At 64.0% G+C, this 55298-nt stretch carries 55 protein-coding genes (2 of these 55 only partly in view); 20 read left to right on the top strand and 35 right to left on the bottom strand.

All coding sequences use genetic code 11. The annotated features are described in order from the left end of the window. Positions 1-631, bottom strand: the 5' portion of a protein-coding gene (locus JQ628_RS24105) for a TauD/TfdA dioxygenase family protein (protein ID WP_212225925.1). It extends 263 nt beyond the left edge of the window; only the first 631 of its 894 coding nucleotides appear in the window; its start codon is at positions 629-631; the stop codon falls past the left edge of the window. Between the two features lie 115 nt (positions 632-746). Between JQ628_RS24105 and JQ628_RS24100 the strand changes: the two genes are divergently transcribed. Continuing rightward, positions 747-935 (top strand): hypothetical protein, encoded by a 189-nt coding sequence (locus tag JQ628_RS24100; protein ID WP_212225923.1) that lies wholly within the window; start codon positions 747-749, stop codon positions 933-935. Positions 936-1099: 164 nt separating this feature from the next. Here JQ628_RS24100 and ispG read toward each other — a convergent pair whose 3' ends face one another. Then, complete coding sequence (gene ispG, locus JQ628_RS24095) at positions 1100-2386, bottom strand: flavodoxin-dependent (E)-4-hydroxy-3-methylbut-2-enyl-diphosphate synthase (protein WP_212225921.1); 1287 nt, start codon at positions 2384-2386, stop codon at positions 1100-1102. A 264-nt stretch (positions 2387-2650) separates the two neighbouring features. Here ispG and JQ628_RS24090 point away from each other — a divergent pair, with 264 nt between their 5' ends. Continuing rightward, positions 2651-3523: a sulfurtransferase gene (locus JQ628_RS24090; RefSeq protein WP_212225919.1), complete on the top strand. Its 873-nt coding sequence runs from the start codon at positions 2651-2653 to the stop codon at positions 3521-3523. Between the two features lie 25 nt (positions 3524-3548). Here the strand turns inward: JQ628_RS24090 and JQ628_RS24085 are convergent, their stop codons facing one another. Continuing rightward, on the bottom strand, positions 3549-4202 hold the full coding sequence (locus JQ628_RS24085; RefSeq protein WP_212225971.1) for a winged helix-turn-helix transcriptional regulator: 654 nt from the start codon (positions 4200-4202) through the stop codon (positions 3549-3551). A gap of 279 nt (positions 4203-4481) precedes the next feature. Between JQ628_RS24085 and JQ628_RS24080 the strand changes: the two genes are divergently transcribed. Then, entirely contained in the window at positions 4482-5639 is a 1158-nt protein-coding gene (locus JQ628_RS24080; protein WP_212225917.1) for an acyl-CoA dehydrogenase family protein, read from the top strand. Between the two features lie 55 nt (positions 5640-5694). Here the strand turns inward: JQ628_RS24080 and JQ628_RS24075 are convergent, their stop codons facing one another. Together JQ628_RS24075 and JQ628_RS24070 are read right to left on the bottom strand one after the other, a co-directional pair. After that, positions 5695-6636 carry a DMT family transporter gene (locus tag JQ628_RS24075; protein WP_212225915.1) on the bottom strand — a complete coding sequence of 314 codons (942 nt, stop codon included), beginning with the start codon at positions 6634-6636 and terminating at the stop codon, positions 5695-5697. A 37-nt stretch (positions 6637-6673) separates the two neighbouring features. Further along, complete coding sequence (locus tag JQ628_RS24070) at positions 6674-7159, bottom strand: Fur family transcriptional regulator (RefSeq protein ID WP_212225913.1); 486 nt, start codon at positions 7157-7159, stop codon at positions 6674-6676. 163 nt (positions 7160-7322) lie between these two features. Here JQ628_RS24070 and JQ628_RS24065 point away from each other — a divergent pair, with 163 nt between their 5' ends. Genes JQ628_RS24065 through JQ628_RS24055 form a run of 3 tightly spaced genes read left to right on the top strand, consistent with a single transcriptional unit; the run spans position 7323 to position 10527 of the window. Then, positions 7323-7802 carry a MarR family winged helix-turn-helix transcriptional regulator gene (locus JQ628_RS24065; RefSeq protein ID WP_212225911.1) on the top strand — a complete coding sequence of 160 codons (480 nt, stop codon included), beginning with the start codon at positions 7323-7325 and terminating at the stop codon, positions 7800-7802. Beyond that, complete coding sequence (locus JQ628_RS24060; protein WP_212225908.1) at positions 7795-8961, top strand: HlyD family secretion protein; 1167 nt, start codon at positions 7795-7797, stop codon at positions 8959-8961. Before JQ628_RS24065 ends, JQ628_RS24060 begins: the two co-directional genes overlap by 8 nt. A gap of 6 nt (positions 8962-8967) precedes the next feature. Further along, the gene (locus JQ628_RS24055; RefSeq protein WP_212225906.1) at positions 8968-10527 is read left to right on the top strand and encodes a DHA2 family efflux MFS transporter permease subunit; all 1560 of its coding nucleotides are present in this window, start codon (positions 8968-8970) and stop codon (positions 10525-10527) included. 86 nt (positions 10528-10613) lie between these two features. On the opposite strand, the gene JQ628_RS24050 is transcribed toward JQ628_RS24055, so the two are convergent. The 7 genes from JQ628_RS24050 to JQ628_RS24020 all read right to left on the bottom strand — a co-directional run bounded on the left by JQ628_RS24050 (position 10614) and on the right by JQ628_RS24020 (position 16591). Then, positions 10614-11243, bottom strand: a complete 630-nt coding sequence (locus tag JQ628_RS24050; RefSeq protein WP_212225904.1) for a hypothetical protein — start codon at positions 11241-11243, stop codon at positions 10614-10616. A 102-nt stretch (positions 11244-11345) separates the two neighbouring features. Then, positions 11346-12242, bottom strand: coding sequence for a DMT family transporter (locus tag JQ628_RS34870; RefSeq protein ID WP_433996160.1), 897 nt, complete (start codon positions 12240-12242; stop codon positions 11346-11348). Positions 12243-12421: 179 nt separating this feature from the next. Continuing rightward, positions 12422-13012: a protocatechuate 3,4-dioxygenase subunit alpha gene (gene pcaG / locus JQ628_RS24040; RefSeq protein WP_212225902.1), complete on the bottom strand. Its 591-nt coding sequence runs from the start codon at positions 13010-13012 to the stop codon at positions 12422-12424. Further along, positions 13013-13714: a protocatechuate 3,4-dioxygenase subunit beta gene (pcaH, locus tag JQ628_RS24035; RefSeq protein ID WP_212225900.1), complete on the bottom strand. Its 702-nt coding sequence runs from the start codon at positions 13712-13714 to the stop codon at positions 13013-13015. 338 nt (positions 13715-14052) lie between these two features. Further along, the gene (locus JQ628_RS24030; RefSeq protein WP_212225898.1) at positions 14053-14592 is read right to left on the bottom strand and encodes a DUF4863 family protein; all 540 of its coding nucleotides are present in this window, start codon (positions 14590-14592) and stop codon (positions 14053-14055) included. A gap of 56 nt (positions 14593-14648) precedes the next feature. After that, positions 14649-15386 carry a nitroreductase gene (locus JQ628_RS24025; RefSeq protein ID WP_212225896.1) on the bottom strand — a complete coding sequence of 246 codons (738 nt, stop codon included), beginning with the start codon at positions 15384-15386 and terminating at the stop codon, positions 14649-14651. Further along, entirely contained in the window at positions 15362-16591 is a 1230-nt protein-coding gene (locus JQ628_RS24020) for an ABC transporter substrate-binding protein (RefSeq protein WP_249128307.1), read from the bottom strand. The genes JQ628_RS24025 and JQ628_RS24020 overlap by 25 nt, the downstream gene beginning before the upstream one ends. A gap of 219 nt (positions 16592-16810) precedes the next feature. Here JQ628_RS24020 and JQ628_RS24015 point away from each other — a divergent pair, with 219 nt between their 5' ends. Further along, positions 16811-17806, top strand: a complete 996-nt coding sequence (locus tag JQ628_RS24015; protein ID WP_212225894.1) for a LysR family transcriptional regulator — start codon at positions 16811-16813, stop codon at positions 17804-17806. 135 nt (positions 17807-17941) lie between these two features. Here the strand turns inward: JQ628_RS24015 and pcaF are convergent, their stop codons facing one another. Continuing rightward, positions 17942-19150 carry a 3-oxoadipyl-CoA thiolase gene (pcaF, locus tag JQ628_RS24010; protein ID WP_212225891.1) on the bottom strand — a complete coding sequence of 403 codons (1209 nt, stop codon included), beginning with the start codon at positions 19148-19150 and terminating at the stop codon, positions 17942-17944. 231 nt (positions 19151-19381) lie between these two features. Here pcaF and mutS point away from each other — a divergent pair, with 231 nt between their 5' ends. Then, positions 19382-22114 (top strand): DNA mismatch repair protein MutS, encoded by a 2733-nt coding sequence (gene mutS / locus JQ628_RS24005; protein ID WP_212225889.1) that lies wholly within the window; start codon positions 19382-19384, stop codon positions 22112-22114. 111 nt (positions 22115-22225) lie between these two features. Here the strand turns inward: mutS and JQ628_RS24000 are convergent, their stop codons facing one another. The 6 genes from JQ628_RS24000 to JQ628_RS23975 all read right to left on the bottom strand — a co-directional run bounded on the left by JQ628_RS24000 (position 22226) and on the right by JQ628_RS23975 (position 27425). After that, positions 22226-22939 (bottom strand): GrlR family regulatory protein, encoded by a 714-nt coding sequence (locus JQ628_RS24000; protein WP_212225887.1) that lies wholly within the window; start codon positions 22937-22939, stop codon positions 22226-22228. Positions 22940-23005: 66 nt separating this feature from the next. Beyond that, positions 23006-23803, bottom strand: a complete 798-nt coding sequence (locus JQ628_RS23995; RefSeq protein WP_212225885.1) for a hypothetical protein — start codon at positions 23801-23803, stop codon at positions 23006-23008. A gap of 203 nt (positions 23804-24006) precedes the next feature. Beyond that, positions 24007-24516, bottom strand: a complete 510-nt coding sequence (locus JQ628_RS23990) for an OsmC family protein (RefSeq protein ID WP_212225883.1) — start codon at positions 24514-24516, stop codon at positions 24007-24009. A gap of 52 nt (positions 24517-24568) precedes the next feature. Further along, positions 24569-25354 (bottom strand): ABC transporter ATP-binding protein, encoded by a 786-nt coding sequence (locus tag JQ628_RS23985; RefSeq protein WP_212225882.1) that lies wholly within the window; start codon positions 25352-25354, stop codon positions 24569-24571. Next, positions 25354-26199 carry an ABC transporter permease gene (locus JQ628_RS23980; RefSeq protein WP_212225881.1) on the bottom strand — a complete coding sequence of 282 codons (846 nt, stop codon included), beginning with the start codon at positions 26197-26199 and terminating at the stop codon, positions 25354-25356. The genes JQ628_RS23985 and JQ628_RS23980 overlap by 1 nt, the downstream gene beginning before the upstream one ends. Positions 26200-26450: 251 nt before the next feature. After that, positions 26451-27425 (bottom strand): aliphatic sulfonate ABC transporter substrate-binding protein, encoded by a 975-nt coding sequence (locus JQ628_RS23975; RefSeq protein ID WP_212225880.1) that lies wholly within the window; start codon positions 27423-27425, stop codon positions 26451-26453. 199 nt (positions 27426-27624) lie between these two features. Between JQ628_RS23975 and JQ628_RS23970 the strand changes: the two genes are divergently transcribed. Next, on the top strand, positions 27625-30423 hold the full coding sequence (locus tag JQ628_RS23970; RefSeq protein ID WP_212225879.1) for a [protein-PII] uridylyltransferase: 2799 nt from the start codon (positions 27625-27627) through the stop codon (positions 30421-30423). A 195-nt stretch (positions 30424-30618) separates the two neighbouring features. Here JQ628_RS23970 and JQ628_RS23965 read toward each other — a convergent pair whose 3' ends face one another. The 4 genes from JQ628_RS23965 to JQ628_RS23950 all read right to left on the bottom strand — a co-directional run bounded on the left by JQ628_RS23965 (position 30619) and on the right by JQ628_RS23950 (position 33723). Beyond that, on the bottom strand, positions 30619-31026 hold the full coding sequence (locus JQ628_RS23965; protein ID WP_212225878.1) for a nuclear transport factor 2 family protein: 408 nt from the start codon (positions 31024-31026) through the stop codon (positions 30619-30621). A gap of 209 nt (positions 31027-31235) precedes the next feature. Then, the gene (locus JQ628_RS23960) at positions 31236-31763 is read right to left on the bottom strand and encodes a methylated-DNA--[protein]-cysteine S-methyltransferase (RefSeq protein WP_212225877.1); all 528 of its coding nucleotides are present in this window, start codon (positions 31761-31763) and stop codon (positions 31236-31238) included. Continuing rightward, positions 31744-33237 carry an AlkA N-terminal domain-containing protein gene (locus JQ628_RS34865; RefSeq protein WP_349628113.1) on the bottom strand — a complete coding sequence of 498 codons (1494 nt, stop codon included), beginning with the start codon at positions 33235-33237 and terminating at the stop codon, positions 31744-31746. The genes JQ628_RS23960 and JQ628_RS34865 overlap by 20 nt, the downstream gene beginning before the upstream one ends. A 3-nt stretch (positions 33238-33240) precedes the next feature. Beyond that, entirely contained in the window at positions 33241-33723 is a 483-nt protein-coding gene (locus tag JQ628_RS23950) for a PaaI family thioesterase (protein WP_212225875.1), read from the bottom strand. Positions 33724-33910: 187 nt separating this feature from the next. Here JQ628_RS23950 and JQ628_RS23945 point away from each other — a divergent pair, with 187 nt between their 5' ends. Both JQ628_RS23945 and JQ628_RS23940 read left to right on the top strand, forming a co-directional pair. Further along, entirely contained in the window at positions 33911-34273 is a 363-nt protein-coding gene (locus JQ628_RS23945) for a DUF1304 domain-containing protein (RefSeq protein ID WP_212225873.1), read from the top strand. A 135-nt stretch (positions 34274-34408) separates the two neighbouring features. After that, positions 34409-35635: an ABC transporter substrate-binding protein gene (locus tag JQ628_RS23940; RefSeq protein WP_212225871.1), complete on the top strand. Its 1227-nt coding sequence runs from the start codon at positions 34409-34411 to the stop codon at positions 35633-35635. 163 nt (positions 35636-35798) lie between these two features. Here JQ628_RS23940 and JQ628_RS23935 read toward each other — a convergent pair whose 3' ends face one another. Continuing rightward, a complete protein-coding gene (locus JQ628_RS23935; protein WP_212225870.1) occupies positions 35799-36224 on the bottom strand; it encodes a DUF1330 domain-containing protein in 426 nt (141 codons plus the stop codon). Between the two features lie 135 nt (positions 36225-36359). Here JQ628_RS23935 and JQ628_RS23930 point away from each other — a divergent pair, with 135 nt between their 5' ends. Next, positions 36360-38594 carry a transglycosylase domain-containing protein gene (locus tag JQ628_RS23930; protein WP_212225869.1) on the top strand — a complete coding sequence of 745 codons (2235 nt, stop codon included), beginning with the start codon at positions 36360-36362 and terminating at the stop codon, positions 38592-38594. Positions 38595-38966: 372 nt separating this feature from the next. On the opposite strand, the gene JQ628_RS23925 is transcribed toward JQ628_RS23930, so the two are convergent. From JQ628_RS23925 to JQ628_RS23910, 4 genes are all read right to left on the bottom strand, one after another. Continuing rightward, entirely contained in the window at positions 38967-39806 is an 840-nt protein-coding gene (locus tag JQ628_RS23925; RefSeq protein ID WP_212225868.1) for a M48 family metallopeptidase, read from the bottom strand. A 282-nt stretch (positions 39807-40088) separates the two neighbouring features. Further along, positions 40089-41429, bottom strand: a complete 1341-nt coding sequence (locus JQ628_RS23920; protein WP_212225866.1) for a polyhydroxyalkanoate depolymerase — start codon at positions 41427-41429, stop codon at positions 40089-40091. 128 nt (positions 41430-41557) lie between these two features. After that, positions 41558-42379 carry an ABC transporter permease gene (locus tag JQ628_RS23915; protein WP_212225864.1) on the bottom strand — a complete coding sequence of 274 codons (822 nt, stop codon included), beginning with the start codon at positions 42377-42379 and terminating at the stop codon, positions 41558-41560. Beyond that, entirely contained in the window at positions 42376-43170 is a 795-nt protein-coding gene (locus tag JQ628_RS23910) for an ABC transporter ATP-binding protein (protein ID WP_212225862.1), read from the bottom strand. The genes JQ628_RS23915 and JQ628_RS23910 overlap by 4 nt, the downstream gene beginning before the upstream one ends. A 229-nt stretch (positions 43171-43399) precedes the next feature. On the opposite strand from JQ628_RS23910, the gene JQ628_RS23905 reads away from it, so the two are divergent. Continuing rightward, the gene (locus JQ628_RS23905) at positions 43400-44716 is read left to right on the top strand and encodes an ActS/PrrB/RegB family redox-sensitive histidine kinase (RefSeq protein ID WP_212225860.1); all 1317 of its coding nucleotides are present in this window, start codon (positions 43400-43402) and stop codon (positions 44714-44716) included. 75 nt (positions 44717-44791) lie between these two features. Further along, positions 44792-45382: an ActR/PrrA/RegA family redox response regulator transcription factor gene (locus JQ628_RS23900; RefSeq protein ID WP_249128305.1), complete on the top strand. Its 591-nt coding sequence runs from the start codon at positions 44792-44794 to the stop codon at positions 45380-45382. A 164-nt stretch (positions 45383-45546) separates the two neighbouring features. Here the strand turns inward: JQ628_RS23900 and JQ628_RS23895 are convergent, their stop codons facing one another. Continuing rightward, entirely contained in the window at positions 45547-45774 is a 228-nt protein-coding gene (locus JQ628_RS23895; RefSeq protein WP_212225856.1) for a hypothetical protein, read from the bottom strand. 195 nt (positions 45775-45969) lie between these two features. On the opposite strand from JQ628_RS23895, the gene JQ628_RS23890 reads away from it, so the two are divergent. Continuing rightward, positions 45970-46182, top strand: coding sequence for a hypothetical protein (locus JQ628_RS23890; protein WP_212225854.1), 213 nt, complete (start codon positions 45970-45972; stop codon positions 46180-46182). A 5-nt stretch (positions 46183-46187) separates the two neighbouring features. Continuing rightward, on the top strand, positions 46188-46382 hold the full coding sequence (locus tag JQ628_RS23885) for a hypothetical protein (protein ID WP_212225852.1): 195 nt from the start codon (positions 46188-46190) through the stop codon (positions 46380-46382). Positions 46383-46486: 104 nt separating this feature from the next. Here the strand turns inward: JQ628_RS23885 and JQ628_RS23880 are convergent, their stop codons facing one another. Then, positions 46487-46708: a hypothetical protein gene (locus tag JQ628_RS23880; RefSeq protein WP_212225850.1), complete on the bottom strand. Its 222-nt coding sequence runs from the start codon at positions 46706-46708 to the stop codon at positions 46487-46489. A gap of 71 nt (positions 46709-46779) precedes the next feature. Between JQ628_RS23880 and JQ628_RS23875 the strand changes: the two genes are divergently transcribed. Further along, positions 46780-47040, top strand: coding sequence for a hypothetical protein (locus JQ628_RS23875; RefSeq protein ID WP_212225847.1), 261 nt, complete (start codon positions 46780-46782; stop codon positions 47038-47040). Here JQ628_RS23875 and JQ628_RS23870 read toward each other — a convergent pair. Beyond that, positions 47037-47525 carry an MmcB family DNA repair protein gene (locus JQ628_RS23870; protein ID WP_212225845.1) on the bottom strand — a complete coding sequence of 163 codons (489 nt, stop codon included), beginning with the start codon at positions 47523-47525 and terminating at the stop codon, positions 47037-47039. The two genes, JQ628_RS23875 and JQ628_RS23870, sit on opposite strands and share 4 nt — an antisense overlap. 171 nt (positions 47526-47696) lie before the next feature. Between JQ628_RS23870 and JQ628_RS23865 the strand changes: the two genes are divergently transcribed. Further along, the gene (locus JQ628_RS23865; protein ID WP_212225843.1) at positions 47697-48809 is read left to right on the top strand and encodes a vWA domain-containing protein; all 1113 of its coding nucleotides are present in this window, start codon (positions 47697-47699) and stop codon (positions 48807-48809) included. Positions 48810-48984: 175 nt separating this feature from the next. Here the strand turns inward: JQ628_RS23865 and JQ628_RS23860 are convergent, their stop codons facing one another. Further along, the gene (locus JQ628_RS23860) at positions 48985-50577 is read right to left on the bottom strand and encodes an alpha-amylase family glycosyl hydrolase (protein ID WP_212225841.1); all 1593 of its coding nucleotides are present in this window, start codon (positions 50575-50577) and stop codon (positions 48985-48987) included. Between the two features lie 206 nt (positions 50578-50783). Between JQ628_RS23860 and lpxD the strand changes: the two genes are divergently transcribed. Further along, positions 50784-51806 (top strand): UDP-3-O-(3-hydroxymyristoyl)glucosamine N-acyltransferase, encoded by a 1023-nt coding sequence (gene lpxD, locus JQ628_RS23855; RefSeq protein ID WP_349628112.1) that lies wholly within the window; start codon positions 50784-50786, stop codon positions 51804-51806. 149 nt (positions 51807-51955) lie between these two features. On the opposite strand, the gene JQ628_RS23850 is transcribed toward lpxD, so the two are convergent. Continuing rightward, positions 51956-52771: an RMD1 family protein gene (locus JQ628_RS23850; RefSeq protein WP_212225837.1), complete on the bottom strand. Its 816-nt coding sequence runs from the start codon at positions 52769-52771 to the stop codon at positions 51956-51958. Between the two features lie 221 nt (positions 52772-52992). On the opposite strand from JQ628_RS23850, the gene JQ628_RS23845 reads away from it, so the two are divergent. Continuing rightward, positions 52993-53667, top strand: coding sequence for an MBL fold metallo-hydrolase (locus JQ628_RS23845; RefSeq protein ID WP_212225835.1), 675 nt, complete (start codon positions 52993-52995; stop codon positions 53665-53667). Between the two features lie 3 nt (positions 53668-53670). On the opposite strand, the gene JQ628_RS23840 is transcribed toward JQ628_RS23845, so the two are convergent. Next, the gene (locus tag JQ628_RS23840) at positions 53671-54885 is read right to left on the bottom strand and encodes an extracellular catalytic domain type 1 short-chain-length polyhydroxyalkanoate depolymerase (RefSeq protein WP_212225833.1); all 1215 of its coding nucleotides are present in this window, start codon (positions 54883-54885) and stop codon (positions 53671-53673) included. A gap of 123 nt (positions 54886-55008) precedes the next feature. Further along, positions 55009-55298, bottom strand: the final stretch of a protein-coding gene (locus JQ628_RS23835) for an MFS transporter (protein WP_212225832.1). It continues 1117 nt past the right edge of the window; 290 of the gene's 1407 nt are visible here — the last part of the coding sequence; its start codon lies beyond the right edge, outside the window; it ends in the stop codon at positions 55009-55011.

Raw genomic sequence — 55298 nt, 5'->3', positions numbered from 1 at the left:
GATGGGTGCGAATCACCGGATGCTCGGCGCTCGGATAGCTGGGTCGGTCGGCGACGCCGTAATTGGCGTAGAGCCCGCGATAGGCCTGCTCGCCGTCATGCAGCGCGGTCAGCCCGTCGAGATAGGTTTTCATGCGGTCCGACAATGCGTCATAGGCGGCGTACATGTTGGCAAACAGCGTGTCGCCGCCGCGCGGCGGGCACTGCTTGATGTAGAGGATCGAGCCCATCGGCGGCTCGAGATCGCAGGACACGTCCGAATGCCAGCCCTCGCCATTGGCGCGCGGTGAATCCTTGTCGGCATAGATTTTCATCAAGGCCGGATCGCCTTCGTTGGGCGCTGCGGGATGCACATGCAGCTCGCCGAATTTTCGGCCGAAGGCGAGATGTTGCTGTGGCGTGATGTGCTGGTCGCGGAAGAAGATCACGAGGTTTTCGGCAAGCGCGCGGTGGATCTCATCCATCTGCCGGTTGGAGCGCGATTCGTCCGAGACGAGCTTGCCGATGTCGACGCCGGTGATCTCAGCGCCGATGATCGGCGTGAGCTTTTCGACTGCGATGGTTTCGTAGGGGTCGGCCTCACCGGCGATGTGACGGTAGCGCGGGCCTTGTTTGCCGGACAGCGAGCTCATGCGATCCTCCCAATGATTATTATTTCTTGCCATCGTAGCCGGGATGACATGAAGAGCAATCCAGACCGGCGAAAATCTGATACGCTTGCGCTGCATTGGCGAACGGGAGGCGGAAATGGTTGAACAAGGCCGCTCCGATGAATCTAAGACGCCCGCACAGACCAAAGATGGAAAAGCCCATCCGATACTCGGCGCATTGAGGGGTACCGTATTCATTCCGCCGGGAGTGGATCTTACGGAGCCAGCCGATCCCGAATGGGCCGACATCGCGGAAAGAAAAGCAATTTCACCCGCGCAGCGTTAGCTCGTCGGCTGTAGACGCGGCAGCAGTGTACGGCGGGTTAACCTGACGCTCACGCGCACAAAAAAGCGGATTACGCTTGCGCTAACCCGCCCTACGACACCATGCCTGAAACTTCGATATCCCGGGTTCGATGCTGACGCATCGCCCCGGGATGACGCCTTGCGTCACTCAGCTGCCGTGGTCTCCGGCAGCTTGGCGCCATTGCCGTAGCGCTGGTCGATGTAGTCGATGACGAGCGCCTTGAAGTCGGCGGCAATCGTCGCGCCGCGCAGGGTGCGGAATTTCTTGCCGTCGACGAACACCGGTGCCGCGGGCGCCTCGCCGGTGCCCGGCAGGGAGATGCCGATATTGGCATGCTTGGATTCGCCGGGGCCGTTGACGATGCAGCCCATGACCGCGACGTTGAGCTGCTCGACGCCCGGATATTTCGTCTTCCAGCTCGGCATCTCATCGCGGATGAAATCCTGGATCGAGCGCGCCAGTTCCTGGAACGTGGTCGAGGTGGTGCGGCCGCAGCCGGGACAGGCCGCAACCAGCGGCACAAAGGTGCGGAAACCCATGGTCTGCAACAGTTCCTGCGCGACCTGCACTTCGAGGGTGCGGTCACCGCCGGGCTCGGGCGTCAGCGAAATGCGGATGGTATCGCCAATGCCCTGCTGGAGCAAAATGCCGAGCGCGGCGGAGGAGGCGACGATGCCCTTCGAGCCCATGCCGGCCTCGGTAAGGCCAAGATGGATCGCGTAATCCGAGCGGCGCGCCAGCTCCTGATAGACCGCGATCAGATCCTGCACGGCGGAAACCTTTGCCGACAGGATCATGCGGTTCTTCGGCATGCCGAGTTCCTGCGCGCGGGCGGCCGACAGCAGCGCCGACTGCACCATGGCCTCGCGCGTAACCGCGCGGGCATCGCGCGGATTGGGCGAAGCGGTGTTCTCGTCCATCAGTTTTGTGAGCAGTTCCTGGTCGAGCGAGCCCCAATTGGCGCCGATGCGCACCGGCTTGTTGTTCTTGTTGGCGATCTCGATGATGTCGGCAAATTGCGTGTCGCGCTTGTTCTTGAAGCCGACATTGCCGGGATTGATGCGGTATTTGTCGAGCGCTTCCGCGCAGGCCGGATATTCGGCCAGCAGCTTGTGGCCGATATAATGGAAATCGCCGATCAGGGGCGTGGTGATGCCGCGCTTGCGCAGGCCGTCGCGGATATGCGGCACGGCGGCGGCGGCTTCCTCGCGGTCCACCGTGATGCGCACCATTTCCGAACCGGCGCGCGACAGCGCCGCCACTTGCGCGATCGTGCCCTCGACGTCGGCGGTGTCGGTATTGGTCATCGACTGCACGACAATCGGCGCGCCCCCGCCGACGGCGACATTGCCGACCATGACTTGCGTGGTTTGGTGCCGCGGCGCCGGGCCGGCGACATCGGATGGGATGATGGTTTCGGGCTTGTTCATGCGGTCTCGAATATCAGGTTTTGGTGACATTCACCAAGGGGGCGGTTCAGCGGATGAGCCTTGCGCGGGATGCGGAACCATAACCGCCAGAAATGAAGATTTCCTTCGCCTGTTCAGTGACTTATGTCACCGTTTCGGGATTAGCGGCCCCCCTGCGTGAGGCCTATATCGGGGCTGAAATGGTGAGATTAAAGGGCCGCACCGTCTTTCCAGCGACACAAGCGGAGGCCTAGCATTGCCGCCACAACATCAAGGGAGCGACAGATGCCGGAGCGTGGCGGGCTGATCTCGACCGAGGAACTTGCCGGCCTCATCAACCAGGGCAACCTGCGCATCTACGACTGCACCACCTATCTCGACTATCAACCGGAAGGCAGCCCCGTCCCCTATATCGCCAGGCCCGGCACGCGCACCTTCGAGGAGGGCCATATTCCCGGAGCCGACTTTCTCGATCTACAGGGCGAGTTCTCGGACAAAAGCAGCGCGCTGCACTTCATGATGGCGCCAACCGCGCAACTCGAAGCCGCATTCGGCCGCCATGGCCTCGGCAATGACAGCCGCGCCGTGCTCTACTCGATCGGCAACATGATGTGGTCGACGCGGTTCTGGTGGATGCTGCAATCGCTCGGCTTCGACGCGCTCGTGCTCGATGGCGGTTTCGATAAATGGAAGGCCGAAGGCCGCGCGATCGAGACCGGACCGGCGAAGGGCTATCCGCCGGCGGCATTTACCGCAAAGCCGCGCGCAGGATATTTCGTCGACAGCCGGCAAACGCTGAAGGCCAGCAGCGAGGCCGGCAGCGTCGTCGTCAACGCGCTCGGGCCGCAATTCCACAAGGGCCTGGAGCCGAGCCGCTACGGCCGACCGGGACGCATTCCCGGCAGCGTGAACGTGTCGGCGGCGACGCTGGTCGATCCGGAAGAAAAAACCTTCCTGCCGCTCACGGAAGCCGAGAAGAAATTCGCCAGCGCCGGCGTCACAAAGAACAAACGCGTGGTCGCCTATTGCGGCGGCGGCATCTCCGCGACGATGGATTTGCTCCAGCTCCACCGGCTCGGCTACCAAAACCTCACGCTCTATGACGGCTCGATGGGCGAATGGGCGAAGGATGAGTCGCTGCCGATCGAGACGGGCTAGTGACGCTCGCGGAAGATCGTTGAAGCTACGGCACTGCGCGCTCGCCCTGGGCGAAGGGGCTGAGGCCCAGCCATTGCTGCATCGATCTGGCGATCGACTTGTCGCCGGTGACCTTGATGCGGCCGGCCTCGACCTCGCTGCCGAGTTTTGCGATGCCCATCCACACCGCTGTCATGGCGCGCAGCGGACAAGTGACATAGAGATCGACGTCGTAGCCGGGATCGGTGAGGCAGAGATCGACCTTTTCGCCGTCGACCACCAGCCACCATGATTTGCGATCGGGCCGCATCTCCGGATAGATGAAATTGATGGTGGTGCGGCGCGGCGGCAGCGGCATCGGCTGTAGGTTGCGCCGCATGTCCCACATCAGCAGTGCCGGATCGAGATTTTTCAGCGACAGCGTCGATTCGACCCAGCGCTGCCCCCAGAAGCCGAGCGACATGATGACGGGCCGAAGATCCTCGCCCGCTGCGGTTGGCTTGTAGTCCATCACGCCGGGCTGGCCGGTCGGCGTCGCCGCGATTACGCCGGCCTCTTCCAGCTCCTTCAGCCGCTTCGACAACAGCGTCGGCGACATCCGCGGCACGCCGCGGCGCAGATCGTTGAAGCGCGTGGTGCCGCAGAGCAGTTCGCGCAGCACCAGGGCGGTCCACCGGTTGCAAAAGATTTCCGCCGCCATCGCGACGGGGCAGAACTGCCCATAGCTTCCGCGGTCGCTTCTGTCGGGCAAGAAGGGGCTCCTTATGCACGCGAAGGGGAAGTACAGATACTATACCGGTCGGCCCCCCCGGCCGCCACATTGCTGCGAATATTGCTGCAATTGCAGTGAGCTGGTTCACATGCGGCGCCTTGCCGCCGTGGCAGTACAGTTCCTGAACTGGAGGGCGTTTTGGGCCGTGCCTAGTCTGCGCGGCATCGACATCTGGCCCCCGCAAGATGTCCCATTGGAGGGAGCATCATGACCAGCAATGCAGCACGCCGCATCGATGCGGCAACTCACCGCACACCTGCCGACATCGCCCGCGAACTCGGCCCCGTCTTCGCCGAACGCGCCGCATCCGCCGCCGACGAGGACCAGTTCGTCGCCGACAATTTCGCCGCGCTGAAGGAGGCCGGCCTCGTCGAGGCCGGCGTGCCCACTGAGCTCGGCGGCGGCGGCGCCAGCATCGACGAGCTGGCCGAAATGCTGCGCATTCTCGCCCGGCATTGCGGCTCCACCGCGCTGGCGTTTTCCATGCACACCCACCAGGTCGCAATTCCCGCCTGGCGCTGGCGGGTTCAGACGGCGGCTCCGGTAGAGCCCCTGCTCAAGCGCATCGCGGCCGAGCGAATCTTTTTGCTTTCGAGCGGCGGCAGCGACTGGATCGGCGGATCCGGCAAGGCCGAGAAGGTCGACGGCGGCTACCGCATCACGGCGCGAAAAGTGTTTGCCTCCGGCTCGCCGGCTGCCAACCTCTTCATGACAACCGCTGTCCTGGAGGGCGAAGGCGAGGGCCCGCAGGTGCTGCACTTCGGCGTCCCCATGAATTCGCCCGCAGTGAAGGTGATGGACAACTGGCGCACGCTCGGCATGCGCGGCACCGGCTCCAACGACGTCATGATCGACGGCCATGTGGTGCCGGAGGCGGCGGTCGCCGTGAAGCGCAAGGCCGGCGAATGGCATCCGCTGTTCCAGATCATCGCGACCATTGCGTTCCCGCTTGTCTACTCGGTCTATCTTGGTGTCGCCGAGAGCGCCCGCGACATCGCGATCGCGACTTCCAAGCGGAAGAAGGCAGATCAGCACATGATCCAGCTCGCCGGCCGTATGGACACGGAGCTTGCCGCCGCACGCCTCGCCCGCGAATTCATGCTGGCGGCGGTACGGCTGGATGCACCCTCGGCCGAGACCATCAACCAGGTGATGATGGGCCGCACGCTCGTGGCGCGGCATGCCATTGCCACCGTCGAGCTTGCGATGGAGCTTGCCGGCGGCGCCGGCTTCTACCGTTCGACCGGACTGGAGCGGCGCTTCCGCGACATCCAGGCCGCCCGCTACCACCCGCTACAGGCCGGTCCGCAGGCGCAATATGCCGGCTCGATGGCGCTGGGCCTGCCGGTGGACAAGGTGTTTTGAGTCAGGACAACGCCTTTGCTCTGCGGCGTAATTGCGCCGCAGAGCTTGTGCCGGGCTAAACGTTCGGATCAGGCGCCACTTCCGCCCGCGCCGATTCCGGCCGGTTGACCAGATACAGCCCTGCGATCACCAGCAGCGCCGCGGCAGCGAAGGCGAGCGTCAGCTTGTCGTGCATGATGAAATAGCTGGCGGCCACGCCGAACAGCGGGGTGATGAAGGTGAAGGCGGAGAGCTTGCTGGCCGAATAGGCCTTCACCAGCGCAAACCACAGCAGGAATGTCAGCCCGACCACCCAGAACGCCTGATAGGCCAAAAGGGACAGCGACAGCGCGCTCGGCATATGCGTGAGCGTCTCGCCGCTGAACCAGGCCGCCATCACAAAAATCGGAATCGAAATCGCGACCTGGTAGCCGAGCCCCTTTTCCGCGGGTGCGCGGATCAACGGCGTTGCCTTCACGATCAGCGTGGTCGCCGCCCACAGCGCACCGCCGGCGACGATCAGGAGATCGCCGAGCAGCACTTTCGCATCGACGTCGGCCTGCGGCACGCCGATGGCGAGCGCGACGCCGGCAAAGCTCAGGGCGAGACCTGCCCATTGCGACGCCCGCAATCGCTCGCCGAGGAAAGCGTAGGAGCCGAGCGCGACGAAGAACGGCGCGATATAGAGAAACACCACCGCGCGGGAGGCCGAAGTGTACAGCAGGCCCTGATAGATCAGCACGAATTCGACGCCGAAGATGATGCCGTTGGCGACGCCTGCCCACAGCGTGCCATCGCGCTCGAAGAACTTGACGCCGCGCGCCCAGCCGATGATCAGCAGCACCGGCAGTGCGCCGGAAGAACGCGCCAGCGCCTGGAGCATCGGAGGCACGTCCGGCAATACCAACTTGACCGCGATCTGGTTGAAACCCCAGCTCAGGCAGAGCATCAGCATGAGCGCGATGGCGCCCGGGCTCAGCGCGCGGGCGGCAGAAGGTGTGATTGATGTGGCAGACATCGATCCTCGTTGGCCGGCTTGGTCGCCGTGTTCTTGTCTATTTCTGGCAGTGTGCGCAGGTGCCCGATATCTCGACCACCGACATCTTTGGCGCAAATCCGGAGGCGCGGGCGGCGGCGTTGACGCTTTGCGCCACCGGCGCCGCCGGGATTTCGCCGACCGAGCCGCACTGATCGCAGATCAGGAAAGCCACCATCGAGGTGGCGTCATGGTCGTGCGCACAGGCGAGATAGGCGTTGCGGCTCTCGATGCGGTGCACGAGGCCGTTCTCCATCAGGAAATCGAGCGCGCGATAGACCGTGATCGGCGCCGGTCGCGGCATCGATTTGGCAAGCTCATCGATCACCTCATAGGCCCCTAACGGGCGGTGGCTGGAGAGCAAGGCCTCCAGCACCTGGCGGCGGATCGGGGTGAATTTTTGCCCCCGCCTGGCGCAGACCTGTTCCGCATGCGCGATCGCGTCCGCGGCACAGCGGCCGTGATCGTGGTCAGGTGCGGGAAAGGCGGGTTTTGCCGGGGTCATCTCGGTTCGATGTGTAGCATTTTCGTCAGCAATCCCAAAGCGGTCCGGCGAGGCGCGCTTCAGCCATGTGCTTCGGTCAGGTCTGCCCCCTGTTAAGAAGCCGTGCGGAATTCATGAGCTAGCTTATTATATCCCAGGCTTATCGAGAGGAGCGAGGCGACCCATGCGCGGTTCCGTGGACATGAACTTCCTTTTTACGCTCGGCGAGGTGCAGCGCATGGTGCGCGCCTGGGCCGACAAGGAGGCGGCGCGTTACGGCATTACCCGTGCGCAATGGGCCGTGCTGGCCAAGGTCGAGCGCAACGAAGGCATGAAGCAGTCGGAGCTCGCCGAGCAGATGGAGATGCAGCCGATCACGCTGACGCGCCTGATCGACAAGCTCTGCGACAACGGTCTTATCGAGCGCCGCGGCGACGAAACCGACCGCCGCGTCAACCGCCTCCATCTGAAGAAGGCCGCCCGCCCGTTGCTCGGCAAGCTCGCAGGCCTCCGCTCCGAACTCACCGCGACCGCGCTGGAAGGCATCAATCCCACCGATGCGCACCGCCTGCTCGCACAACTGGAAACCATCAAGGAAAACGTCCGCAACGCGGTCCAGAACCCGTCGGGCGAACCTTCGCGAAAGGAACAGCGCTATGGCTGATCCCGTCCCCCTCAAATTCCCGCCCGAACAGAAGGGCGCTCCCACTTCGCGGCCCAAGCTCGCCGCCGAGCCGCGCCGCCGCCTGCTGGCGGGGTTGCGGCGCTATCGCCGCTTCCTGCTGCTGGTGGTGCTGCCGCTGGTGGCGCTGGTTGCCGGCGTGACGTTCTATCTGAACGGCGGCCGCTACGTGACCACCGACGACGCCTATGTCGGCGCACAAAAGGTGCTGGTCACGCCCGATGTCTCCGGCAAGATCATCAGCGTCGCGGTGAAGGAAGGCCAGAAGGTCAAGACCGGCGATCCGCTGTTCCAGATCGACCCGGTACCCTACCAGCTCGCGCTGGCGCAGGCGCGCGGCAAGCTCGAAGATGCCAAGACCAGCCACGCCAATCTCGTCGCCAACGTAAAACTCTATTCGCAGACGCTGGAGATCGTGGGCGCCGGCATTACGATCAAACAGCGCGACGTCGAGCGTAAATCGTCGCTGGTGAAGAACAACGTAGGCTCGCAGCTCGACCTCGACAAATCCTCGACCGATCTGGTGACGGCGCAGGCGCAGCAGCAGCTCGTCAGGCAGCAGCAATCGAATGCGCTGACCCAGTTGCTCGGCAACCCCGATCTGCCGCTCGAGCAGTTCCCGGCCTACATCCAGGCCAAGGCCGCGCTCGACGACGCGCAGCGCAACCTCGACCTCTCCACGGTGCGCGCATCGATGAACGGCACCGCGACACAGGTCGAGCAGATCCAGCTCGGCCGCTTCGTCACCGCCGGCACGCCGGTGTTCTCGGTGATCGATGTCGCCAATCCCTGGGTCGACGCCAATCCGAAGGAAAGCGATTTCACCTATGTCGCCGTCGGCCAGAGCGTCACGCTCGAGGTCGATGCCTTCCCCAGCCACGTCTTCAAGGGCACGGTCGGCTCGCTCTCTCCCGGCACCGGCGCGCAGTTCGCAATCCTGCCGCCGCAGAACGCCATGGGCAATTTCGTCAAGGTGGTGCAGCGCGTGCCGGTGCGGATCTATTTCGACAAGGACGATCCGATGGTGAAAAAGCTGAAGGCGGGCATGAGCGTCTATGCCACCATCGACACCAAGCACCAGCGTTCGCTCGCCGGGCTGCTTGGCATGAGGCCCGCAGTGGCCGCGCACGAGCAGGACTGATCGCACATGAACGCCACGGCGCCACCGTCCAGCATGGTTCCCGGCCTGCGCCGGACCATGGTGACGATCTGCGCCATGACGGCAACCATCATGCAGGCGCTGGACACCACCATCGCCAATGTCGCGCTGCCCTACATGCAGGGCACGCTGTCGGCCTCGCAAGACCAGATCAACTGGGTGCTGACCTCCTATATCGTTGCGGCTGCGATCATGACCGCGCCGGTGGGCTGGATCGCGAATCGTTTTGGCCGCAAGCGCATCTTCATCATCTGCTCGGCCGGATTCACCGTCGCCTCGGTGCTGTGCGGCCTCGCCCAGGACATCAACCAGATGGTGCTGTTCCGCCTGATGCAGGGCGTGTTCGGCGCCGCGCTGGTGCCGCTGTCGCAGGCCGTGATGCTGGATTCCTACACGCTCCAGGAACGCGCCAAAGCGATGTCGATCTGGGGCATGGGCGTGATGATGGGCCCGATCATGGGGCCGTCGCTCGGGGCGTGGCTGACCGAGACCTATTCCTGGCACTGGGTGTTCTTCGTCAACCTGCCGTTCGGCATCATCACCGTGCTCGGGCTCGTTATCTTCATGGACGAAACCAGGCAGAACACGGCCCTGCGCTTCGACTGGTTCGGCTTCACCGCGCTCGCGGTCGCCATCGGCTCCCTTCAGCTTGCGCTCGACCGCGGCGAGCAGCTTGGCTGGCTCGAATCCAACGAGATCATCGCCGAGTTCATCATCTCTGCGATCGGCTTCTACTACTTCCTCGCGCATTCGCTGACGACGTCACAGCCGTTCATCCAGTTCGCGCTGTTCAAGGACAAGAATTTCGTCGGCGGCTGCGTGTTCATGACGGTGATGGGACTGGTGCTGTTCTCGACCATGGCGCTGTCCTCGCCGTTCCTACAGAACGTGATCGGCTATCCCATCATCACCGCAGGCTTGTTGCTCGCGAGCCGCGGCTGCGGCACGTTCGTCGCCATGATGCTGGTCGGCCGCATGATGCGCTACATCGAGGCGCGCACGCTGATCATCGCCGGCCTCAGCCTCACCTGCGCCTCGCTGTACTACATGACGTTCTGGACCGACCAGACCGGCGTGCCGGAGATCGTGACCGTCAGCATTGTCCAGGGCTTTGGTTTTGGCCTGGTGTTCGTGCCGCTGTCGACGGTGGCGTTCCTGACGCTGCCGAACCACCTGCGCACCGACGGCACCTCGATGCTGACTCTGCTGCGCAACGTTGCGAGCTCGGTCGGCATCTCGCTGGTGATCGCGCAACTGACGCAGGGCACGCGCTACAACCACGCCATCCTGAACGAGCACATCAACCCGTTCAACCACGCCATGCAGATGCCACAGGTCCGCAGCATGCTCGACATGGCGACCGACAAGGGCCGCGCCATGGCGGACCTGATCGTCACCACGCAGGCGCAGATCATCGCCTTCTCGCAGGACTACCAGATGGTGATGATCTTCACGGCCCTGGTGATCCCGCTGGCGATCATGATCGGCTCGACCAAGGCCGCGCTGCGCAAGCAAGCGGCCGGGCCGGAACATGCGGTGATGGAGTAGCTTGCCGATCGTTTGAGCATGATCTTTTCGGAAAACCGGTGCCCACCCCGCATCAAGTGCGGGGCAGGCTTTTTCCGGATCATGCTCTATTGCGCCCTCTCGGTGAACTTCTTCCAGGCCTCGTTCGAAATCAGAGTGGACTGGAACACCTTGAGCCTGGAGCATCCGTCGATCGACTTGAGCGCGGCTTTCACCGAATCCGACAAGGCTTTTGGCAGCCACGGACTGAGGGTGATGCGCCGGATGCTGCTGAGTGCGATGGGATAGTTCTTGAACGCCACCGCTTCCGAAAGGCTGGTGTAGACCACCCGGAATTCGCGCTCATCGCCATATGGCCATCGCTTCAGAAACGGCAACTCATCACAGGCGACGGCCTGCTTCTGCTTCAGATCCTCCAGCTTCGTGTAGTTGACCAGCCCCGCCCTGACGTCGCCATCGCCGGTCAAGGCGGCGAGCAGCGCCTGCTTGTCGAACTCGACCCGGACGCCGTCGGCGCCGGACGAGAATACGCGCCAGTGGTGATACGACTCCTCGCTTTCCGCGAAGCACAGCGCCAGCACGGACTTTGCGTTCTTGAGACGCTTGTACTCGGACATGAAATAGGAATCGTTGGTGTCGTCCCACGTTCCTGGATTCAGGAGCGTAATGTTCCTGGTGCGCAGCATATGGATCGTCGCTGCAAGATTGGTGTATCGGTAGAACGACGGTCCATTCATGCGCGGCGGCTCCGAACCAGGCGGCATTTGCGCGGCATTGTTGTCGCCGAAACGCAATCTACGCAAGATCGACACCGCGTCGCACGCAGCGATCGGAGGGGACTAGCTCTTGCTCTTGTGGCGCAGGCTCAGCCACATTCCCCCGAGCGACAGGATACCGCCGATGAAGTGAACCATCGTCGGCGCCTCACCGAGGAAGATGACCGACAGCACCACGCCGACCACGGGTCCGAGATACATGCTGAGCGAGGTCGACAGCGGGCCGAATGCCGAGCCGAGATAGGAATAGGCGCCATAGGCAAACAAGCCCGGCACAAGGCCTGCGAAGAGATAGACTTTCGCTGCCTTCAGGCTGAGGACCGACGCCGGCTCCAGCCACATCTCGTGCAGTGCAAGCGGCAGCGAGAACAGCGCCCCGGCGGCGGCGAACATGCCGATCCTTGCAAGAAAGCCGATGCCGGCGCCGATGCGGTTCTGCACCATGGTGTAGGCCGCCCATGCCAGCATCGCGCAAAATACCAGAACGTCGCCCATCGCGAGCCCATGCGTGCCGGCCGTGTTTCCCTTGATGATGACGAGCAATGCGCCGCAGAGCGCAATCGCCATGCCGACGATCTGCCACCGGTTGACCGTCTCGAGCCCGCTCACCAGCGAGAACAGCAGCACCGCCAGCGGTGCCATCGCCATGATCAGCGCCAGATTGATCGCCGAGGTCGTGGTGCCCGCGAGGTAAACCGGTCCGCCGCAGACGAACATGCCGAGGAAGCCGGCCACGGCGATGCCGAGCCCTTCCTTGCGCAGCAGGCCCGGATGCTCGCGAAGGGCTGCTACTATCAAAGGCGACAGGCCGATTGCGACGATCGACCAGCGGAAGAAGGCAATGGAGAACGGCGGCACCGAGCCGGCGACGCCGCGCGCGAGAATCATGTTGGAGACCTGTGCGGTCGCCAGCACAAGGAAGCCGGCGAGGCCGAGAATTTCCCGAGTCTTGCCAGAAATTTTTGAGGGTTCGTTGATATATGCACCCGTGGCTTCGACGCTCTCGTGTCCCGGACGTGGTGCGGCGCGTAGTGCCGCTCCGCAGAGCCGGGACCCACTATTGCGAGCTTGTATGGGCCCCGGCTCTGCAGCGCACCGCTTCGCGCTGCGCTGCGTCCGGGGCACGATGGCAAGATGCCTTACACCTCGAAGAACACCGTCTCGTTGTCACCCTGGAGATGGATATCGAACCGGTAGACGGCGTTGCCGGTGCAATTCGCCTGCTGGGCGATCAGCGTGGCGCGGCGGTCGGCCGGCACCAGCGCCAGCACGGGATCGGCGGCATTGGCGGCTTCGCCGCCGAAATAGATCCGGGTGTAGAGATGCAGCAGCATGCCGCGCGCGAATACCGCCATCAAAATATGCGGCGCCTGCGGCTTGCCGTCGGGATCGGCTACCTGCCCCGGCTTGATGGTGTCGAAGGCGTAGGTGCCGTCCTTGCTGGTGCCGACGCGGCCAAATCCCCTGAAGGAAGTGTTCGGCAATGCGCGCTTGTCCTGCGGATCGGAGAAGCGGCCCTGCGAGTCGGCCTGCCAGATCTCCAGCATGCAGTCCGGCACGATCTTGCCGTCGCCGTCATACACCGTGCCCTCGACGCGGATACGTTCACCCGACGTATCGGGCGTGACAAGGTTGCCGTCGAAGGCGTCGTTCCATTCGTATTCGCCGTTCGGCGTCAGGCCGTATTTGAAATAGGGACCGACGGTTTGCGAAGGGGTAATTCCGGACACTTACTTGGTCTCCATCGGCGTGGCGTTCTTGCCGCGCAGGACAATGTTGAAGCGGTAGGCCAGCGCCCATTCCGGCTTGGTGTTTTCGAGGTCAAACGACGAGATCATCCGCTCGCGCGCGGCCGCGTCCGTCACCGAATTGAAGATCGGGTCGAACGGAAACAGCGGATCGCCCGGAAAGTACATCTGCGTGACGAGGCGCGAGACAAACGAGTGTCCGAACACCGAGAAGTGGATATGCGCCGGACGCCAGGCGTTGTGGTGATTGCCCCAGGGATAGGCGCCGGGCTTGATGGTGATGAACTTGTAATAGCCTGACGCGTCGCTCGTGGTGCGGCCGGCGCCGGTGAAGTTGGGATCGAGCGGCGCGGGATGCTGGTCGACGACATGGATGTAGCGGCCGCAGGCATTGGCCTGCCACAGCTCGACCAGCGTGTTCGGCACGCCGCGGCCGTCCTCATCGAGCACATGGCCGTGCACGATGATGCGCTCCCCTAACGGCTCGCCCTTGTGCTGGATGGTGAGATCGTTGTCGTTTTCGCGCACGGTCTCGTGGCCGTAGACCGGCCCGGTCAGTTCCGACAGCGTGTGCCGCATGATGATCAGCGGCTTCTGCGGCGAGCGCTTCACCGTGCTCTTGTAATCCGGCGACAATCGCGCCGGATGCGCCTTCAGGCTGGAAATGGGATAAGCGAGTGTCATGACGAATTCCTCCCGGGCGTGTCCCCGCCCGTTAAACCTTGAGCCGATCATTATTGGATATAACTAATCCGGGAAAGTGTTGTTTTTCGCCTTCCCAAATAGTTGTTTCAGTTGACCTTTCGATGGTGACCGCAACGCTTCCGCCGATGCACATAGTTGCCAAGGCAAGCTTTCCGCCCCATGCCGTGCACCGCGTCAGCCCCGTTCATTATAGGATATAACTAACCGGCGGAAGGTCTGTTTTAGCTCGGCGCGGCCCCTGCGGCGGCATATCAATCCATTCCGTCGTCCACGGCCGACGCGACGCTCGCGACCCGAGCATCGGCGGGCCGCAGGCATCAGGACGGCGGATCGAAATCGTAGGAAATGCGACCGGCGGGAAGGTAGAACAAGGCGATCACGGCCCCGCCCCTCACTTCGGGGAAATGGCGACTGCCCGGATCCGGAGCGGTCCATCCCGGTCCCTGCCAACCCTGAAGCCCTTTCAGTTGGGCACCGGCATCGACCGGAACCACCAGGTTCAATTCGCCATACGGATGGCCGTGATATTCGCCGCGCAGAACCTCGTCTTCGTCTTCATCCTTGAAGGCGCGGGGATCATTGCTGTCCATGAAGACGGCGGTAATGCTGAAATGGAACGTATCGGGCGAAGGCTCCAGGATCCTGCTGCGCCGATAATTCGGCCCCTCCACTTCCTGGTTGGCCGCCCAGCCTTCCGCTACGCCCAGCCTGATCAGGCGCGATAATTCCCTGTAGAGGTCGCTATCCTCGCCGTATCGCTCGTTCAGCCATTTCTCCATCTCCGCGCCGGGAGTCATGTCCTTGACCTCCCGCAGAAACGGGATGCTCCGCTCAATCAGTTCCTCGCGATGTCCCATCGTCAATCTCCTGTCGATCCACTCACGGTTGGATTTCGATCCGGCCAGATCCTGCGCTAGGCGTCGAAGCCGATGAATTTCGCGAACTCGTTCACCTGTGCCTTCGGCATCAGGCTGGCTGCGTTTGCCGGCTCGGCGAAGCCGAGCGACATGCCGCAGACCACCATTTCTTCGTCCGCTATCGGCAGGAACTGGCGGAGCAATACGTGATATTTCGAGAACGTCTCCTGCGGACAGGTCTGTAGACCGCGCGCGCCGGCGGCGATCATCACGTTCTGCATGAACATGCCGAGATCGAGCCAGCTACCGATTTGCAGGCGCCGGTCGATGGTGACGATCAGGCCGATCGGAGCGCCAAAGAAGTCGTAGTTCTTCGCTGTCTGCCCGGCGCGCGCCTCGTGGTCCGATTGCGCAATGCCGAGCGCGCCATAGAACAGGCGGCCGAACTGTTCGCGCCGTGACCGATAGGGCTCCGGCAACAGCGGGGAGTAGTACTGGTACTCCGACTGATATCGGTCGCGGGCTTCACGATGCGCTTTCAGAAGAGCGCGCGAAACCTTGTCCTTTTCCTCACCGGCAAGCACGTAAACACGCCACGGCTGAATGTTCGCCCCGCTCGGTGTAAACCTCGCAACGTCGAGAATGTTCTCCACCGTCTGCTTCGACACCGTGCGTTTTGAAAATGCCCGGCTCGCAAACCGCTGCCTGATGACGCAATCGACAGAGTCACGGCGCTCGTCGTCGTCGCCGTGTAATGCCGCCGGAACGGCTACTTCCTGGCCAACAGAGGACATCCGCCCTCCTCCTGAGGTTTGAAGGCTTCCTCGCCCGGAATCGTCGCCAGGTAGTGGTAGTAGTCAAACTTGTACTTCGACTCCTTCGGCGACTTGACCTTGAACAGATACATATCCCGGACCAGACGGCCGTCTTCACGGATCTTGCCGTTCTTCGTCATGAAATCGTTGACCGGCAGCTCCCTCATCCTCTTCGCCACTGCCGGCCCGTCGATCGTGTTGGCGCTCTGGACCGCCTTCAAATAGTGCATCACGGCGCCGTAAGTGCCGGCATGAATCATGGTCGGCACCTTCTGGGTCCTCGCGATGAAGCGCGCCGACCAGGCTCGCGTCTCATCGTTCAAATCCCAGTAGAATGCCGAACTGAGGATCAGGCCCTGGGCGCTCGGCAGGCCGAGGCTGTGAATGTCGGCGATGAACACCAGAAGGCCCACCAGCTTCTGATCCCTGGTTATCGCGAATTCGCCGGCCTGCTTGACCGCATTGATGAAGTCACCGCCGGCATTGGCCAGGGCAATGGCATCCGCTTTCGAGGACTGGGCCTGCAACAGGAAGGACGAGAAGTCCGGCGTGTTGATCGGATGCTTGACCGCGCCGGCCACCCGGCCGCCATCAGCCCCGATCACCTTGCGGCTATCGGCCTCGAGCTGGGCGCCGAAAGCGTAGTCCGCGGTCAGGAAGAACCAGCTTTTCACGCCGAGCTTGGAGACGGCCTTAGCCGTTCCCTGCGAAAGGGCATAGGTGTCGTAGGTCCAATGGATTCCCGTCGGAGAGCATTCCTCGCTCGTGAGGCGCGACGTTGCGGCGCCGGTCGCCAAAAACAGCTTCTTCCTGTCGCGGGTGATACCCTGGACCGCCAACGCCACCGCCGAATTGGGCACGTCGAGAATCATCTCGACATTTTCATTGTCGATCCACCGCTTCACGAGCGCGCCGCCGACGTCGGCCTTGTTCTGATGATCGCCCGAAACCAGTTCGATCTTCCGTCCGAGGACGGTGCCTCCGAAATCCTCGATCGCCATCTGGGCGGCCACCACCGAGCCCGGACCGCCATTGTCCGAATAAAGCGAGGACATGTCGGTCAGCACGCCGATCTTGAGAGGCCCGCCTTGCGCATTCGCCTGCCCCGAAGCGCCGAACGAGACGACCATGATGAGCGCCGCAAGCGCGCCGGCCGTTCTTGCTTCCCATGCTCCCGCCAACATAGAATTTCCTCCGTTACCGGCGGTTAGTGTTTCCCCATTCCGCTCGATGCGGAAGTGAAACTACTTCAGGGTCAAAATGAGCGCGGTTCAGTTCGCCCGAATCCGCCCGAAGCGCGCCGCCTCGGGCATGACATTCGACCCGCCCCGATGTAGCTCTATGCCTTGCCGCGCGGCTTCCCTCCGGACGCTGCAAGGTGACGGCTCGCGCGATCCTGCTCCATGACCGTGTCGTTCAGCACCCTCGATCTGAACCTGCTTCGCGTCTTCGATGCGATCATGGAGGAGCGCAGCGTTCTGCGCGCGAGCCAAAGGGTCTTTCTCAGCCAATCCGCCGTCAGCCATTCGCTGGCACGCCTGAGGGAGATGCTCGACGACGAATTGTTCGTCCGCACCGCCGCCGGCATGCAGCCGACCGCCCGCGCGCTCGCCATGGCGCCGCTGGTCCGCGATGCCCTGAAAACACTGGAAGCGGCGGTAGGGCCGCCGAAATTCGATCCGGGCAGCTCGACCAAGAAATTCACCATCGCCGCGAACGATTTCACGACCACGATCGTTGCGCCGCATCTGCTCGGGATTCTCGGGGCGGAGGCGCCTCACATCGACATCGTCATCAGGCCGGTCACCCGGATTGACCTTGCCGAGCAGATCGACCTCGGCCGCATCGACGCCGCCATCGGCACGTTTTCGCCTGCGCCTCAACGGTTCAAGTCGAGCCTGTTGTTCGAATACGATGATGTGCTGATCGCGCCGGCGTCGCGGAGCCTGGGCACCATGACGATCGAGAAGCTGTCCCGGCTCTCGATCGTGGTGGTGTCGTTCGGAGGCGAGCAGGAAGGCGCCGTCGACGGCTTCATTTCGGAACGCGGCCTCGCCCGGCGATCGGAGATGTACGACCGCAGCGCGTTCGAACGGGCATTTTCGGCAGCGGAGCGCGTCCCGCGAATCGCGGTGTCGCTGCCGCATTTTCTGGCTGTCCCGGCGCTGCTCGAGGGGCCCGATCTCGTAGCCATCGTACCGCGGCCTTTGGCCGAGGCTTTTGCCCGCGAGCATGCCATTTCGATCTGCGAGCTGCCCTACCCCACGACCCGTCTGGAAGTCCGGTCATTGTGGCACGAGCGCCATGAGGGCGACGCCTCCCAGGAATGGCTGCACGGCATCCTGCGCCGCGCGACAGCGCACCTGCGCACGGGTTCGGTCAAGGGCGGCCCGACCTGATGACGGCGACAATTGCCACCACACCCACCGACCTCATCCTGAGGAGCGCGCAAAGCGCGCGTCTCGAAGGATGGGCCGCGGGCTCTCATGGTTCGAGACGCGCGAAGACGCGCTCCTCACCATGAGGATTGACGGTCAGTTCACCTTTTCGATCGCGACCGCGACGCCCTGGCCGACGCCGACGCACATCGTCGCGAGGGCGAGCTTGCCGCCGCGCTCCTCCATGCCGTGCACCGCCGTCAGCGCCAGCCGCGCACCGCTCATGCCGAGCGGATGGCCGAGCGCGATCGCGCCGCCATGCGGGTTGACGAAGTCGGCATCGTCCTTGACGCCCAGTTGCCGCAGGCAGGCGATGCCTTGCGAGGCGAAGGCTTCGTTGAGCTCGATCAAATCGAAATCGGAAATCTTGATGCCGAGCCGCTCCATCAGCTTCTTCGTCGCCGGCACCGGGCCGATGCCCATGATGCGCGGCGGCACCGCGGCCGAGGCAAGACCGAGAATTTTTGCGCGCGGGGTCAGGCCGTGCTTCTTCACCGCCGCTTCCGAGGCGAGGATCATCGCGGCAGCGCCGTCATTGACGCCCGACGCATTGCCGGCGGTGACCGTGCCGGGATTGCGCACGATCGGCTTCAGCTTTGCGAGGCCCTCGAGTGTCGTCTCGGGACGCGGATGCTCGTCCTTGTCGACGGTGATCGGACCGGCCTTGCCGCCGGGCACCGACACCGGCGTAATCTCCTCGGCGAAATAGCCGGCCGCGATCGCCGCGCCCGCGCGCTGCTGCGAGCGGATCGCCATCGCGTCCTGGTCGGCGCGCGAGACCTGAAACTCTTCCGCGACGTTCTCGCCGGTCTCCGGCATCGCATCGACGCCGTATTGCGCCTTCATCAGGGGATTGATGAAACGCCAGCCGATGGTGGTGTCGTAGATGTCGGCCGAACGCGCAAAGGCTTCCGGCGCCTTGCCCATCACGAACGGCGCCCGCGTCATCGACTCGACGCCGCCGGCAATCGCAAAATCGATCTCGCCGGCGCGGATCGCGCGGCCTGCGGCGCCGACGGCATCGAGGCCGGAGGCGCAGAGGCGGTTGAGCGTCTGGCCGGGAACCGACTCGGGGATGCCCGCAAGCAACAGCGCCATGCGCGCGACGTTGCGGTTGTCCTCGCCGGCCTGGTTGGCGCAGCCGAAGAAGACTTCATCGACCTGCGACCAGTCGAGATTGGGATGTTTTGCCATCAGCGCCTTGATCGGAGTGGCCGCCAGATCGTCGGCCCGCACTTTGGCGAGCGAACCGCCGAAACGGCCGATCGGGGTACGCACGGCATCGCAAATAAAGACATCACGCATTGAATCTCTCCCTGAATGCCGTGGTGTGGCGCTGTTTGGAGCGGAATTGACCGCGAGTTGTAGGAGTGCGCCTGCGGCAGGTCAATCGAGCGCAATGTCCCAAATGCGCGCTTTCGCGTGAGGTCCGCCATGCGGACCAAGGATAGGTCAAGCGTGGATCAGGTGGAAAACGCGCTTCATGGCGGCAAAGCCATAGGACGGCCGCAAGAAATTTTGTAATTTCCGCCGCCCATGACGATCCAGCAATCCATCCCCGCTCCCGCACCGCCTGAACCTGCGCCGGCGGAAGCGCCCGCGCGCGTCACGCCGATGATGGAACAATACCTCGAGATCAAGGCCGCCAATCCCGGCCTGCTGCTGTTCTACCGGATGGGCGATTTCTACGAGCTGTTCTTCGAGGATGCCGAGATCGCTTCGAAAGCGCTCGGCATCACGCTGACCAAGCGCGGCAAGCATCAGGGCCAGGACATTCCGATGTGCGGCGTGCCGGTCGAGCGCTCCGAAGATTATCTGCACCGGCTGATCGAAAAGGGTTTTCGCGTCGCGGTCTGCGAGCAGACGGAAGACCCGGCCGCGGCGCGCGCCCGCGGCAACAAGAGCGTGGTGCGCCGCGACGTGGTGCGGCACATCACCCCGGGCACGCTGACCGAAGACACGCTGCTGGATGCCCGCACCAACAATTATTTGCTGGCGATCGCCCGCGCGCGCGGCTCGTCCGGCGGCGATCGAATTGGACTAGCCTGGATCGACATCTCGACTTCCGAATTCATGGTGACGGAATGTTCGCTTGGCGAACTCGCCGCGACGCTGGCGCGCATCAATCCGAATGAAGCGATCGTCACCGATGCGCTCTACAGCGATGTGGAGCTGGGCCCGCTGCTGCGCGAACTGCCGGCGGTGACGCCGCTGACGCGCGACGTGTTCGATGGCGCCACCGCCGAGCGGCGGCTATGCGACTATTTTGCCGTCGCCACCATGGACGGCCTCTCCGCGATGTCGCGGCTGGAAGCCACCGCGGCCGCCGCTGCCGTCACCTATATCGACCGCACGCAAGTGGGCAAACGTCTGCCGCTGTCGCCGCCCTCGCGCGAGGCGGCCGGCACCACCATGGCGATCGATCCGGCAACCCGCGCCAATCTCGAACTGACGCGCACGCTTTCGGGCGAACGCAGCGGCTCGCTGCTGGATGCCATCGACTGCACGGTGACCCCGGCCGGATCGCGGCTGCTGGCGCAGCGACTTGCCGCGCCGCTGACCGATGCAGCCACGATCGCGCGCCGGCTGGACGCGATTTCTGCTTTCGTGGCTGATAGCGCCGCGCAAGACAATGTTCGCAGCGTGCTGCGCAGTGCGCCCGACATGTCGCGCGCGCTGGCGCGACTCTCGGTCGGCCGCGGTGGCCCGCGCGATCTCGCAGGCCTGCGCGACGGCATCCTGGCCGCCGACGCCGCGCTGGCGCGGCTGGCCGGCTTGAGCGATCCGCCGCCCGAAATCGTCGCCATCATGGACGCGCTGCGCCGGCCCTCGCGCGATCTCGCACACGAATTCGCCCGCGCGCTCGCCGAGCAATTGCCGCTGATCAAACGCGACGGCGGCTTTGTGCGCGAGCAATATGAGCCGGCGCTGGACGAAACCCGCAGCCTGCGCGACGCCTCCCGCCTTGTCGTCGCTGCGATGCAGGCGCGTTACGCCGACGACACCGGCGTCAAGGCGCTGAAAATCCGGCACAACAATGTGCTGGGATATTTCGTCGAAGTGACGGCACAGCACGGCGAGCGTCTGATGTCGCCGCCGCTGAATGCCACTTTCATCCACCGTCAGACGCTGGCCGGGCAGGTCCGCTTCACCACATCGGAACTCGGCGAGATCGAAGCCAAGATCGCCAATGCCGGCGACCGCGCGCTCGGGCTGGAACTGGAGATCTTTGAAAAGCTCTGCGCGATGACGCTGGAAGCGGGCGACGATCTGCGCGCCGCTGCCCATGCCTTTGCGGTGCTCGATGTCGCGACCGCACTGGCAAAGCTCGCAGTCGACGACAATTACGTGCGGCCCGAGGTCGATCAATCCCTCGGTTTTGCGGTCGAAGGCGGCCGGCATCCGGTGGTGGAGCAGGCGCTCAAGCGCGACGGCCAGCCGTTCATCGCCAATTCTTGCGACCTTTCGCCCACGCCGTCACAAAAATCCGGGCAGCTCTGGCTGATCACCGGCCCTAACATGGCCGGCAAATCGACCTTCCTGCGCCAGAACGCGCTGATCGCGCTGATGGCGCAGATCGGCTCGTTCGTGCCTGCGACGCGCGCACGGATTGGCATCGTCGACCGGCTGTTCTCGCGCGTCGGCGCCGCCGACGATCTGGCGCGCGGCCGCTCCACCTTCATGGTGGAGATGGTGGAGACGGCGGTGATTTTGAACCAGGCCAGCGAGCGTTCGCTTGTCATCCTCGACGAGATCGGCCGCGGCACCGCCACCTTCGACGGCCTCTCGATCGCCTGGGCCGCGATCGAACATCTGCACGAGAACAACCGCTGCCGCACGCTGTTCGCCACGCATTATCACGAGCTGACCGCGCTCTCCGCAAAGCTGCCGCGGATGTTCAACGCCACGGTGCGGGTCAAGGAGTGGCAGGGCGACGTCGTATTCCTGCACGAGGTTCTGCCGGGATCGGCCGATCGCTCCTATGGCATCCAGGTGGCGAAGCTCGCCGGCCTGCCACCGGCCGTGATCGCGCGCGCGAAATCGGTGCTGGCAAAGCTCGAAGCGCAGGACCGCGGCCAGACCGCGCGGGCACTGGTCGACGATCTGCCGCTGTTCGCCGTCCCCTCGCGCGCCGCCGCGGAAGCAGCGCCACCGAGCGAAGCCGAGCAGTTGATGGAAGCGGTGAAGGTGCTGCATCCCGACGAGATGACCCCGCGCGAGGCGCTGGAAGCGCTGTATGCGCTGAAGGCGAAGCTGCCGAAGTCATAATCTGTCATTGCGAGCGAAGCGAAGCTATCCAGCTTCCTTCGCTACAGCAAGAAAGCTGGATTGCTTCGTCGCTTTGCTCCTCGCAATGACGAGGAGAAACGGCTGAACCACTCACCCGCCCGCCCGCGCGAACGGCTCGATCAGCTTCAATGTCGCAGCAAAACGGATGCTGAGCTTGCCGGCCAGCGCTGTGGCCTCCATTTCGGCGCCGCTGGGATCGCAGCGGCCGGAGAAGCCGATGCCGACTTCGTAGCCGCCGAACAGCGGGTGCTCGCTCTTCGCCGGCGTGTGTTCCTGGTTGATGAACTCGCCCTTCCAGCGGCCGTTCGCAGATGAGTAGGCGCCCATGTAGTAGAAGAACGCATCGCCGCCGAGGATGCGGCCGTCGCGCAGCAGCATCACGCCGGTCTGGCCGCCGGCGATGCCGTCAAGCATGCGGATGTTGATGGAATAGAGCCCGCTGACGATGCCGCCCTCGCCGACCGCGCCGGGCGGCGGAACGTCGTCATCACCGAGCGGCGTCATGATGGCGCGAAACAGCGAGGCGTCCTCGACCACTTCGCCCTCGAAGCGCCAGAGCTTGCCCTGCGGCCGGCCGCGAATGCTGATGGTGACCTGGTCGGCGCTGACCAGCGAACGGCGCTGCGGCGAGCGGCTGTGGCGCTTGGTTCGGAGCCTGGCGACGATTTCACCGTCGACAGTCTCGTACGTGCCGAAATGCGCGAATGCCGTGTTGCCGCCGAGCATTTTCCCGGCATGCGCGTACAGCACGCTGCGGCCGGAGCCGTCGTTGATGTCATATTCGACCTTGTACAGCCCCTCCACCGCGCGCCTCGATCTTGGTCTGACGGCAATTTAGCGGGTCTCAGCCGTCATTGCGAGCCAACGGGGTCAGCGCGCCGCCCTGCGCCTGCCGTTCCACCACAGCGCCAGATTCCAGCCGATGCAGGTTGCGAGCGCGAGGCTGAGGCCGATGGCTGAGCCGAATTGCAGCACGGCGACATGCAGCACGGCAATGGCAAGGCCAAATCCCATCAGGCCCCAGGCGCCGTTGGAGATCGCCGCCGCGGTCGGCCTGCCGCCGATACGGGGATGCAGCACCAGCATCAGGCTGGTGAACACGATAGGGAATAGCGCGATGATGCCGGAGATGCGCGGGCCGACCCAGCTCGAGGTCGCGACCACGGTTGCAACCAGCGTCGCGACGAGGCCGGCGCGCAGCGGGATGTCGTACCAGCGCCGCGCGATGACAGGCATTTTCTTCACATGCATGTAGGGCCGCAGCAGCGGCACGCAGACCGCAAAGGTGATCGCGTTGGCGATCAGGCCGGCGAGCAGGGTCCACTGAAACTGGCGGATGATGGTGGCAAGCGTGAGCCACACGGCAATCGCCGCGCCGACACTTACCCACACGCTGTAACGCTGCGCCAGCAAGGTATAGGTCAGTGCGAGATAGATCGTCGCGGCGTTGATCGGCAGGCTTGCGAGCGCGCCTTCGGCGATGAAGGCCGCGTCATGGTCGAGCGCGAGGAAGACGTAGGACGGACCGGCCGAGATCGGCAAGGTCGCGATCAGCGCTCCGATCACGGGACCGGAGCGTTCGGTGATGACGGAAGCCGACACCACGAAGGCGGCGGCGATCGCCATGCGGAGCAGTAGTGACAGGATGAAGGCGAGTTCGGGGGACATCTATTCGTCGTCCCTGCCTAGGGGCGCAATTGCGCTCCCGGCGCAGGGACCCATACCGCGTTGTGCTCTCGGTTGAAAAAAGGTGGCGGACACGAGCGCAAGCCAACACCCGCTGCGGCGTATGGGTCCCGGGTCGCCGCGGAGCCTGTCATCGGGCGCGCATTCGCGCGACCCGGTGGCTTGCCCGGGACGACGGGAGAGGATCACACCCGCTTCATCGACACCGAAACCTTCGGGCCGTTCTTGATGGTCTGATACACCACGCAATAGCGCTCGGTGAGCTTCAGCAGGAGATCCAGCTTGTCCTGCGGCGCGTCGGTGCCGACCTCGAAGCGCAGGCGGATTTCGGCAAAGCCGACCGGGGCTTCCTTGTCGACGCCGAGGGTGCCGCGGAAATCGAGATCGCCTTCGGCAATGACGTTGCCGGCGCGCAGCGGCACCTCGACGGCGGTGGCGACCGATTTCAGCGTAACGCCGGCGCAGGCAACCAGCGCTTCCAGCAGCATGTCGCCGGAGCACAGCTCAAGTCCGGAGCCGCCGGTTGCCGGGTGCAGACCGGCGACCGCGAGCGCCCGGCCGGTCTCGACCTTGCAGGCTATGCCTTCGTTATCGATCGAGCCTTTGGCTTTCAGGGTGATGACAGCGGCGGAGGGATCGGTCTTGTAGCGCTCCTTGATCGGAGCCTGCATGGCGCGGAGTTCGGCGGCGTCCATCTTCTTCTCCCGGATTTTGCGAGGCCGGATGTAGAGAAAAAACGCCCCGCTGTCACCACCACATCGCTTCGCCCGCGCCGGCCTTGCCCGCCTCGTCGGGCACGCTGCGGTCAAGCGAGCGGTCCAGCGCGGTCAGCACGCGCCGCTTGAAATTGTCGAAATGCGGTGTGTTGCGGTCGCGCGGCCGCGCCAGATTGACGCGGATTTCCTCGAACAGCCGGCCCGGCCGCGGCCGCATCACAAGTACGCGATCCGCCAGCACCACGGCTTCATCGACGTCATGCGTCACCAGGATCAGCGTCGGCCGCGTATCGGCCCAGAGGTCGAGCAGGTGATCTTGCAGGTCACGCCGCGTGAAGGCATCGAGCGCGGAGAACGGCTCGTCCAGCAGCAGCACTTCCGGCTGCGGCACCAGCGCGCGTGCGATCGCGACCCGCTGCGCCTGCCCGCCGGAAAGTTCGCGCGGCCAGGCGGTTGCCTTGTCGGCAAGGCCGACGCGGGCGAGCGCGCGGGCGACCTTTTCCCGCCTGACATTGGCAGGCAGATGTGACAGGCCAAAACCGATATTGTCGGCGACGGACAGCCAGGGCAGCAGCCGCGGCTCCTGGAAGATGATGCCGATCTTTTCGTGCGGCGCCGAGATCCGGATGTCGTCCAGCGTCACGCTGCCGGTGCTGGCAGGATCAAGCCCGGCGATGGCGCGCAGCAGCGTCGACTTGCCGCAACCCGAGCCGCCGATGATGGCGACGATCTCACCGAGATTGATCTCGGCGGAAAAGCGCTCCAGCGCGTTGACGCCGTTGGGATAGGTCTTTCCGACCCGGTCGAGCGCCAGCATCAGGCCGCTCCCTTCGAACCGCCGAACGCGTCCTGCCAGCGCAAGAGCGGCGCGGTCGCGACCTCGATCAGCCAGTCGGTGAACTTTCCGATGATGGCGAAGATCACGATGGCGGCGAGGATCTGCGCAGGCTTGCCGAGCTGCTGGCCGTCGAGCAGCAGATAGCCGAGCCCTTCGGAGGCGCCCATCAGTTCGGCGGCGACCACGAACATCCAGCCCAGCCCCAAGCCGACGCGCAACGCCACCACGTAAGACGGCAGCACGGCGGGCAACAGAATGCGACGGATCATCGCCGGACCCGACAGGCGAAACGTGCGGCCGACCTCGACGATCTTGCGGTCGACCGACAGGATGCCGCCCATCACGCCGAGATAGACCGGGAAAAACACGCCGACCGCGATCAGCGCGATTTTCGAGGTCTCAAAGATGCCGAGCCACAGGATGAAGAGCGGCACCCAGGCCAGCGAGGGGATCGCGCGCAGCGCTTGCACGGTCGGATCGAGCAATCGTCGGGCCAGACCCCAATAGCCCGAGATCGCGCCGAGGATGGTGCCGGCGACAACACCGACACCGAAGCCGAGGCCGACGCGCATCAAGGTCGCGCTGACATGGCGGCTGAGTTCGCCGCTCCGGGCGAGTTCCATGATGGTGGAGAAGACTTTGGTCGGCGGCGGCACCAGCCGTCCGTTGGAATAGCCGAGCGCGACGTAAATCTCCCAGCCGAGCGCGAGGGTGAGCGGCAGCAGGAGGCCGAGCGCGGGCCGGCTCCATCCGCGCAGCCGCAGCCATGCCGAGCGCCGTTGCGGCGGGGCGGCCTGTTCCAGCGCGGGGGCTTCAATAGTCATGGCCATAGCAAAGACCGCGTCTCGTCGGGGATTGCAAGCTGGCGAATGGGACGATGTTCAGCGCGGCGCCGCCTTCCCTTCTCCCCTTGTGGGAGAAGGTGGCGCGGACGCAGTCCGCGACGGATGAGGGGTCTGTCTCCGCGAGCACCGCTCATTGAACATTCTGCCGCGCGGATAGAACCCCTCATCCGGCGCTTCGCGCCACCTTCTCCCACAAGGGGAGAAGGGAAGCGCGACGATCCGCCTATCTCTTAATTCGTCGGCAGCGGGACCTGGTCGTCGATCAGGGCATCCAGCGTTGCCTTGACGTCGACCTTGGCGTCGACGACGCCGGCCTGCTGCAAGGCGAGGCCCGCGGCGAGGATCGACTCGCGCTGGGCGGCGCCGATCTTGTTGTGGGTCAGCTCGGTGCGTTCCTTGAGCTGCTTGTCGACCACCGCTTCAGGCAGCTTGGTCACCGCGATGAACGTCTTCTTGAGCTCGTCGTAATTGGCGAGCGAATATTTTCGCGCCTCTTCATACACCGCCAGCACGCGGCGGACGGCCTCGGGATGATCCTTCAAGAACTGCTCGCGCACATTGAGGATGCCCCAGGTGTTGGCGTCGGCCTTGCGGAAGAACAGTTTTGCGCCATCCTCGACTTCGGCCTGCGCCATCATCGGATCGAGGCCGGCCCAGGCGTCGACGTCGCCGCGGATCAACGCGGTCTTGCCGTCGGCGTGCTGGAGCAGCACCGGCGTGATGTCCTTTTCGGAAAGACCTGCGCCGAGCAGCGCGCGCACCAGGAAGATGTGCGGATCGGTGCCGCGGGTGACCGCGACGCGCTTGCCCTTGAGGTCCGCGACCGACGCGATCTTCGAATCCTTGCCCGTCACCAGCGCGGTCCATTCGGGCCGCGAATAGACGTAGACCGACTTGATCGGGTTGCCGTTGATCTTGGCGACCAGCGCCGCCGAGCCCGCGCTCGAACCAAAATCGATCGAGCCGGCGTTGAGGAATTCGAGCGCCTTGTTGGAGCCGGCCGACTGCACCCAGACGACGCTGATGCCGTCCTTGGCGAATTCCTTTTCCAGCAGACCCTTCTGCTTGAGGATCATCGAGACCGGGTTGTAGGTCGCCCAGTCGATGCGGATTTCCTTCAGCGGATCGGCGGCGAAGGCCGCGCCGGAAAACAGGGTGGATGCTGCGATCAGCGCGACAGCCGCGCGGCGCGAAAGTGCGGACATGAAGATCCCCTCGGAGCTTGTCTCGAAAACGGCCTGTTTTTTCAAATAGTTATGACATAAGGTCAACCAGAAAATAGCCATCGCCGATCGGTTCGGATGAGAACAGCATTGCCCAAATCACATTGACGGCAGCATGGAGCTACTGTTGCCGCACAAGTCCCGTGACAGCGCACCCGCCGTCCGATATCCGGATAAGGCAATGGACAGCCTCGTGACCCCTTCCCGCACCGACGCCGACGATCGCTTCGACACCGCGCGGATCACCGCCGCGGTCGATGCGCTCGCGGAAAAGCACGCCGGCCGCGAGGATGTTTTCCGCTCGTCGCTGGCGCAGCTCCTGAAGGCGGAAATGATGGCGGCGCGCGCTGCCGCGCAGGCCGTGCTGTTGAAGGACCGCCACGGCAGGCGCTGCGCCGAGCGGCTTTCATTCGTGCAGGACGAGATCATCCGCATCCTCTACGCCGCCGCCACCAGGCACCTCTATCGCTCCCACCTTCGTTCAGGTGAGGAGCGTATGGCTGTGGTCGCGACCGGCGGCTATGGCCGCGGGCTGATGGCGCCGGAATCCGACATCGATCTGTTGTTCGTGCTGCCCTACAAGCAGACCGCCTGGGGCGAGCAGGTGGCCGAAGCCATCCTCTATTGCCTGTGGGACATGGGGCTGAAGGTCGGTCACGCCACCCGCTCGGTCGATGAATCGATCCGGCAGGCGCGCGGCGACATGACAATCCGCACCGCCATCCTCGAGACGCGCTTTTTGACCGGCGACAAGCCGCTCTATGAAGAGTTGGTCGCGCGCTTCGACAAGGACGTCGTGCAGGGCACCGCGGCCGAATTCGTCACCGCCAAGCTTGCCGAGCGCGAGGAGCGGCATCGCCGCGGCGGGCAGTCCCGCTATCTGGTCGAGCCCAATGTAAAGGACGGCAAGGGCGGCCTGCGCGACCTGCACACGCTGTTCTGGATCGCCAAATACGTCTACCGCGTGCGCGAGACCGACGAGCTGCTGGAACGCGGCGTGTTCGACGCGCAGGAATACCGCACCTTCCGCCGCTGCGCCGATTTCCTGTGGTCGGTGCGCTGCAACCTGCATTTCTTTGCGGGGCGCGCCGAGGAGCGGCTGTCATTCGACATGCAGCGCGAGATCGCGATCCGGCTCGGCTACACCAGCCATCCCGGCATGCAGGACGTCGAGCGCTTCATGAAGCACTACTTCCTGGTGGCCAAGGACGTCGGCGACCTCACGGCGATCCTGTGCGCAAAGCTGGAGGACGAGCAGGCCAAGCCCGCGCCGGTGCTGAGCCGCATGGTGGCGCGGCTGCGGCCGAGCACCAAGCGGCGGCGGGTGCCCGAGAGCGATGATTTCATCATCGACAACAACCGCATCAACCTCGCCGCGCCCGATATCTTCAAGCACGATCCGGTCAATCTGATCCGCATTTTCCGGCTGGCGCAGAAGAACGACCTCGCCTTCCATCCCGACGCGATGCGCACGGTGACGCGCTCGCTCAAGCTGATCAACACGCAGCTCAGGGAAAATCCGGAAGCCAACCGGCTGTTCATGGAGATCCTGACCTCCAACAACGCCGAGATCGTGCTGCGGCGGATGAACGAGACCGGCGTGCTCGGTCATTTCATCCGCGCCTTCGGCAAGATCGTCTCGATGATGCAGTTCAACATGTATCATCACTACACGGTGGACGAGCACCTGATCCGCTGCGTCGGCTGGCTTCAGGAGATCGAGCGCGGCGGCAATGACGAGTTCGTGCTGGCGAGCGACCTGTTCCGAAAGATCCGTCCCGAGCATCGCCCGGTGATCTACATCACCACGCTGCTGCACGACATCGCCAAGGGCCGCCCCGAGGATCATTCCATCGCCGGCGCCAAGGTGGCGCGGCGGCTGTGCCCGCGGCTCGGCTTTTCCGCGGCCGATACCGAGCTGGTGGCCTGGCTGATCGAGGAGCACCTGACGATGTCGACGGTGGCGCAGTCGCGCGACCTCTCCGACCGCAAGACCATCGAGAATTTCGCCGCGGTGGTGCAGTCGGTCGAGCAGATGAAGCTGCTCACGATCCTTACCACCGCCGACATCCGCGGCGTCGGCCCCGGCGTATGGAACGGCTGGAAGGCGCAGCTCATCCGCACGCTGTATTACGAGACCGAGCCGGTGCTGACCGGCGGCTTCTCGGAAGTGAACCGCGCGCAGCGCATCGCGGTGGCGCAGGCCGAATTCCGCGCCGCCTTCACCGAATGGCCGGAAGCCGAGCTCAACGCCTATATCGGCAGGCACTATCCCGCCTACTGGCTCAAGGTCGAGCTGCCGCGAAAAATCCGCCACGCGCGCTTCCTGCGCGCCAGCGAAGAGGCTGGCCACAAGCTGGCGATCAATGTCGGCTTCGACGAGGCGCGCGGCGTCACCGAGCTCACCATCCTCGCCACCGACCATCCCTGGCTGCTGTCGATCATCGCAGGCGCCTGCGCTTCCGCCGGCGCCAACATCGTCGACGCACAGATCTACACGACCACCGACGGCCGCGCGCTCGACACCATCGCGATATCGAGGGAATACGACCGCGACGAGGACGAGGGCCGCAGGGCCACCCGGATCGGAGAGATGATCGAGCAGGTGCTGGAAGGCAAGCTCCGCCTGCCCGAAGTGGTGGCGCGCCGCACCACCAAGAGCAACAGCAAGGTGCGCGCCTTCGTGGTGGAGCCGGAAGTCACCATCAACAACCAGTGGTCCGACCGCTACACCGTGATCGAGGTGTCCGGCCTCGACCGGCCGGGCCTGCTCTATGAGCTGACCACCGCGATCTCGAAGCTAAACCTCAATATTGCGTCGGCCCATGTCGCCACCTTCGGTGAGCGGGCCCGCGACGTGTTCTACGTCACCGATTTGCTCGGCGCCCAGATCACCGCGCCGACGCGCCAGGCCGCGATCAAGAGCGCGCTGATCCATCTGCTGGCGCAGGAGGAGAAAGCGGCGCAGCCGGCGGCGTGAGGTCGACGCCCTCTCCGCTCGTCATTCCGGGATGCGCCGAAGGCGCAGGCCCGGAATCCATACGCCGCAGCAGGAGTTGTTTCGAAGACTGGTCGACGGCTTTCTTTAACCCAATATCGGCCTGTGGTTATGGATTCCGGGCTCGCGCTGCGCGCGCCCCGGAATGACGGCGGCGGTGATTGGAGTGCGCGCCCCTTACGGCAGCGTCATGATCGGCTCCAGCGTCTCGCCCTTGCGGAAGGCGCGTAGCGGGGCGGTGTCGCTGTAGACGCGCTCCTCGATGATCCTGCCTTCCCGGATGCGGAACTTGTCGACGCCGCGCCATTCGAAGCGGGCGCCGCCGACGTTGCGCGTGGTCTGCCACTCGATGATCACGACATCACCGCGGGAAGTCCAGTCCAGCAGTTGCCAGACGAAATCCGGCGCCGCCGATTTCTGCACCTCCATCAGGCGGCCGAGCTCGCTGCCTTTGACGCGACGATTCACCAGCGGCGTGTCCAGCACGCCGTCGGAATGCCACAGCTCGAGAAAGGCATTGCCGTCGCGCGCCGCCCAGGCGGCGGCAAAGCGGGTGACGAATTCCTGTACTTCCGCGTCCGTCATCGATGGTCTCCATGATTTCGATGAGGAGACGCTAGTGAAGTCACATGCTCCGGTCTGGCGGTTTACGGACCTGACGTGCCCAGAGCCGTCATTGCGAGCCAACGGGTCGCGCGAACGCGCGCCCGATGACAGGCTCCGCGAAGCAATCCAAAGCTGCACGCGTGACTCTGGATTGCTTCGTCGCTTCGCTCCTCGCAATGACGGCAGAGTTAGGTCGGCAGCACCACGCCCTCATGCGCCAGCAGCCAGCGCTTGCGTTCGAGGCCGCCGCCATATTTGACCAGCGACCCGCCGGCGCCGATCAGGCGATGACAGGGCAGGACGACGCTGAGCGGATTGGAGCCGTTGGCATGGCCGACCGCACGCATCGCCTTTGGCGCGCCAAGCTTGGCCGCCAGCGCGCCGTAGCTCATGGTCTTGCCGGCCGGAATGTCCGGCAGCGTTGTCCAGACCCTGCGCTGGAAGGGCGTGCCGGCCACGCGCCACGGGATCGTGCCGAGGCGGTCGAGATCGCCTTTGAAATAGCAGGTCAGCGCCTTCGTGATCGCCTCGGGCGCCGGCGCGTCCGCCAGGCTTACCGCACCATATTGCAGCCGCAGCAGTTCGTTCATGCGCGGCTCATATTCTTCCCAATCCAGCGCGCGCAGCACGCCGTCCGTATCGGTCACCAGCAGCGCGATGCCGATCGGCGTCGACAGCCGGTCGAGATGGAATGTTTCAGGCGGCTTCGCGCGCATCGGTTTGCTCCGGTAGGGCGATGCTGCCCGCAGCCCATAAATGCAGCGCCGCATAGGCGCGCCACGGCCGCCAGCCTTCGGCGCGGGCGAGCAAGCCGGCAGGCGATGGCCTGCTGCCATCCGGCGCAGCCATCGCACGCAACAGGCCGATGTCGGCGGCGGGGAAGGCATCGGGCTCGCGCAGTTCGCGCATGGCGATGTATTGCGCGGTCCATTCGCCGATGCCCGGCGGCGCCCGCAATTTTGCAATGGCATCCTCGAGGCTGGCGCCGCGGCTGAAGATCAGGGGATCGTCGGCAATGATTTGGGCCAGCGCGCTCGCCGATTTCGCGCGGGCGCCGGGCATGCCGAGCGTGGCCAGATCGGCACCGGCGATCTGCGCGGGCACGGGGAACAGATGCGTGAGGCCTTCGCTGTCGCTCTCCACCGCCGGCAGCGGATCGCCAAACGTCTGGACAAGCTTGCCCAACAGTTTGGTCGCCGCTGGCACCGTGATCTGCTGGCCGAACACCGCGCGCATGGCAAGTTCGAAGCCGTCCCATGCACCAGGCACGCGCAGCCCGGGGCGCGCCTTGACCAGCGGCGCCAGCGCGGGATCGAGCGCAAGATGCGCTCCGACGGTGTCGGGATCGGCGGCGAGATCGAACACCCGCCGCACCCGCGCGATGATCTGCGGCAGCGCCGCCATGTCGGGAAAGCGCACTGTTACGTCGACGCGGTGCTTGTCCGCGGGCGCCACGCCGATCACGCCGCAATGGCGGCCGATGGCAATGGTTCGCCGGTAGCGATTTCCCGACACGCATTCGACGCCGGGAATGGCGCGCACCGCGAGGAATGACAGCATCGCGTCCCAGTCATAGGGCGGCCGGTAAGGCAGGCGCACCGACAGCGTGCCGGCCTCGTGCCTTAGATGCTCGCGCGTCCGCCGCAGCGTGGCGGGCGGGCGACCGAATAATTGCAAGAACGTTTCGTTGAAACGGCGGACGCTGCCGAAGCCGGAGGCGAGCGCGACCTCTGCCATCGGCAGCCGGGTCTCGTGGATCAATTGTTTTGCCAGCAGCACCCGGCGCGTCTGCGCCACCGCGATCGGGGAGGCCCCGACGTGCTGGCGGAACAGCCGCCGCAACTGCCGCGCGCCGACGCCGAGCCGGCAGCTCAGGCCTTCGACATCGTCGTCATCGAGCGCTCCGGCTTCGATCAGCGCCAGCGCGCGCGACACCGTGTTGGAGGTGCCGCGCCAGAACGCGAGTTCCGGCGAGACCTCCGGCCGGCAGCGCAGGCAGGGCCGAAAGCCGGCCTCCTGCGCCGCCGCGGCGGACGCATAGAACGACACGTTCTCGAATTTCGGCGTGCGTGCCGGACAGATCGGCCGGCAGTAGATGCCGGTGGTCCTGACGCCGACGAACAGCCGTCCGTCGAAGCGCGCATCGCGGGTCGAAATCGCGCGGTAGCAGGCAGTGGTGTCCATATCCATCGGTCAGCTCTCGAAGATCAGACAGGTGGTGGTGCCATGGGCCAGCAGCCGCCCTGCACGATCCGTGATGCGCCCTTCCGCCGTACCAACCCGCCGGCCACGGCTGAGCACGATGCCTTCCGCCCTGATCTCTCCGGTCTCCGGCGTGATGGGCCGCACCAGCGAAATCTTGAACTCGAGCGTCGTCTGGCCGACGCCCTTCTCCAGCGTCGACTGCACCGCCAATCCCATGCAGCTATCGAGCAGCGTGGCGGCAAACCCGCCATGCACCGTGCCCGCCGGGTTGAGGTGAATATCGCCGGGCTCTGCGGTCACGACGACACGCCCGTTCGCCGCTTCAGTCACGTCATAGCCCAGGGTCCTGGCGATCGTATTGAGCGGCAGCGTGGCGTCGGCCAGCCCCTGAACAAACTGAAGGCCGCTCAGCTCCTTTCGCCGTTCGGCGCTGACGGTGCCATAAGTTCTGGCGGCGATACGGTTCGACATTGGCATCGTTTCCTGGCTGCTTTGCTGGCCCCCGCGGGCGCGATCGCTCGAAAACATCTTCGGCAATGGCGGCGGTCTTGTCTCGCGGTTTCCGGACATGGTCATTTCAGCGAAAAGACGGCCGTGTCACCGCACTTTTCACGCGGTCCATGCTAGCGTCCACCCGAATTCCGGACCGGGGGACAACATGATCTGGATTGCCAATCTGCTGGTGGCGCTGGTCGCCGCGCTGCACGTCTATTTCCTGGTGTTGGAGATGTTTCTCTGGACCAAGCCGCTGGGCCTGAAGACCTTTCGCAATACCCAGGAGAAGGCGAACGATTCCGCGGTGCTCGCCGCCAATCAGGGACTCTATAACGGGTTTCTCGCCGCCGGGCTGATCTGGGGATTGCTCCACAGCGCGCCCGCCTTTGCGTTCCAGATCAAGGTGTTCTTTCTACTCTGCGTGATCGTCGCCGGCATTTATGGAGCGGTCAGCGTCAGCAAGCGGATTCTCTTTGTGCAGGCTGCACCTGCTGCCCTCGCCTTGATCGCGCTCTGGCTGGCCTGAGGGCGCTCACCTTTTAATCTTGCGTCGTCTTGCAATGCAGCATGGCTTCCGCCACAATCGCTACCAGCGATGGCAGCCGCCGCAAAACGCACGGCCAAGATCATCGGCACAATCACAACTGAGGAAAGCAGCACTATGAGGAACGGGATTTTCCACCTGGCCACGGCAACGGCGGTCGCCGTCGCACTGTCGGCTTCGTCGGCCTACGCGCAGAAGAAATACGACACCGGCGCGTCCGATACCGAGATCAAAGTCGGCCAGACCGTGCCGTTCTCGGGCGCCTATTCCGTCTATGCCAATATCGGCAAGACCCAGGCTGCCTACATGAAGATGATCAACGACCAGGGCGGCATCAACGGCCGCAAGATCAACCTGATCCAGTATGACGATGCCTATTCGCCGCCCAAGACGGTCGAGCAGATCCGCAAGCTCGTGGAAGGCGACGAAGTCCTCCTCACCTTCCAGGTTATCGGCACCGCGGCCAACGCCGCCGTGCAAAAATATCTCAACGGCAAGAAGGTGCCGCAGCTGTTCGCCGCCACCGGCGCCTCGAAGTTCACCGACCCGAAGAACTTCCCCTGGACCATGGGCTACAACCCGAACTACTTCGTCGAGGGCCGCATCTACGGCCAGTACATTCTAAAAGAGCATCCGAACGCCAAGATCGGCATTCTCTACCAGAACGACGATCTGGGTAAGGACTACATAAACGGGCTGAAGGCCGGCCTTGGCGACAAGGCCGCGAAGATGATCGTGGCGGAAGCTTCCTACGAGGTCTCCGACCCGACCATCGATTCGCAGGTGCTGAAGATCAAGGATGCCGGCGCGGACCTGTTCTACAGCGCCTCGACGCCGAAGCAGGCGGCGCAGGCCATCCGCAAGATCCACGAGCTCGGCTGGAAGCCGGTGCACATCGTCGACATCAACGCGAGCCCGGTGAGCGCCACGCTTCAGCCGGCAGGCCTCGAGGCGTCGAAGGGCGTGATCAGCGTCCAGTACGGCAAGGATCCGGCCGATCCGACCTGGAAGGGCGATCCGGGCCTCCAGAAGTATCTCGACTTCATGACGAAGTACTTCCCGGAAGGCGACAAGATGAACACGGTCAATACCTACGGCTATTCGACCGCGCAGCTCCTGGTGCAGGTGCTCAAGCAGTGCGGCGACAACCTGACGCGTGAGAATGTGATGAAGCAGGCCGCCAATCTGAAGGATGTCGTGCTCGATCTCAGCCTGCCCGGCATGAAGATCAACACCGGCCCCAACGACTACCGCGTCAACAAGCAGCTTCAGATGATGAAGTTCAACGGCGAGCGCTGGGAACTGTTCGGCCCGATCATGGAAGACGCAGGTCCCGCGGGTTAGTCCGACGGAAGATGGAATGCGATCGGCGGCCTTCGGGCCGCCGATTTTTTTGGCTCGTCATTGCCAGGCTTGACCCGGCAATCCATCAATCGAAACGCATTTCTTATTGATGGATGCGCGGGTCAAGCCCGCGCATGACGACCTCGGTCAACGGCTGATGGCGTCACCCCGGTATCTCCCCGAACGCCTTCCCCAACGGCAGCACCGCGTGCCGGATCAGCCGCGAATCCTCCACCGCCGCCTGACGGTGCTTCACCGCCTCGCGGTAGACGGGATCGCGGATCATCTCGACGAAGGCGGCGACGCTTGGATATTCGGCGATGAAGCAGTGATCCCAGCGCTCTTCCTGCGGCCCGATCAGCATCAGTTCGAACCGGCCCTGCCATACGATCCGGCCGCCGAGCCGCTCGAACACCGGCCCGCTTTCGCGGCCGTAAGCCGCATAGGCTTCCGCGCCGGTGGCCTTGCGGCCGTCGGGATAGGCGGCGACCGCGCGCAAGCGGACGAGGTTGAGCATATGAATTGGACCCGGCCGGTCGCTGTCCCGGAATTGCGCAAAGATTTCCTTGGTCGGATCGACATGGCCCATGCGGCTCTCCTTTGATTTTGTGAGGCTTTCTAGCACGCGCCGCCGCACCTCCTAATCCCGCATTAACCTCTCCGTAACCGCCCCTTAAACCGGGAACGCTAGCGTGCCGCTGGGGCTGGTGCAGGCAGTGTTTGTATGGCGTGGGGACGGAAAAAGAGCGGCGTCCGCAAGGAGCCGCAATTCGGGCTCGGCGCCTCGCTCGCCAGCTTACGCCTGTCGCCTGAGGACCGCATTCCCGCCGCTGCCGAGGACAAGCCGAAAAAATCCGTGGCCAAACGCAAACCCGACAACGACGACGATCCGCCGCCCGAGCGCAAACCGCGCGGCAGCAAGAGCGGCGCCAGCCGGCGCGCCAAATCGCGCGGGCGGTTCCGCTGGGGGCGGCTGTTCTACTGGACCGTGGTGCTCGGCCTGTGGGCGGCGATCGGCATCGTCGGCGTCATCGTCTGGGTCGGCGCGCATCTGCCGGCGATCCAGTCGCTGGAAATCCCCAAGCGCCCACCGACCATCCAGATCGTCGGCCTCGACGGCAGCGTCTTGGCAACGCGCGGCGAAATGGCCGGCAGCAATGTTGCGCTGAAGGATCTACCGCCTTATTTGCCGAAGGCGTTCATCGCGATCGAGGACCGCCGCTTCTATTCGCATTACGGCGTCGACCCCGTCGGCATCGCGCGCGCGGCCGTCACCAACATCCTGCACCGCGGCGTCTCGCAGGGTGGCTCGACGCTGACCCAGCAGCTTGCGAAGAATCTGTTCCTGACCCAGGAGCGCACCTTCCAGCGCAAACTACAGGAGGTCGAGCTCGCGCTGTGGCTGGAGCGCAAGCATTCCAAGAACGAGATTCTGGAGCTCTACCTCAACCGCGTCTATTTCGGTTCCGGCGCCTACGGCGTCGAAGCCGCTGCGCAAAAATATTTCGGCAAGTCGGCCAAGAGCGTCACGCTGGCGGAGGCCGCAATGCTCGCCGGCCTCGTCAAATCGCCGTCGCGCCTGGCTCCCAACCGCAACCCGGAAGGCGCCGAGCAGCGCGCGCAAATCGTGCTGGCGGCGATGGCGGATGCCAAGTTCATCACGGATGCGCAGGCGCAGGCCTCGATCGGCCATCCCTCCTATCATGTGAAGCCGGCCGGCGCCGGCACGGTCAACTACGTCGCCGACTGGATCGGCGAAGTGCTGGACGATCTGGTTGGCCAGATCGACCGCAGCATCGTGGTCGAGACCACGATCGATCCGAAACTGCAAAGCGTTGCCGAGGCGGCCATCATCGACGAACTCGCGGCCAAGAGCGTGAAATTCAACGTCACGCAGGGCGCGCTGGTGGCGATGACGCCCGAGGGCGCGGTGCGCGCCATGGTCGGCGGGCGCAACTATGCCGAGAGCCAGTATAACCGCGCGGTCACCGCCAAACGCCAGCCGGGTTCCGCGTTCAAGCCGTTCGTGTACCTGACCGCGGTCGAGGCCGGGCTGACGCCGGAGACGATCCGGCAGGACGCCCCGCTCGACCTGAAGGGCTGGCGGCCGGAGAACTACACCCACGAATATTTCGGCTCGGTGACGCTGACGCAGGCGCTGGCGATGTCGCTCAACACGGTGGCGGTGCGGCTCGGCATCGAGGTCGGACCGAAGAACGTGGTGCGCACCGCGCACCGGCTCGGCATTTCCTCCAAGTTAGAGGCCAACCCTTCGATCGCGCTCGGCACGTCCGAGGTCTCGCTGACCGAACTGGTCGGGGCCTATGCACCGTTCGCCAATGGCGGCCAAGGCGCTTCGCCGCATGTGGTGACAAAGATCCGCACCGTGGAAGGCAACAAGGTGCTGTATGTGCGCCAGGCAGACCCGGTCGGTCAGGTGATCGAGCCGCGTTATGTCGCGATGATGAACACCATGATGCAGGAGACGCTGATCTCAGGCACCGCGCGCAAGGCGGAGATTCCCGGCTGGCCTGCGGCCGGCAAGACCGGCACCAGCCAGGATTTCCGCGACGCCTGGTTCATCGGCTATACCGCCAATCTCGTCACCGGCGTCTGGCTCGGCAATGACGACAACTCGCCGACCAAGAAGGCGACCGGCGGCGGCCTGCCGGTGGAAGTCTGGACGCGCTTCATGCGCACGGCGCATCAGGGCGTGGCGGTGGCGGCGCTGCCGAATTCGCGCGCCGGCGGGCCCGGCGGATTCCTGTCGAACCTGTTCCAGACCGCGTCGCAGGTTTCGAACGCCCCGCCGCCGTCGCAACCGCCGATGCCGATCCGGCCGGATAACGGCTATCGTCCGCCGCCGACCCGCACCTCCGCGCCACCGCCGAATCCGAACGCGCGGCCGGAGCCGGCTGCCGGTCTTGATGGCTGGTTGGTGGATCGGTTGTTTCGGTAAGGCCGTTTACGCTTCCGTACCCAAAATCTCGAAAACAACCCCATGCACAGTAGGATGAGCCCCCGATTCCGCAGGCGTGCTGCGTCTGGCGTTCCCCGGACGCTGCGCAGTGCCGCTGAATCCGAACGCGCGGTCGGAGCCAGCCGCCGGGCTCGATGGATGGTGGGTGGATCGGTTATTGGGGGGCAGTAAACGCTGCCACAGCTACGGTCGTCATGCCCGCCACCGGGTCTCGCCTTCGGCGAGCCCGATGACAGGCTCCGGCCGGGCATCCAGTACGCCGCGGCTTATCGAGTCAACAACTGGCGTCTCTGGAATACTGGGTCCCCCGCCTTCGCGGAGGACGACAGTCTTGGTGGAGCGGAGGCCTGCCTAATCCTCGATGCCGTAGCGGTGCAGGTCGTTGCCGTAGGTGTCGAGCCAGCGCTTGGCGCGCTCGACCGAGGGGCAGATGCGATCCACCACGCGCCAGAACCGCGGCGAGTGGTTCATCTCGACCAGATGCGCGACCTCGTGAGCGGCGAGATAATCCAGCACGAACGGCGGCGCGAGGATCAGCCGCCAGGAGAACGACAGCGAACCGGCTGAGGTGCAGGAACCCCAGCGGCTCGACTGGTCGCGGATCGAGACACGCCGCACCTTAACGCCGAGCATTTGCGCGTATTCGAGCGAAGCCTTCTGCAAATCCTTGCGCGCCTCGCGCTTGAGGAAGTCGTGCACGCGGCGGTCGGTGAAATCCGGATCGCCCGCGACGCAGAGAATCTTCTCGCCGCTGTCGCGCGTCTCGCTCCACACCGTGCCGCGCTCGCCGGCGCGATGCACGATCCGGTGCGGCACGCCGCGCAGGGGGATCACTGTGCCAGACTGGAACGGCGCGGCCTTCGGCAAGCGCCCGAGACGGGCGGCGATCCAGCCGCCATGCATCTTGGCGAACTCGCGCGCCTCCACGATCGTGCCGCGCGGGGGCATGGTGAGGATCGCCGCGCGGTCGGTCGGGTGGATGCGCAAGGTGTAGCGGCGCGCGCGCCGGTGCCGCCGCAGCTTGATCGAGAAGAATTGCGAGCCGTGGTTGACGACGAGAGTCGAGGGTTCGGCGGGCCGCCGATAGAGGAGCGCGCGAGTGGCCATGTCTGAAAGTCCGGGGAGCAGGAGTTCGCCCGGATTCTGCCATATCCGCCGCCAGTGGAAGCGCTCGGCGCAAAAACAAATCATTTGCCCAATATACAGGGCCTTGGCGCCTTCCGGCCCCTACCGGCAGGGGCTGGAACCGAAAAATTTGGGGCCAGATTGGCCTGATCGGCACCCTAAAGGACTGAGGCCGAACTCACTCCTTGGGAACCCGGCGAATCTTAATTCCAGCCGCCGATTCAGTGACTTACCGGATCGGCCTTTCCGAATCAGGATTTTCGAATCTTTCTATTTGGACGCGTTTTCTTCACGCGAACCGGGCTCCATCCCGCATCAAGTGCGGGACAGGGCTCGCTTGAAAACGCTTTACTCGGCCGCTGCAGCGCTCGAAGCGACCAACATCGGCTTCTTGTTCGCCGCCGACAGCATGAAATCGTTGATGCGCGGCACGATCTCGGAGCGGAAGCGCGAACCGTTGAACACGCCGTAGTGTCCGACGCCCTTTTGCACGTAATGCACGCGCCGATGCGGCGGGATGTTGGGGCACAGCGCATGTGTTGCTTCGGTCTGACCGAGGCCGGAGATGTCGTCCTTCTCGCCTTCGACCGTCATCAGCGCCACGCGGGAGATCTTCGTGGGATCGACCGGCTGGCCGCGATGGGTCATCTCGCCCTTCGGCAGCGCATGCTTCACGAACACGAGATCGACGGTCTGTAGGTAATACTCGGCCGCCAGATCCATCACCGCCAGATATTCGTCGTAGAATTCGCGGTGCTTGTCGACGAGGTCGCCGTCGCCCTTCACCAGATTGGCGAACAGGCGCTTGTGCGCGTCGGTATGACGGTCGAGGTTCATGCTGATGAAGCCCGAGAGCTGCAAAAAGCCCGGATAGACATCGCGCATGACGCCGGGATGCGGGAACGGCACCTTGGTGATGACGTTGTTGCGGAACCACTCGATGCCGCGCTCGGCCGCGAGGTTGTTCACCGCGGTCGGATTGCGCCTTGTATCGATCGGGCCGCCCATCAGCGTCATCGACAGCGGCACAAAGGGATTGCGGTTGGCTTCCATGACGGAGACCGCCGCCACCACCGGCACCGACGGCTGGCACACCGCGATCACATGCATGTTGCCGCCCAGCACATGCAGCATCTCGATGACGTAATCGACATAGTCTTCGAGGTCGAAGCGGCCTTCGGTGACCGGCACCATGCGGGCATCGGCCCAATCGGTGATGTAGACCTCATGGGTCGGCAGGAAGGCCTCGACCGTGCCACGCAGCAGCGTTGCGTAATGGCCCGACATCGGCGCCACGATCAGCACGCGCGGCTGCGGGGTACGCAGCGGACGGGCGATCTTGCGATCGAAGTACAGGAGACGGCAGAACGGCTTCTCCCAGATCGAGCGAACCTCGACCGGCGTGCGCATGCCGTTGACTTCAGTGGTGTCGAGCCGCCATTCCGGCTTGCCGTAACGGCGGGTGGTGCGCTCGAACAATTCGCAGGCGGCGGCGACCGATTTGCCGAACTGGGTGTGGGACCAGGGATTGAGCGGATTCTGGAACAGGATCTTGGTGGCGTCGGTGACGGCGCGTGCCGGATTGAGAGAGGCCTGGCCCATCTCGTACATCCAGTACATCGGCGTCGTTAATGCCGGACTGCCTTCGCTTACCAGCGGCGGTGCGCCGCCAAACTCACCAATCGGCATTTACGTTCCTCGGGGCCCTGTTTTGCAACGCAACATAGTGCAAGATGCGTAAGAAAGCGTCAATGCACCGCCCCGTACATGTACGCAGCGAAATGCGGTAACCATAGAGATTCACGGGAAATTGTGACTTATTCGCCACCCCCGAGCAGCGAGCCGAGCCGCTTGGCGCTGCGCAGAAAGGCAAGAAAGATCGCAAAAGAGGCAGCGAACAAGACCGCGTTGATGGCCAGCGCCTGAATCATCAAATCGGTCCGGAAGACGTGGTCGATCAGCAGCGCGCGCATGCCCTCGAACACGTAGGTCGGCGGCAGCGCCCAGGCGACATATTGCAGCCAGGGCGGCAGCACGCTGACGGGGTAATAGATGCAGGCGATCGGCAGCATCACGAACATCAGCGTCCAGACCACGCTCTCCGCGCCCAGCCCGTTCCGGAGCACCAGGCCCGAGACGACGATCCCGATCGCCCAGCTCGTGAAGATCAGATTGCAGAAGAAGGCGATCAGCGGCAGGCCGATGCTATAGAAATTGAATCCGAAGAAGAAGTAGGCCAGCGCGGTCATCGGGATGACGCCGATGGCGAGGCGGATGAGGCTCATCACCATCATCGCCATCAGGAATTCGATCGGCTTCAGCGGGCTCATCATCAGGTTGCCGAGATTGCGCGACCACATCTCTTCCAGGAACGAGATCGAAAAGCCGAGCTGGCCGCGGAACAGGATGTCCCACAGGATCACGGCGCCGATCAGCGTGCCGCCGGCGCGGGCGAAAAAGCTGTCGTTTTGCGCGATGTAGCTCTGCAAAAAGCCCCAGGTGATGATCTGTAGCGCCGGCCAATAGATCAGTTCCAAGAGCCGCGGCCAGGACGACATCAGGAGGTACCAGTAGCGCAGCACCATCGCGTTGATGCGATGAAGCGCGATGCCGCTTCCCCGGATCGCGAGTTCGCTCATCGCGCATTCTCCCGGTTGCGGCCGCGCGCGACGTCCAGAAACACTTCTTCCAGCGTATCGCGGTTGTAATGCTTAAGGATCTGCCCGGGGGTGTCGTCATCCTCGATGCGGCCGCGCTTCATGATGATGACGCGGTCGCAGAGGCGCTCGACCTCGAGCATGTTGTGCGAGGCGAGCAGGATGGTGGCGCCGCGCGCCTTGCAATAGCGAAGCAGGTGCTGGCGAACCCAGTCGGCGGTATCGGGGTCGAGCGAGGCGGTCGGCTCGTCGAGCAGCAGCAATTCCGGATCGTTGATCAGCGCCTTCGCCAGCGCCACGCGGGTCTTCTGGCCGGCGGAAAGCTTTCCGTTGGCGCGGTCGAGGAAATCGCCAAGATCAAGATCGGACGCGAGCTGCGCGATACGCTCCTTCAGATGCGGCACCGCATAGAGGCGGCCGAAGATGGTGAGATTCTGCCGCACCGTCAGCCGCATCGGCATATCGACATAGGGGCTTTCAAAATTCATCCGCTCCCGCACCGCATCGCTCTCGCCGGGAATGGGATGGCCGAGCACATCGATACGGCCCGAGGTCGGCAGCACGAGGCCCATGATCATGGCGATGGTGGTGGTCTTGCCGGCGCCGTTGCCGCCGAGCAGGCCGGTGATGCTGCCGCGCGCGATGCGGAACGACACATCGTCCACCGCGCGGGTGGTCTTGTAGGATTTGGAGAGATGCTCGACGGCAATGGCCGCCGATCCCGGGGGGTCGGTGGCGGGAAACTGCGCTCGCGTTTCTTCTGTGATCGCCATGGAGACCGTTCATTGAAACATTGCGGCGGCGGGCGCAAGGCGTCGTCATGGCCAGTTATGTGTCGTCCCGGCGAACGCCGGGACCCATAACCACAGGGTTGAGTTGCTCTAGCGACGGCGTCAGCCAGTTTTCCCAAACCACTCCGCCGCGGCGTATGGGTCCCGGCTTTCGCCGGGACGACAGCCACGTGGATTTGTAGTCGGAACGCGGCATCGCTAAACTACTGAAATGACCGACGTTGCTGCCTCCGAATTCCGCCACCCGAGCCGCTATGTCCGTCTGGATACGATCTTGCGGCTGCGCTGGCTGGCCGCGCTCGGGCAGCTCTGCGCCATCTTCATCGTCGCCCAGGGGCTCGAATTCGACGTTGCGGTGATCCCCTGCCTTGTGATCGTCGCATTGTCCGCACTGCTCAATCTGGCGCTACAGGTTGCCTTCAACCCGATGCAGCGGATGGAGCCGCCCTATGCCGCGGGCCTCTTGGCGCTCAACATCGTCGAACTGGCGGCGCTCCTGTTCTTCACGGGCGGTCTGCAAAACCCGTTCTCCTTCCTGTTCCTGGCGCCGGTGCTGATCTCGTCGACCGCGCTGCCGGTCCGCTTCACCATCGCACTCGGCCTGCTCGCAGTCGCCTGCGCTTCCGCGCTGGTGTTCTTTCATCTGCCGCTGCCATGGGACCGCGACGACCCGCTGGTGCTGCCACCGATCTATCTGCTCGGCGTCTGGCTCTCGATCCTGCTCGCGATCGGCGTCACCAGCCTCTACGCCTTTCAAGTCACCGAGGAATCGCGAAAACTGTCCGACGCGCTCGCCGCCACCGAACTGGTGCTGACGCGCGAGCAGCACCTGACCCAGCTCGACGGCCTTGCCGCCGCCGCCGCGCACGAACTCGGCACGCCGCTGTCGACCATCTTCCTGATCTCGCGTGAACTGGAAAAGACGGTGAAGGACGGCCCGCTCGCCGCCGACATCAAGACCCTGCGCGAGCAGTCGCAGCGCTGCCGCGACATTCTGGCAAAGATCGCCCAGCTCTCCTCCAGCGGCGCGCCGTTCGACCGCATGCCACTGTCGACGCTGATCGAGGAAGTGGTGGCGCCGCACCGCGATTTCGACGTCGACATCAAGGTCAGGATCGCGGTGGCCGCCAGCCACGAGCCGGTCGGGGCGCGCAATCCGGCGATTCTCTATGGCGTCAGCAACATCCTGGAAAACGCGGTCGATTTCGCGCGCAAGACGGTCGAGGTGAACGCCTGGTGGAACAACGACAGCGTGGAGATCGTGATTTCGGACGACGGCCCCGGGATTGCGCCCGACATGCTGAAGCGGATCGGAGAACCCTATCTGTCGCGGCGGCCGAGCGCCGATGACGGCGCGCATAACGGCCTCGGCCTTGGCATCTTCATCGCCCGCACCCTGCTGGAACGCACCGGCGCGAAGGTCTCGTTTACCAACCGGACCTTCCCCGATCACGGCGCCGTGGTTCAGATCGTGTGGCCGCGCCATCGCTTCGAAACGGTCGAAAGTCAAGAAGAGCCAACCACTTAAGGCTTTTCCAAAGCGGTATTTCGTCGCGGCCCGCCAACTTTGTGCGGCCTTGGCAGCGCCGCTTTGCCGCGCCATATGTTAGGGAAGCGCCACAGAGGACCAAAACCATTGACCGCCGCCGCCGTTGAACTGACCGATCAAGCCGACCGCTCGCTTCTGATCGTCGAGGACGACAAGCCGTTTCTGGAGCGCCTGTCGCGCGCGATGGAGACCCGCGGTTTCACCGTCACCTCCTGCGACACCGTCTCCGACGGGCTGGCGCAGATCGGACGCGCCGCGCCGGCATTTGCGGTGGTCGATTTGCGGCTCGGCGACGGCAACGGCCTCGACGTGGTCTCGGCACTGAAGCGCAAGCGCCCCGATGCGCGCGCGATCGTGCTGACCGGCTACGGCAACATTGCCACCGCCGTCACCGCGGTGAAGATGGGCGCGGTCGACTATCTGTCGAAGCCCGCGGATGCCGATGATGTGGTGGCCGCGCTGCTGGCGACCGGCACGGAAAAATCCGAATTGCCGTCGAACCCGATGTCGGCCGACCGCGTGCGCTGGGAGCACATCCAGCGCATCTACGAGATGTGCAACCGCAACGTCTCGGAAACCGCGCGGCGGCTGAACATGCATCGCCGCACCTTGCAGCGGATTCTGGCGAAGCGCGCGCCGAGGTAAAGTCTCGGCCCCATCAATGGTCGTCATACCCCGCGAAAGCGGGGTATCCAGTATGCCGCGGCCTTTCGACTCTATCACTGCGGCCTCTGGAATACTGGATCACCCGCCTTCGCGGGTGATGACGCCTGAGCGTGCAACGAGAGCTCAGGCTTACGAGCAAACAGCTAGCCCGTCGGATTTCGTCCGGTCCGCTTGTTGAGCGGCGGCGTGGGCGCTCGCCGCAAGGCTTCGGGCAAGAACTCCTCATCCGCTGATGGCACCGGTTCTGCGCGAACGTCGGCCGCCGTCTGAGCACGCTCGTGCGGGGTCTTGTTGTCGTCAAACCGGCGCTTCACGTCGGCGCCCCTGACGGGATCGTTCACGCCATGCTGGTTGTCGCGATAGTCGGTCATGGCTCGCTCCGTGTTGCGAACGACGCTTTCTGAAAAGCGTCGCGCGCAACACGATGTTCCTGATCTCAGGGAACTGTCGGCGATAGCGTCCCCTCTCCACGAGCAAGGTTTCACTTAGGAACCTTTTACCTACTGTCCGCTTTGTCCAGCCGGTTTCGAAAAGCCGGGAACAAACGGCAACAACGGAGGGCGATGATGGGACTGGCGCAATACTCGATCGTTCCGGTCGGCAAGCAGTGGAGCGTGCTGCACGACGGCAATGTCCACGGCGATTACGCCACCAAGGAGTCGGCATTTGAATCGGCGGCAGCAGCGGCTTCGCTGGCGATACGCCAGGGTCATGAGGTTCACCTGAGCGTGCCCGGCCGCGAGGAAGGCGAAGCGGCTCTCACCAGGCAGGACCGGTGACGCCGATGAATGTCAGGATCGATATTTTCGAGAAGCCGATCGAACGCATCAAGAAGGCCTGCGAGTTGATGGGCCTTGCCGCCGACTTCGAACGCAAGCTGCCCGCGCTGGAAACCCATCTGGAGGCCTTGGTGGCCGATGGCGAGACCAGTGAAGAACGCCTCGCCGTCAGCGGCATGGCGTTCGTCAAGCAAGCGTAGGGGTTCCACTCTCTGAACTCGTCATGCCCGGGCTTGTCCCGGGCATCCGTGTCTTTGCCGCCGTTGCAAGAAAGACATGGATATGGCCGGACGAGAGGTAAGCGTCAGGATATCTCGTTCGGGAGCTTCCAGGCGGGATCGGGTTCGCAGCGCTGCTCGCGCAATTCCCGCACGTGATAGCCGGTCGGAAGGACACGCTCGCCGGAGACGTCCGCGACCGGAACATCGGAGATCAAGCCGCGCTCGAGCGCGCGCTTCCAGACCTCTGTCTCGCTCGGCCAGCTTTCGCCGATCTGCCGGTCGCGATCGAACAGCGCGTAGGGCATGGGCGTCCTCCGAAATCAAAACCCCGCCAGCTATCGCAATAACTGACGGGGCTTTTGAGCTGATATTTCCGGTGGATTTCTCCTTCCTTAGCTACCTGCTCACCGATTCAACGCGCGATCACCGACGCTGTTCCTCGCTCTTTTTGGTTCCTGCCGAGGAAGGTTTCATCGACGGTTTTTTGCAAGGAAAGGCGGAACTGCGCGATCCCGCACCGGTTTGTTTGAACGAAGCCTTCGCCGCCGGAGGCTTCGATATGAAGGAGCCCGTCGCGTCTCCCCCACGCGGCGGGCTTTCACCTGAAGAGTTCCCGCAAATACCGGACCGGTCCTAAAACTCCACCGCATGCCCCTGCGGATCGTGCAGGCGGTTGATCCGCTGCGCCGCGGCCATCGCAAAACGAACGGTCATGGACTTGCGGGTCGCCGCCGGCAGGCGATGCTCGGGCGCCTCGCAATGCATGTGCGCGCCATAGGCGTCCGCCACGATCAGGCCGGTGCCTTCGGGAAAAATCTCGCAAGGCAAATCCTGCGTGAAGGCAAAGAACAGCCGGTCGCAATGCAGCCGGTAGTCCTGCCATTTCTGGTCGGCACGAAGATCCTCCAGCGAGGACTTGATCTCGACGATCCAGATCTCGCCCTTCTCGTTCAGCGCCACCAGATCGGCGCGGCGGCCGGAGGGCAGCGGCAGTTCGCTGATGCAGGAAAAGCCGAGCGAGCGCAAAAGCCGCGCCGTGCCGCGGGCGATCGCCAGCGCCGTCTCGGACTGGCGGCGGTCCGGCGGGGGGACCAGGCTGATCTGGCGGGCGGGTGATTCCATGCCGTGCAAGCCTAGCCGATTTCCGTCCTGACGCACATCGCTCACCGCCGTTCATCTTTAGGCCGGGCGAGCCGCAAATTGGTACATGGCCCGCCACGATTTGGACCTCAGGCTACCGCGAAGCTGCGGGAACCTTGGTTCCGAGGGACAAAACCGCTGGAGGAGATCACGATGCCACGCATCGTCACCCATGCTTTTGCCCTTGCTCTCACCGCCCTGCCCGTTTTCGCCGTCCCTGCCCTCGCCAAGCCCGCTGTCGAAGTCGCCTTCGTGCTCGATACCACGGGCTCGATGGGCGGCCTGATCGAGGGCGCCAAGCGAAAAATCTGGTCGATCGCGACCGCGATCGTCGATGCCAATCCGGACGCCGACATCCGCATGGGCCTGATCGCCTATCGCGACATCGGCGATGAGTACGTCACGCGGAAATTCGAACTCACGTCAGATATCCAGGACCTCTATGCCAGCCTGCTGGAGTTGAAGGCGCGGGGCGGCGGCGACTGGCCGGAAAGCGTCAACGAGGCGCTCGACGTCGCCGTCAACAAGATGAAGTGGAGCGAGGGCAGCGATATCCGACGCATCGTCTTCCTGGTTGGCGATGCGCCGCCGCATATGGATTATGAACAGGACACCAAGTACCCGGTCACGCTGAAGGTCGCCAAACAGAAAGACATCATCGTCAATGCCGTGCTGGCCGGCGGCGCGCGCGACACCGAACGGGTGTGGCGCGACATCGCCCAGAACGGCAACGGCCGTTTCATCCCGATCCCGCAGGATGGCGGACAGGTCGTCATCATCGAGACGCCTTATGACGAGGACATCATCATCCTGCAACGGGAGATCAACGGCACCGTGATCCCCTATGGTCCAGGCGCCCTGCAAAAGCGCACCGAGGACAAGACCAGGCAGCTTGCTCAGGTCGCCGCCGCGGCACCCACGCAGGCCTCCGAAATGGCGAGCTATTTCAACAAGCGTTCGAGGATTTCATCCGAGGCGGTGACCGGCGACGGCGATCTCGTCGCCGACGTGAAGGCCGGCCGCACCAGCTTTTCCGCGATCAAGGACGAAGACCTGCCGGCCAGACTGCGCGCGATGAAGCCCGAGCAGCGCATGGACGAGATCGAGAAGCAGATGGCGAACCGCAAGGCGCTGAACGAAAAACTCGCCGCGCTGGTCGCCAAGCGCGACAAGTACATCGCCGAGCAGCGCGAAAAGGCGCCGCCGAAAGTGTCGTCGTTCGATCGCGTGGTGGAGGATACGCTGAAGGCGCAGATCAAGCGGTAGTTTGGCGTAGCTCTCTCCGCGCGTCGTCCCGGCGAAAGCAGGGACCCATAACCACCCGCGCTTGTTGTTGAAGCAAAGCCGTCGACCGGCTTGCCAAATAATTTCCGCCGCGGCGTATGGGTCCCGGGTCGCGCTTCGCTTGCCCGGGACGACGATGGATCTTTCTTTTGCAGCGCTAACCGATAATCACACCCTCATTGCCGCGCAGATCGAGCACGCCTTCGATGCTTTCGCCAGTGCGATCCAGATAAGTCGACAGCAGGATTTCCTTGCGGAAGCCGATCGAGCTCGAGGTGACGGAGACCGGCTCCGCCGCGAGATTGAGGGCGATGGTCAATGATGCTTCGTCGTCCCTGCGCCGATATAGCAGCAAGTCCCCTTGCGCCGAGACCGGCTCGTAGGCGCCCGTCACCAGCGCCGGCATCTTCTTGCGCAACGCGATCAGCGCCTTGTAGAGGCTGAGGATCGATTTGGAATCGGCTTCGAGATTGACGACGTTCTCCTGCGCCGAATCGCTCGCCAGCGGCAGCCAGGGCCGCGCGGTCGAGAAGCCGGCATTGTCAGAAGCATCCCACTGCATCGGGGTACGGCAGCCGTCGCGGCCGACGCCGATGCCGGGTACGTTCTTCTCGAAGGGATCCTGCACCTGCTCGGGCGCAATCGGCACCTGATGCATGCCGATCTCATCGCCATAATAAAGCGTCGGCGTGCCGCGCAGGGTGAGTAACAGCATGGCGGCGACGGGCGCCTGCTCGCGCCCGACCCGGCCGGCAACCCGCGGCCGGTCGTGGTTGCCGAGCACCCAGTTCGGCCAGGCGCCGGCGGGAAGCACGGCCTCGTAATCGTGGATGATCTTTTCAATCGAGCGCGCGCTCCACAGCGTCGAGAGCAGCGCGAAATTGAACGGCAGATGCGCACCGCCGAGGTCGTTGCCGTAATAGGCGACGAGGCGCTGCAACGGCAGATAGACCTCGCCGATCAGCACGCGATCGGGGAATTCGTCGATCACAGCGCGCATTTCGGCGATCACCTCATGCACCTCGTCCTGGTCGGTGGAATATTGCGTCAGGATCTTTTCGTGCGGCGGCCGGCCCTCGACGTAATGCGGATTCGGCGGATTGTCGCGAAATTCGGCATCCTTGATCAGGTGCCAGATCACGTCGACGCGAAATCCGTCGACACCTTTGCGAAGCCAGAACCGCATCACGTCGTAGATCGCCTTGCGGACGTCAGGATTGCGCCAGTTGAGGTCCGGCTGCTCCTTCAGGAAGGCGTGGTAGTAATACTGCCCGGTGGCATCGTCGCGCTGCCAGGCGCTGCCACCAAATTCCGACAGCCAGTTGTTGGGCGCACCGCCATCCTCTTTCGCATCGCGCCAGAGGTACCAGTCGCGCTTGCCGTTATCGCGCGAGGCGCGGCTCTCGGCGAACCAGGGGTGCTGGTCGGAGGTGTGGTTCGGCACGAGGTCGAGGATCAGCTTCAGGCCGCGCCCATGCACGGCCTCGATCAGCGCGTCGAAATCCTCCATCGAGCCGAACAACGGATCGATGCCGGTATAGTCCGAAATGTCGTAGCCGAAATCCGCCATCGGCGAGGGAAAGATCGGAGACAGCCAGACGGCGTCGACGCCGAGCGATTCCAGATAAGGCAGCCGCCGGATGATGCCCTGGATGTCCCCGACGCCATCGCCGTTGGAATCCTGAAAGGAGCGCGGATAGACCTGATAAAAGATGCCGTTGCGCCACCAGGCGCCGCTGCTCTGATCCATGCCTTCACCCCCTCCGATCTGGAACCGCAAGGCAACGCGGAAGCGGCCGATCGGTTCGATTCAAACACACATCGCAACGGCACTTCCATCCAATCGTTGCCCGATTCAGCTTGGGAAACGGCTGCCGGCAGGTTATCGTGGACTTGCCTGTGGGGGCGGCCGTTGTGAGCGAGTTCATATTTTTCCCGCGCGCCATAAATTTCAGCGTGGCCGACATTGCAGCCTTGACCGGAGCCGAGCCTTGCGAGGGAGCCGACCTCGCGCGCCGGGTGACCAACATCGCGCCCATCGACCAGGCTGGCGCCGGCGACCTCAGCTTTGTCTCCGAGAACAAGTTCGTGCTTTCGCTCAAATCCACGCGCGCGGCGGCCGTGTTGACCAGCGAGCGCTATGCGCCGCTTGCCCCCAAGGGCGTTGCGGTGCTGCGGACCCGCAAGCCGTATGACGCCTTTGTTGCGGTCGCGCGCCTGATCTACAGCGGCGCGCTGCGGCCGGCCTCGGTATTCGGCGAGACCGGTGTTTCGCCGGGCGCCATGGTGCATCCCACGGCGCAAGTCGGCAGCAATGTCACGATCGATCCGTTCGCGGTGGTCGGACCGTCAGCCAGAATCGGCGCCGGCACGGTGATCTGCGCCCATGCCGTGATCGGGCCGGGCGTGCAGACCGGCGAGGATTGCGCCATCGGTCCCCACTGCTCGGTGACGCACGCCCATCTCGGCGACCGCGTCATCATTCACGCGGGATGCGGTATCGGGCAGGACGGCTATGGCTATGTCATGACCGCCGAGCGCCATACCAAGATTCCGCAGGTCGGACGGGTGGTCATTCACAGCGACGTCGAGATCGGCTCGGGGACCCGCATCGACCGCGGCGGCATTCGCGACACCATCATCGGCGAAGGCACCAAGATCGACAACCTCTGCCAGATCGGCCACAACTGCGTGGTCGGCCGTCACTGCATCATCGTGGCGCAATGCGGCCTGAGCGGCAGCGTGACGCTGGAAGACGGCGTCGTGCTCGGCCCGCGCACCGGAATCATTCCGCATATCACCATCGGCAAAGGGGCGATCACGGCGTCGCGGTCGACCATCTACGAGGATATCCCCGCGGGCCAGTTCTGGGGCGGCTTTCCCGCCAAGCCGAGAAAGCAATGGCAGCGCGAACTCGTGGCACTGCGGCGGCTCGCGGCGCGGCCGTCCGAGAAAGGCCGCGGCGCTTCCGAAGATTAGCGTTGCGGTGAGTTCTCTCCCTACGTCGTCCCGGCGAACGCCGGGACCCATAACCACTGATATCAATTGTTGCAAAGGCAACTCGCTCCAGCGCATCACGGAAAGGCCGCGGCGTATGGGTCCCGGCGTTCGCCGGGACGACGGCATTGTCAGTGCCGGGCGCCGGAGGCGAGCTGGTACACCGTGATGATCACCTCGAACAGGATCAGGAAGACGATGATCAGCTCGAGCCGCAGCGAGCGCTTCGTGTCGATGATGTCGGTCATGACCTGCGCGCTATCAGCGATCACGCCGAGCTTGGCATTGAGGGATTCGGCGCGCTCCTTGATCTCGTACTCGTCTTCCAGGCGCGCATAGAGCCGTTCGAGATGCGGCTTGTCCCAGAGAATATCGGGCTTGTCCGACACCTCGACCGGGCCGGTCACGCGATGTCGCACCGACAGCGCATTGCCGATGTTCTTGAGGATCGCAATTCGCCCGCCGCTCATCCGGCCGCTCTGCGCCAGTTCGCGCGCGAACGGCTCGGTGGTGTCGAACACGGCCGTGACCTCGCGCTCGTGCCGGGCCAGCACGACGCTCTTGGCCAGCACCTCTGATATCAGGATCAGCCGCTCCGGCGACAGGCTTTGCAGGCAGACCGGACCGCCCGGCGGGATCTGCTCGTCCTTGTCCGTGGCAAGCTCGATGGCTGCGCTTTCCTCGTCGCGCCGCGCGAACGGCCGCGTCAGGCGCGATTCCAGGCTGCGCAGGAATTCATCCTCCTCCAGCGCGTTGAGGCCGATCAAAACGACGACGCCGTAACGGAACAGGACCGCAACGCCATTGTCGTTGACCCGAAAGGTCAGCGGCGTGGTGGCCAGCACGTCGCCGCGCTCGAGGCCCGACGTGTTGATGCGGTCGGCGACGAAGAACGCGCGCGCCGTGGTCTTGGTCCCGCCGAGCGGCGATTTGGAGGCCTGGTTCATGAAAGGTGCATTCCGTTGCAAAAACGGCAGTTGGCCTGATGCGATTTCCGGTTTCCGCCATTAGATGCCGGTCAACGCAAACCTATCATGAACCGTTGCTTTTTTGTTTGGGCATGATCTCTTCGGAAAAACCGGTGCCCACTTTTCCGGATCATGCCCGGGCTCCACACCGGTTCCCGCGGCGTGTTGACCGCTTCACAGGGTAGAATAAGGTGCCCGCCATGGATGAAAAAACCGAGACCAAGGCGAAGGCCGGCGCGATCATCGTGCCGGTGACGCTGTTCGAGCAGAACTGCACCATCATCTGGTGCGAGGCGACCAAAAAGGCCGTGGTGATCGATCCCGGCGGGGACGTGCCCAGGATTTTGGAAGCGATCAAGCAGACCGGCGTCACGGTCGAAAAGATCTGGATCACGCACGGCCATATCGACCATGTCGGCGGCGCCGCCGAATTGCGCGATGCGCTCGGCGTCAAGATCGAGGGTCCGCATATCGCCGACAAACATCTGCTCGACAATGTCGTCTCCAGCGGCGAGCGCTTCGGCATGACCGGCGTGCGCAATTTTGGTCCGGACCGCTGGCTCGACGAGGGCGAGCAGGTCACAATCGGAAATCTCACCTTCGACATCTACCATTGCCCCGGCCATTCGCCGGGCAGCATCGTATTCTTCAACAACGAACTGCGTTTTGCCCATGTCGGCGACGTGCTGTTCAACGGCTCGGTCGGACGCACCGACCTGCCCGGCGGCAGCCATCGCGAGCTGATCAACTCGATCACGACGAAATTGCTGCCGCTCGGCGACGACGTCGGCTTTATCTGCGGCCACGGCGCAGGCTCGACCATCGGCCATGAGCGCATGACCAATCCGTTCCTGACGGGCGAGATCGGAAACTAGGAACTACTTCCTCAATCCGGCGGCGGTCAGCGCGCGGTTGATGACGTCGCGGACGCTCGTGCGGGGCGGTTTTGGCGGAGGTGCGGCGCGATCGGTCAACGTCGTGCGTGGCCAGAGCGTGGCGGAAATGTCCGGCCCCGTCAGCGTCACCGGGGCGACAGCCGGAAACGGTTTTGCGCGCTCCCTTGCGACCGCGGCCATCACGTCCTTGGCATCGGGCTTCTGACGCAGCCGCCGGGTCAGGCCGAAGAAGTCGGCGATGTGATACGAGGACGAGATGCCCGCCTCGATCAGGAACGCGCCCTCGGCGCCGTAGCGTTCACCCGCGCCGGCAAGTCCGAGCGGCGTGCCATGGGCCATGTCGGTGATGGTGTAGGATTCGATCACGGTCTCGCCATTGTCGTTCCACCAGACCTGGCGCGGATAGCCGTCCACGGTGGTCTCCGACATCGGCGCTTCGTCGAGACCGTGCAGGTCGAGCCATTGCTTGACGATCTCATTGGCGTTGGAAGGATGCACGGTACGGTCGGCACTGCCGTGCCACACCGACAGTTTTGGCCACGGCCCCCGGTGCTGTGTAGCGCCACGCACGAGATCGCCGAGTTCGCGCGCGGGGCGCGGCTGCGACTGCATCATGCCCGAGAGCGCCTCGCGCACATTGCCGGCGACGCCGAACGGCAGGCCGGCGATGACGGCGCCGGCGGCAAACACTTCCGGATAGGCAGCCAACATCACCGCCGTCATCGCGCCGCCGGCAGAAAGGCCGGTGACGAAGATGCGACGTGGACTGATGCCGTGATCGGCGACCATCTTTGCGACCATCTGCCGGATCGAAGCCGCCTCGCCGCTGTCGCGCGCAATGTCTTCCGGATTGAACCAGTTGAAACAGGTGTTGGCGTTGTTGGCGGAGCGCTGCTCCGGCATCAGCAGAGCAAAACCGTAGCGCTTTGCCAGCGTCGACCAGCCGGCGCCGATGTCGTAGCCCGCAGCGGTCTGACCGCAGCCATGCAACACGACGACCAGCGCGGGCCTGCGCGGCAGGTTCGCCGGCACATAGGTGAACATTTTCAGCGCGCCGGGATTTTCGCCGAACTCCTTCACGCGCACCAGCGGGCTGCGCGGCGCGTGCCTGTGGCTGCGACCATAGATTCCGAAACCATTGAGATGGCTCAGCTTCGAAACCTGGCGCAGAAAGTCGACATTCCTGGCGAGAGACACGGCAGCTCCTGAAGGCGCAGTTAACACAACGCCACCCAGAACAGATAGTTGCTGCAGCGCAAAATAAAAAGGCCGTGTGCTGTCGATCCCCAGGGAATTGTCGCACGGCGCGTTAATCTCGCATCAGGCGGATGCGCGACGCATCCATGACAGAAATGCGATTGATGTAACAATCGCGAGTGCAAACAGTGATGCGGCAACGAACAGCGCAAACCTTGCCGAAAATACAGCTTCGGCCGCGAAGAATGCCGCGCCGATCGCGGCGACGCCGGCAGCATTGGCGATCTGCGCTGTTGTGCCGTACATGCCAGACGCCGAGCCTGCATTTGCAGGCTTTACAGTGGCGAGCACCGCGCTCGACAGCGGCGCCATCACGAGACCCTGACCATAGCCGAATACGATGAGCACCAACG

Origin of the sequence: Bradyrhizobium lablabi, assembly GCF_018129385.1 — a bacterium.
GTDB classification, from domain to species: Bacteria; Pseudomonadota; Alphaproteobacteria; order Rhizobiales; family Xanthobacteraceae; genus Bradyrhizobium; species Bradyrhizobium lablabi_C.
This window is presented reverse-complemented; position numbering and strand designations above follow the sequence as displayed.

Coding starts and splice junctions, on each gene's coding strand:
- JQ628_RS24100 (WP_212225923.1), top strand. CDS start 747: ATGGTTGAACAAGGCCGCTCCGATGAATCTAAGACGCCCGCACAGACC.
- ispG (WP_212225921.1), bottom strand. CDS start 2,386: ATGAACAAGCCCGAAACCATCATCCCATCCGATGTCGCCGGCCCGGCG.
- JQ628_RS24090 (WP_212225919.1), top strand. CDS start 2,651: ATGCCGGAGCGTGGCGGGCTGATCTCGACCGAGGAACTTGCCGGCCTC.
- JQ628_RS24085 (WP_212225971.1), bottom strand. CDS start 4,202: ATGGCGGCGGAAATCTTTTGCAACCGGTGGACCGCCCTGGTGCTGCGC.
- JQ628_RS24080 (WP_212225917.1), top strand. CDS start 4,482: ATGACCAGCAATGCAGCACGCCGCATCGATGCGGCAACTCACCGCACA.
- JQ628_RS24075 (WP_212225915.1), bottom strand. CDS start 6,636: ATGTCTGCCACATCAATCACACCTTCTGCCGCCCGCGCGCTGAGCCCG.
- JQ628_RS24070 (WP_212225913.1), bottom strand. CDS start 7,159: ATGACCCCGGCAAAACCCGCCTTTCCCGCACCTGACCACGATCACGGC.
- JQ628_RS24065 (WP_212225911.1), top strand. CDS start 7,323: ATGCGCGGTTCCGTGGACATGAACTTCCTTTTTACGCTCGGCGAGGTG.
- JQ628_RS24060 (WP_212225908.1), top strand. CDS start 7,795: ATGGCTGATCCCGTCCCCCTCAAATTCCCGCCCGAACAGAAGGGCGCT.
- JQ628_RS24055 (WP_212225906.1), top strand. CDS start 8,968: ATGAACGCCACGGCGCCACCGTCCAGCATGGTTCCCGGCCTGCGCCGG.
- JQ628_RS24050 (WP_212225904.1), bottom strand. CDS start 11,243: ATGAATGGACCGTCGTTCTACCGATACACCAATCTTGCAGCGACGATC.
- pcaH (WP_212225900.1), bottom strand. CDS start 13,714: ATGACACTCGCTTATCCCATTTCCAGCCTGAAGGCGCATCCGGCGCGA.
- JQ628_RS24030 (WP_212225898.1), bottom strand. CDS start 14,592: ATGGGACATCGCGAGGAACTGATTGAGCGGAGCATCCCGTTTCTGCGG.
- JQ628_RS24025 (WP_212225896.1), bottom strand. CDS start 15,386: ATGTCCTCTGTTGGCCAGGAAGTAGCCGTTCCGGCGGCATTACACGGC.
- JQ628_RS24020 (WP_249128307.1), bottom strand. CDS start 16,591: ATGTTGGCGGGAGCATGGGAAGCAAGAACGGCCGGCGCGCTTGCGGCG.
- JQ628_RS24015 (WP_212225894.1), top strand. CDS start 16,811: ATGACCGTGTCGTTCAGCACCCTCGATCTGAACCTGCTTCGCGTCTTC.
- pcaF (WP_212225891.1), bottom strand. CDS start 19,150: ATGCGTGATGTCTTTATTTGCGATGCCGTGCGTACCCCGATCGGCCGT.
- mutS (WP_212225889.1), top strand. CDS start 19,382: ATGACGATCCAGCAATCCATCCCCGCTCCCGCACCGCCTGAACCTGCG.
- JQ628_RS23995 (WP_212225885.1), bottom strand. CDS start 23,803: ATGTCCCCCGAACTCGCCTTCATCCTGTCACTACTGCTCCGCATGGCG.
- JQ628_RS23990 (WP_212225883.1), bottom strand. CDS start 24,516: ATGGACGCCGCCGAACTCCGCGCCATGCAGGCTCCGATCAAGGAGCGC.
- JQ628_RS23985 (WP_212225882.1), bottom strand. CDS start 25,354: ATGCTGGCGCTCGACCGGGTCGGAAAGACCTATCCCAACGGCGTCAAC.
- JQ628_RS23980 (WP_212225881.1), bottom strand. CDS start 26,199: ATGACTATTGAAGCCCCCGCGCTGGAACAGGCCGCCCCGCCGCAACGG.
- JQ628_RS23975 (WP_212225880.1), bottom strand. CDS start 27,425: ATGTCCGCACTTTCGCGCCGCGCGGCTGTCGCGCTGATCGCAGCATCC.
- JQ628_RS23970 (WP_212225879.1), top strand. CDS start 27,625: ATGGACAGCCTCGTGACCCCTTCCCGCACCGACGCCGACGATCGCTTC.
- JQ628_RS23965 (WP_212225878.1), bottom strand. CDS start 31,026: ATGACGGACGCGGAAGTACAGGAATTCGTCACCCGCTTTGCCGCCGCC.
- JQ628_RS23960 (WP_212225877.1), bottom strand. CDS start 31,763: ATGCGCGCGAAGCCGCCTGAAACATTCCATCTCGACCGGCTGTCGACG.
- JQ628_RS34865 (WP_349628113.1), bottom strand. CDS start 33,237: ATGGATATGGACACCACTGCCTGCTACCGCGCGATTTCGACCCGCGAT.
- JQ628_RS23950 (WP_212225875.1), bottom strand. CDS start 33,723: ATGTCGAACCGTATCGCCGCCAGAACTTATGGCACCGTCAGCGCCGAA.
- JQ628_RS23945 (WP_212225873.1), top strand. CDS start 33,911: ATGATCTGGATTGCCAATCTGCTGGTGGCGCTGGTCGCCGCGCTGCAC.
- JQ628_RS23940 (WP_212225871.1), top strand. CDS start 34,409: ATGAGGAACGGGATTTTCCACCTGGCCACGGCAACGGCGGTCGCCGTC.
- JQ628_RS23935 (WP_212225870.1), bottom strand. CDS start 36,224: ATGGGCCATGTCGATCCGACCAAGGAAATCTTTGCGCAATTCCGGGAC.
- JQ628_RS23930 (WP_212225869.1), top strand. CDS start 36,360: ATGGCGTGGGGACGGAAAAAGAGCGGCGTCCGCAAGGAGCCGCAATTC.
- JQ628_RS23925 (WP_212225868.1), bottom strand. CDS start 39,806: ATGATTTGTTTTTGCGCCGAGCGCTTCCACTGGCGGCGGATATGGCAG.
- JQ628_RS23920 (WP_212225866.1), bottom strand. CDS start 41,429: ATGCCGATTGGTGAGTTTGGCGGCGCACCGCCGCTGGTAAGCGAAGGC.
- JQ628_RS23915 (WP_212225864.1), bottom strand. CDS start 42,379: ATGAGCGAACTCGCGATCCGGGGAAGCGGCATCGCGCTTCATCGCATC.
- JQ628_RS23910 (WP_212225862.1), bottom strand. CDS start 43,170: ATGGCGATCACAGAAGAAACGCGAGCGCAGTTTCCCGCCACCGACCCC.
- JQ628_RS23905 (WP_212225860.1), top strand. CDS start 43,400: ATGACCGACGTTGCTGCCTCCGAATTCCGCCACCCGAGCCGCTATGTC.
- JQ628_RS23900 (WP_249128305.1), top strand. CDS start 44,792: ATGTTAGGGAAGCGCCACAGAGGACCAAAACCATTGACCGCCGCCGCC.
- JQ628_RS23895 (WP_212225856.1), bottom strand. CDS start 45,774: ATGACCGACTATCGCGACAACCAGCATGGCGTGAACGATCCCGTCAGG.
- JQ628_RS23890 (WP_212225854.1), top strand. CDS start 45,970: ATGGGACTGGCGCAATACTCGATCGTTCCGGTCGGCAAGCAGTGGAGC.
- JQ628_RS23885 (WP_212225852.1), top strand. CDS start 46,188: ATGAATGTCAGGATCGATATTTTCGAGAAGCCGATCGAACGCATCAAG.
- JQ628_RS23880 (WP_212225850.1), bottom strand. CDS start 46,708: ATGCCCTACGCGCTGTTCGATCGCGACCGGCAGATCGGCGAAAGCTGG.
- JQ628_RS23870 (WP_212225845.1), bottom strand. CDS start 47,525: ATGGAATCACCCGCCCGCCAGATCAGCCTGGTCCCCCCGCCGGACCGC.
- JQ628_RS23865 (WP_212225843.1), top strand. CDS start 47,697: ATGCCACGCATCGTCACCCATGCTTTTGCCCTTGCTCTCACCGCCCTG.
- JQ628_RS23860 (WP_212225841.1), bottom strand. CDS start 50,577: ATGGATCAGAGCAGCGGCGCCTGGTGGCGCAACGGCATCTTTTATCAG.
- JQ628_RS23850 (WP_212225837.1), bottom strand. CDS start 52,771: ATGAACCAGGCCTCCAAATCGCCGCTCGGCGGGACCAAGACCACGGCG.
- JQ628_RS23845 (WP_212225835.1), top strand. CDS start 52,993: ATGGATGAAAAAACCGAGACCAAGGCGAAGGCCGGCGCGATCATCGTG.